This window comes from Streptomyces sp. NPDC000880, from assembly GCF_053599675.1.
In genome coordinates, this window is record NZ_JBSFMS010000051.1 from 1 (window position 1) to 47,040 (window position 47,040).

At 69.1% G+C, this 47,040-nt stretch carries 39 protein-coding genes and 4 pseudogenes; 20 read left to right on the top strand and 23 right to left on the bottom strand.

The annotated features are described in order from the left end of the window. Positions 1-129 precede the first annotated feature (129 nt). Together ACWDO5_RS18460 and ACWDO5_RS18465 are read right to left on the bottom strand one after the other, a co-directional pair. Entirely contained in the window at positions 130-1,992 is a 1,863-nt protein-coding gene (locus ACWDO5_RS18460) for a glycosyltransferase (RefSeq protein WP_450531380.1), read from the bottom strand. Beyond that, entirely contained in the window at positions 1,989-3,260 is a 1,272-nt protein-coding gene (locus ACWDO5_RS18465; RefSeq protein ID WP_450531381.1) for a nucleotide sugar dehydrogenase, read from the bottom strand. The genes ACWDO5_RS18460 and ACWDO5_RS18465 overlap by 4 nt, the downstream gene beginning before the upstream one ends. 241 nt (positions 3,261-3,501) lie before the next feature. Here ACWDO5_RS18465 and ACWDO5_RS18470 point away from each other — a divergent pair, with 241 nt between their 5' ends. Together ACWDO5_RS18470 and ACWDO5_RS18475 are read left to right on the top strand one after the other, a co-directional pair. Next, positions 3,502-4,602 (top strand): LCP family protein, encoded by a 1,101-nt coding sequence (locus tag ACWDO5_RS18470; RefSeq protein WP_450531382.1) that lies wholly within the window; start codon positions 3,502-3,504, stop codon positions 4,600-4,602. A gap of 236 nt (positions 4,603-4,838) precedes the next feature. After that, a complete protein-coding gene (locus tag ACWDO5_RS18475) occupies positions 4,839-6,260 on the top strand; it encodes a cellulose binding domain-containing protein (protein WP_450531383.1) in 1,422 nt (473 codons plus the stop codon). 148 nt (positions 6,261-6,408) lie between these two features. Here ACWDO5_RS18475 and ACWDO5_RS18480 read toward each other — a convergent pair whose 3' ends face one another. Beyond that, positions 6,409-8,031 (bottom strand): hypothetical protein, encoded by a 1,623-nt coding sequence (locus ACWDO5_RS18480; RefSeq protein ID WP_450531384.1) that lies wholly within the window; start codon positions 8,029-8,031, stop codon positions 6,409-6,411. Positions 8,032-8,667: 636 nt separating this feature from the next. On the opposite strand from ACWDO5_RS18480, the gene ACWDO5_RS18485 reads away from it, so the two are divergent. Both ACWDO5_RS18485 and ACWDO5_RS18490 read left to right on the top strand, forming a co-directional pair. After that, entirely contained in the window at positions 8,668-8,886 is a 219-nt protein-coding gene (locus tag ACWDO5_RS18485) for a hypothetical protein (RefSeq protein WP_450531385.1), read from the top strand. 349 nt (positions 8,887-9,235) lie between these two features. Next, positions 9,236-9,361, top strand: a pseudogene (locus tag ACWDO5_RS18490) (cysteine hydrolase family protein); the annotation flags it as partial. 102 nt (positions 9,362-9,463) lie between these two features. Here the strand turns inward: ACWDO5_RS18490 and ACWDO5_RS18495 are convergent. The 6 genes from ACWDO5_RS18495 to ACWDO5_RS18520 form a co-directional block, all read right to left on the bottom strand. Beyond that, positions 9,464-10,375 (bottom strand): PfkB family carbohydrate kinase, encoded by a 912-nt coding sequence (locus tag ACWDO5_RS18495; protein ID WP_450531386.1) that lies wholly within the window; start codon positions 10,373-10,375, stop codon positions 9,464-9,466. Then, the gene (locus ACWDO5_RS18500; protein ID WP_450531387.1) at positions 10,372-11,364 is read right to left on the bottom strand and encodes a zinc-dependent alcohol dehydrogenase family protein; all 993 of its coding nucleotides are present in this window, start codon (positions 11,362-11,364) and stop codon (positions 10,372-10,374) included. The genes ACWDO5_RS18495 and ACWDO5_RS18500 overlap by 4 nt, the downstream gene beginning before the upstream one ends. Next, on the bottom strand, positions 11,361-12,269 hold the full coding sequence (locus tag ACWDO5_RS18505; RefSeq protein WP_450531388.1) for a carbohydrate ABC transporter permease: 909 nt from the start codon (positions 12,267-12,269) through the stop codon (positions 11,361-11,363). The genes ACWDO5_RS18500 and ACWDO5_RS18505 overlap by 4 nt, the downstream gene beginning before the upstream one ends. Beyond that, on the bottom strand, positions 12,266-13,249 hold the full coding sequence (locus ACWDO5_RS18510) for a carbohydrate ABC transporter permease (protein ID WP_450531389.1): 984 nt from the start codon (positions 13,247-13,249) through the stop codon (positions 12,266-12,268). Before ACWDO5_RS18510 ends, ACWDO5_RS18505 begins: the two co-directional genes overlap by 4 nt. Beyond that, on the bottom strand, positions 13,246-14,604 hold the full coding sequence (locus tag ACWDO5_RS18515) for an ABC transporter substrate-binding protein (protein ID WP_450531390.1): 1,359 nt from the start codon (positions 14,602-14,604) through the stop codon (positions 13,246-13,248). The genes ACWDO5_RS18510 and ACWDO5_RS18515 overlap by 4 nt, the downstream gene beginning before the upstream one ends. Positions 14,605-14,734: 130 nt before the next feature. Continuing rightward, positions 14,735-15,496 (bottom strand): DeoR/GlpR family DNA-binding transcription regulator, encoded by a 762-nt coding sequence (locus ACWDO5_RS18520; RefSeq protein WP_450531391.1) that lies wholly within the window; start codon positions 15,494-15,496, stop codon positions 14,735-14,737. Between the two features lie 404 nt (positions 15,497-15,900). Between ACWDO5_RS18520 and gndA the strand changes: the two genes are divergently transcribed. Beyond that, complete coding sequence (gene gndA, locus ACWDO5_RS18525; protein WP_450531392.1) at positions 15,901-17,343, top strand: NADP-dependent phosphogluconate dehydrogenase; 1,443 nt, start codon at positions 15,901-15,903, stop codon at positions 17,341-17,343. Positions 17,344-17,616: 273 nt separating this feature from the next. On the opposite strand, the gene ACWDO5_RS18530 is transcribed toward gndA, so the two are convergent. From ACWDO5_RS18530 to ACWDO5_RS18540, 3 genes and pseudogenes are all read right to left on the bottom strand, one after another. After that, complete coding sequence (locus ACWDO5_RS18530) at positions 17,617-18,249, bottom strand: arylsulfatase (RefSeq protein WP_450531393.1); 633 nt, start codon at positions 18,247-18,249, stop codon at positions 17,617-17,619. 24 nt (positions 18,250-18,273) lie between these two features. Then, the gene (locus ACWDO5_RS18535) at positions 18,274-18,618 is read right to left on the bottom strand and encodes a GNAT family N-acetyltransferase (protein WP_450531394.1); all 345 of its coding nucleotides are present in this window, start codon (positions 18,616-18,618) and stop codon (positions 18,274-18,276) included. A gap of 60 nt (positions 18,619-18,678) precedes the next feature. After that, positions 18,679-19,115: pseudogene (locus ACWDO5_RS18540) on the bottom strand (DoxX family membrane protein); the annotation flags it as partial. Positions 19,116-19,341: 226 nt separating this feature from the next. Here ACWDO5_RS18540 and ACWDO5_RS18545 point away from each other — a divergent pair. Then, positions 19,342-19,484, top strand: a pseudogene (locus ACWDO5_RS18545) (DUF350 domain-containing protein); the annotation flags it as partial. Between the two features lie 69 nt (positions 19,485-19,553). Here ACWDO5_RS18545 and ACWDO5_RS18550 read toward each other — a convergent pair. From ACWDO5_RS18550 to ACWDO5_RS18565, 4 genes are all read right to left on the bottom strand, one after another. Then, positions 19,554-21,020 carry an AlkA N-terminal domain-containing protein gene (locus ACWDO5_RS18550; protein ID WP_450531395.1) on the bottom strand — a complete coding sequence of 489 codons (1,467 nt, stop codon included), beginning with the start codon at positions 21,018-21,020 and terminating at the stop codon, positions 19,554-19,556. 71 nt (positions 21,021-21,091) lie between these two features. Next, complete coding sequence (locus tag ACWDO5_RS18555; protein ID WP_450531396.1) at positions 21,092-22,309, bottom strand: NAD(P)/FAD-dependent oxidoreductase; 1,218 nt, start codon at positions 22,307-22,309, stop codon at positions 21,092-21,094. Beyond that, positions 22,306-23,703 carry an FAD-dependent oxidoreductase gene (locus ACWDO5_RS18560; protein ID WP_450531397.1) on the bottom strand — a complete coding sequence of 466 codons (1,398 nt, stop codon included), beginning with the start codon at positions 23,701-23,703 and terminating at the stop codon, positions 22,306-22,308. The genes ACWDO5_RS18555 and ACWDO5_RS18560 overlap by 4 nt, the downstream gene beginning before the upstream one ends. Positions 23,704-23,733: 30 nt before the next feature. Beyond that, entirely contained in the window at positions 23,734-25,182 is a 1,449-nt protein-coding gene (locus ACWDO5_RS18565; protein ID WP_450531398.1) for an FGGY family carbohydrate kinase, read from the bottom strand. A 234-nt stretch (positions 25,183-25,416) separates the two neighbouring features. Between ACWDO5_RS18565 and ACWDO5_RS18570 the strand changes: the two genes are divergently transcribed. The 3 genes from ACWDO5_RS18570 to ACWDO5_RS18580 all read left to right on the top strand — a co-directional run bounded on the left by ACWDO5_RS18570 (position 25,417) and on the right by ACWDO5_RS18580 (position 28,660). Further along, positions 25,417-26,412: a hypothetical protein gene (locus ACWDO5_RS18570; protein ID WP_450531399.1), complete on the top strand. Its 996-nt coding sequence runs from the start codon at positions 25,417-25,419 to the stop codon at positions 26,410-26,412. 70 nt (positions 26,413-26,482) lie between these two features. Further along, positions 26,483-28,012 (top strand): amino acid permease, encoded by a 1,530-nt coding sequence (locus tag ACWDO5_RS18575; protein ID WP_450531400.1) that lies wholly within the window; start codon positions 26,483-26,485, stop codon positions 28,010-28,012. A gap of 201 nt (positions 28,013-28,213) precedes the next feature. Continuing rightward, entirely contained in the window at positions 28,214-28,660 is a 447-nt protein-coding gene (locus ACWDO5_RS18580; protein ID WP_450531401.1) for an SRPBCC family protein, read from the top strand. A gap of 388 nt (positions 28,661-29,048) precedes the next feature. On the opposite strand, the gene ACWDO5_RS18585 is transcribed toward ACWDO5_RS18580, so the two are convergent. Further along, entirely contained in the window at positions 29,049-29,831 is a 783-nt protein-coding gene (locus tag ACWDO5_RS18585) for a VOC family protein (RefSeq protein ID WP_450531402.1), read from the bottom strand. A gap of 319 nt (positions 29,832-30,150) precedes the next feature. Between ACWDO5_RS18585 and ACWDO5_RS18590 the strand changes: the two genes are divergently transcribed. Further along, positions 30,151-31,200 carry a helix-turn-helix domain-containing protein gene (locus ACWDO5_RS18590; RefSeq protein ID WP_450531403.1) on the top strand — a complete coding sequence of 350 codons (1,050 nt, stop codon included), beginning with the start codon at positions 30,151-30,153 and terminating at the stop codon, positions 31,198-31,200. 36 nt (positions 31,201-31,236) lie between these two features. Further along, positions 31,237-32,073: a DUF427 domain-containing protein gene (locus ACWDO5_RS18595; protein WP_450531404.1), complete on the top strand. Its 837-nt coding sequence runs from the start codon at positions 31,237-31,239 to the stop codon at positions 32,071-32,073. 184 nt (positions 32,074-32,257) lie between these two features. Here ACWDO5_RS18595 and ACWDO5_RS18600 read toward each other — a convergent pair whose 3' ends face one another. Next, the gene (locus tag ACWDO5_RS18600; protein WP_450531405.1) at positions 32,258-34,717 is read right to left on the bottom strand and encodes a SpoIIE family protein phosphatase; all 2,460 of its coding nucleotides are present in this window, start codon (positions 34,715-34,717) and stop codon (positions 32,258-32,260) included. A gap of 188 nt (positions 34,718-34,905) precedes the next feature. Beyond that, a complete protein-coding gene (locus tag ACWDO5_RS18605; RefSeq protein WP_450531406.1) occupies positions 34,906-35,331 on the bottom strand; it encodes a hypothetical protein in 426 nt (141 codons plus the stop codon). A 199-nt stretch (positions 35,332-35,530) separates the two neighbouring features. Here ACWDO5_RS18605 and ACWDO5_RS18610 point away from each other — a divergent pair, with 199 nt between their 5' ends. Beyond that, on the top strand, positions 35,531-36,496 hold the full coding sequence (locus ACWDO5_RS18610) for a hypothetical protein (RefSeq protein ID WP_450531407.1): 966 nt from the start codon (positions 35,531-35,533) through the stop codon (positions 36,494-36,496). 318 nt (positions 36,497-36,814) lie between these two features. Here ACWDO5_RS18610 and ACWDO5_RS18615 read toward each other — a convergent pair whose 3' ends face one another. Further along, the gene (locus tag ACWDO5_RS18615; RefSeq protein ID WP_450531408.1) at positions 36,815-37,531 is read right to left on the bottom strand and encodes a GntR family transcriptional regulator; all 717 of its coding nucleotides are present in this window, start codon (positions 37,529-37,531) and stop codon (positions 36,815-36,817) included. 132 nt (positions 37,532-37,663) lie between these two features. Here ACWDO5_RS18615 and ACWDO5_RS18620 point away from each other — a divergent pair, with 132 nt between their 5' ends. From ACWDO5_RS18620 to ACWDO5_RS18655, 8 genes and pseudogenes are all read left to right on the top strand, one after another. After that, entirely contained in the window at positions 37,664-38,518 is an 855-nt protein-coding gene (locus ACWDO5_RS18620; protein WP_450531409.1) for a fumarylacetoacetate hydrolase family protein, read from the top strand. A gap of 10 nt (positions 38,519-38,528) precedes the next feature. Beyond that, positions 38,529-38,774, top strand: a pseudogene (locus ACWDO5_RS18625) (NADPH-dependent FMN reductase); the annotation flags it as partial. Between the two features lie 79 nt (positions 38,775-38,853). Beyond that, positions 38,854-38,991 carry a hypothetical protein gene (locus ACWDO5_RS18630; protein WP_450531418.1) on the top strand — a complete coding sequence of 46 codons (138 nt, stop codon included), beginning with the start codon at positions 38,854-38,856 and terminating at the stop codon, positions 38,989-38,991. A gap of 11 nt (positions 38,992-39,002) precedes the next feature. Continuing rightward, positions 39,003-39,395: a YciI family protein gene (locus ACWDO5_RS18635; RefSeq protein ID WP_450531417.1), complete on the top strand. Its 393-nt coding sequence runs from the start codon at positions 39,003-39,005 to the stop codon at positions 39,393-39,395. A gap of 615 nt (positions 39,396-40,010) precedes the next feature. After that, positions 40,011-40,934, top strand: a complete 924-nt coding sequence (locus ACWDO5_RS18640) for a VOC family protein (protein ID WP_450531410.1) — start codon at positions 40,011-40,013, stop codon at positions 40,932-40,934. Between the two features lie 123 nt (positions 40,935-41,057). Further along, positions 41,058-41,774 carry an SDR family NAD(P)-dependent oxidoreductase gene (locus tag ACWDO5_RS18645; protein ID WP_450531411.1) on the top strand — a complete coding sequence of 239 codons (717 nt, stop codon included), beginning with the start codon at positions 41,058-41,060 and terminating at the stop codon, positions 41,772-41,774. Between the two features lie 264 nt (positions 41,775-42,038). Further along, positions 42,039-43,388 (top strand): amidohydrolase family protein, encoded by a 1,350-nt coding sequence (locus tag ACWDO5_RS18650; protein WP_450531412.1) that lies wholly within the window; start codon positions 42,039-42,041, stop codon positions 43,386-43,388. Between the two features lie 410 nt (positions 43,389-43,798). Continuing rightward, complete coding sequence (locus tag ACWDO5_RS18655) at positions 43,799-44,197, top strand: nuclear transport factor 2 family protein (protein ID WP_450531413.1); 399 nt, start codon at positions 43,799-43,801, stop codon at positions 44,195-44,197. Between the two features lie 325 nt (positions 44,198-44,522). Here ACWDO5_RS18655 and ACWDO5_RS18660 read toward each other — a convergent pair whose 3' ends face one another. The 3 genes from ACWDO5_RS18660 to ACWDO5_RS18670 all read right to left on the bottom strand — a co-directional run bounded on the left by ACWDO5_RS18660 (position 44,523) and on the right by ACWDO5_RS18670 (position 46,385). Beyond that, positions 44,523-44,852: an ATP-binding protein gene (locus ACWDO5_RS18660; RefSeq protein WP_450531414.1), complete on the bottom strand. Its 330-nt coding sequence runs from the start codon at positions 44,850-44,852 to the stop codon at positions 44,523-44,525. A gap of 118 nt (positions 44,853-44,970) precedes the next feature. Next, on the bottom strand, positions 44,971-45,606 hold the full coding sequence (locus tag ACWDO5_RS18665; RefSeq protein ID WP_450531415.1) for a CoA transferase subunit B: 636 nt from the start codon (positions 45,604-45,606) through the stop codon (positions 44,971-44,973). Next, positions 45,606-46,385 carry a CoA transferase subunit A gene (locus tag ACWDO5_RS18670; RefSeq protein WP_450531416.1) on the bottom strand — a complete coding sequence of 260 codons (780 nt, stop codon included), beginning with the start codon at positions 46,383-46,385 and terminating at the stop codon, positions 45,606-45,608. The genes ACWDO5_RS18665 and ACWDO5_RS18670 overlap by 1 nt, the downstream gene beginning before the upstream one ends. Positions 46,386-47,040 lie beyond the last annotated feature (655 nt).

Sequence of the window (47,040 nt, forward strand, 5' to 3'; positions counted from 1 at the left end):
CCGGGGTGGTGTCCGTGGTGTGGGCTTTGCCCTAATACACTTTGGGGGGGGGGGGGGCGCACCTTACCCCCCCGGTGCCCCCCGCCCCTCGTGGTGTCGCGGTGCGGCTCGCCCCTACCAGCCCTGTTGCTACTGCCAGTTGGGGTCCACGTCCTGGCCCTGGCGGTTCTGGGCGGCCGAGTGGGACCAGCCGGGTTGCTGTCGGCCCTGCCACTGCTGCTCAACCAGCGACTGCTGCTGGGCCTGCCACTGCTGCTCGACCGGCGACTGCCGCTGGGCCTGCCACTGCTGCTGCTCGGCCCCCGGCCAGCGGGGGACCTGCTCCTGGCCATAACCGGGGTGCTGGACCTGCTGCGGATACGACTCGGCACTGTGCTGCGGGCCGGGCTGCGACGGAACCCCCCACGACACTCGCTGCTGCGGAGCACTGTCCTGATCCTGGAGCTCGCCGACGCTGTGCTGGCCGTACTGCGCGTACTGCTCGCGAACAGCGGTCGCCCGGGGAGGAGCCGTCCGCGCCAGGGCCAGGCCTTCGAGGCGCATCATCTCCAGTGTCGACGTGACCTCCAAGGAGGAGTACGGATCCTCCTCCTCCCAGACCGTCGAGACCTCTTCCTCGTCCCCCTTCGCGGAAACCTCGACGCCACCCTGCCGGGTGCCCCAACTGCCTTTGCTCAGAGTGAGCAGGGCGTAGAACCGCAGCGGTGTCAGCAGGGTCAGCTGGATCACGCCATAGAGCGGAGCAAGTGTGAACATGCCGAACCGCTTGACGAAGCCCATGCCCCGTCGGGGGAAGTCGAGGTACCGCACGTTGCGGAGGTACCCCATGAGGATCATAAAGACGATGTAGTCGCCGATGTGGTTGAGGAACTGGGTCGGGTGGAGGATGGGCATGACGACCAGCGAGTAGAACATCGCCGAGCCGAAGACCAGCCACAGCATCAGTTCCATGGTGGTCAGCCAGAAGGCCGGCCGGAACTTCTTCTGGTGTCTGAAGGCCCACAGGGACTCACGGAAGAACGACTTGTTCCAGCGGACCTGCTGGCGCAGGAAGTGCGGCAGTTTCTCCGGCACAGCCGTGTAGCCGACGGCGGTCTCCTGGAAGACCACGTGTCCTTCTATGAGGCAGTAGTTGGTCATCCGGCGGTCGTCGCCGAATACGGCCGGCTTGCCCAGGAACTGCTGGTTGAGAAAGTCCGGGAGGTACTTGCGGACCAGCGATCCCCGGTAGGCGGAGAGCGCGCCGCAGCAGCAGAGCACGGACTTCAGACGCGAGTACGCGGCCCGCTCGAAGAGGAAGGAATTGCCGTACCGCAGGTCCTGCAGGCGCGTGAAGATGTTGCTGTCGTGGTTGAGCGCCAGCACCATGCCCGTGGAGGCCATGACGCGCTCATCGGCCAGCGGAAGGAGCAGCTCACGGACCGTGTCCCGGGAGAGCACCGTGTCCGAGTCCACGCAGAGGAAGATGTCCGAGTACGGCGCCGCCTCGAACCCCAGGGCGAGCGCCTCGCGCTTCCCCTTGTTCTCGGGCTGCACGCTGACCATGTACTTCACGCCGCGGGCCTCGAACTCGCGTCGCATCTTCTTCGCCACCTTGATGCCCGCAGGGTCGGCACTGGCGTCGTCGATGATGTGGATCTCGTTGGGAAGCCGGCTCTGAGCGAGGAGACTGCGCAGTCCCTGCTCGAACGTCACCGGGTCCTCGTTGTAGATCGGGATGACCGCGGTGACCCACGACTGCCCGAGGTACTCCAGCTCCTCCCGTCCCACCTTGGCAGGACGGTAGAAGAGCGCCATGAACATCTTGGCGGCCAGGAGGCCCATGGCACCGATCGAGTACAGGTGCAGTGAGCTGGCGTCGAGCTGGGTGACGATCACCGCGGCAATGGCCGCGAAGAAGAAGTACGAGACCTTCAGGTGCCTTCGCTTCCGGTGCGTCTGGCGTCCGCCGGACTCAACGGCTCCGGCTATGTACGTACCCGGAGCGCTCACAGCTTGACCACACGGGGGTGATCGGCAGTCTTGCCCCGGGTGTCGAAGAGCACCTGGGCACGGTCGGCGAGCAGGCCCAGGTCAATCTCCCGGTGGGGCTGCAGCAGGATGGTGAGGTCCGCGGACGCGGCCGCGGCCAGGTAGTCGTCCACCCGCTCGACCGCCACTCCGCCGACCGTCCAGTCGGCGACTCGGGGATCGAAGTAGACGAGTTCGGCACCTCGGGCGAAGAGGTTCTCGGCCACCGCCAGGGCCGGGCTCTCCCGCTGATCGGAGATGTCGGGTTTGTAGGTGACCCCGAGCAGCAGGATCCGGGAGCCCCTGACCGCCTTGCCCTGGTCGTTGAGAAGGTCGGCCGCCCGGTTGACCACATGCATGGGCATGCGCTGGTTGATCTCCTGGGCCAGCTCCACGAAGCGGAACGGGATGCCGAGCGAGCGGACCTTGTACGAGAGGTAGTTGGGGTCGATGGGTATGCAGTGGCCGCCCACACCGGGGCCGGGGTAGAAGGGGGCGAACCCGAACGGCTTGGTGGAGGCGCAGCGGATCGCATCCCACAGGTCGACACCGATCTCGCGGCAGAACATCGACATCTCGTTGACGAGAGCGATGTTCACATGGCGGTAGGTGTTCTCCAGCAGCTTGGCCATCTCGGCCTCGCGCGTGCCCTTCGCCTCCACCACGTGCCCCACGAAACGCTCGTAGAGACCGCGTGCGGCCTTGGTGCAGTCCGGCGTGATTCCGCCGACCACCTTGGGCGTGTTCTCCAGGCCGAAGGTGGGATTGCCCGGGTCGATGCGCTCCGGGGAGAAGGCCAAGTGGAAGTCCTCGCCAACCCGCAGACCGCCGGCCTCGAGCCTGGGTCGCACCACTTCGTCGGTGGTGCCGGGGTACGTCGTCGACTCCAGCACGACGAGGGTGCCCGGGGCCAGGTGAGCCGCGATGTCGTCGACCGCGGCATGCACCGCGCCGAGGTCGGGGGCCCCGTGCCCGGTGAGAGGCGTCGGGACACAGATGACGACCGCGGCGGCGTCGGCGATGGCACCAGGCCGGTCGACCGCCTCGAAGCCCTGCTCGAGCATGGCGCGGACCTCGGCGTCGGTGATGTCGTCGACGTGCGAGCCGCCGGCGTTCAGACCGTCGACAACCCGTCGGCTGCGATCGAGACCGACCACTTTCAGCCCCGCCGCCGCTGCAGATCGGGCCAGGGGCAGCCCTACATAGCCGAGTCCGACAACAACAAGATCCACTGTGGCGGTTCTGCCCACCGAATCATCCCCAACCCGTTTCGCCCGCCACAGCCACGTGCAGGCGTTACATCCGTCACCAAAATCGAACAAGAGGTGAGGATGTTAACAGGATCATCCACACTTCAACTACATCTCCCTGGATGCCCCTTCTCACTAGGAGGGGCATACAACCCTTCGTCCCCCTCATGTGTCTCCGTCCCAGCCATCCCACCTCCCATCCGCCCCCGTGCGGGATACACCGATCGCGAACCGGAGCGCCATGAGCCACGCCCGCCTCCCCGCCGGCGACCATCAGCCGGGCAGTCACCAGCGCGAGCGGCCCCGGACGCGCGGCCGGAAGATACGCCGCGGCCTCCTTCTGGGGCTGCTGGTGGTGGTGCTCGTCGGCAGCGGGGCGGCCTGGTGGCTGTACGACGGGCTCGACTCCAACCTCAAGGACAGCGCGGTCGACCTGGACAAGGCACTGGGCGACAGCAAGAACCGGCCTCAGCGGAAGGCCGGGGCCGGGGACGCCATGAACCTGCTCGTGCTCGGCTCGGACTCGCGAGCCGGGGACAATGCCGCGCTCGACGGGGGCAAGGTGAGCGGGGCTCGGTCCGACACCACGCTTCTCGTGCACATAGCCAAGGGACGGGCCGAGGCGGTCGCGGTGAGCATCCCGCGCGACACACTCGTCACCCGCCCGGAGTGCACCGATTCCGACGGCACGGTGGTGCCCGCCAAGAAGCGGGTGATGTTCAACTCCGTCTATGCGCAGGCCGGTCCGGCCTGCACGGTGAAGACCGTGGAGGAGATGAGCGATGTCCGCATCGACAACCTCATCGAGCTGGACTTCGCCGGCTTCAAGGAGATCGTCGACGCGATCGGCGGCGTGACCGTCACCCTCGACAAGCCGATCACGTCCGGGCTCGAGCTCGGTGTCGGGACGCATCGCCTGAACGGCGAGGAGTCGCTGAAGTTCGTACGGACCCGGCACGGTTACGGGGACGGCAGCGACCTCGGGCGCATCGAACTCCAGCAGAGGTTTCTGACGGCCCTGGTGTCCGAGATCAGGAAGCAGGACCTGCTGGGCAGCCCGGCGAAGACGTACAAGATCGCGGATGCCGCGACCGCCGCTCTCACCACCGACTCGGAACTGGCGTCCCTGACTGCCCTCGCCGACTTCGGCCGCAGCCTGCGGGGAATCTCCCCCGAGAAGATGGAGACGATCATGCTCCCGGTGGAGTACGACACCGCCGACCCCAACCGCGTGGTCGCGGCCGAGCCGCAGGCGACGACGCTGTGGAAGTCCTTGCGCGATGACGGGGCCATCCCCGAGTCGGCGAAGAAGTCACCGGCGACCGGCGGCACGTCCTCCTGAGTCCTCCTCCGCACGGCCGGGCGGCAAGGGACACGCGTTGTTCTTCCGTCCCGCACCCGGCCCCGGCACCCGCGTTCGGAGGTTTCCCTTGTGCGATCGCCCTGTGTCCGGAGAACCACACCTTTACAGATAGGCTCACCGAAAGATCCACCCTTATGCAGTACTCATCCGAATGCAGTGCTCATTCGGTGATCTTCCCCATTAGTGCCGCCCAAGTACCCTGCGGAGGAGCTTCCGTGGCGACTGCCCGCCGTAAACCCCGTCGTCGCGTGTGGCCGGCGATCAAGCTGCTGCTCCTCGTGGGCGCGGTCGCCGTCGGCGCAACGGCGCTCTATCCCATGTGGCATGCGGCGAATCCAGAGCCCTCTGAGCTCACCGTCCGGTACAGGGCCGACACCCCGGCCACAGCCGAGTTGGCCAAGCCGTGGCTGGAAGTCTTCAACACGTCGAAGAAGACGGTGCCCCTGAGCGATGTGACTCTCCGGTACTACTTCACTGCGGACGGAACCCCCTCGTACGCCTTCAACTGCGTCCAGGCCGCTGTGGGCTGCTCGAACATCGCTGGAACCATCGCCGCGTTGGACGATCCCACCTCCACCGCCGACCACTACCTCGAGATCAGCTTCACCGCGGACGCGGGCACCCTGGCACCCGATGCGAACAGCCGGGGCATCGAGTTGCAGCTCTACCGCGTCGATCACAAGACACTGAAGCAGTCGAACGACCGCTCGTTCGATGGCGCCAAGACCAGCTACCAGCAGTCGAAACTGGTGACGGCGTACAAGCGAGGCGTGCTCGTCTGGGGGGAGGAACCGAGCGGCCGCACCACCACTACGCCGCAGGCCTCCGCCGCGCCCCGCCCGAAGCTGACCACCCCGTCCGGGGTCATCTTCGACAACTTCAACTATCGCGAGCCCAAGGACCCCGCACTCTTCAAGCACGGCTGGCTGGTCCGCACCAGCGAGGGCGGCCCGGGAATCGACGGCACTTGGTCGGCCGAGGGCATCAGCTTCCCGTCCGAGCCGGACGCTCTGGACGGCCAGGTGCTTCAGCTGCGAGCCAGCACGGACGGCACCGTGGCCGGCACGAAGCAGTCCGCCCTGGGAACCGTGAAGGCGAAGTTCCGCACGGGAACCTACGCCTCCCGGATCCACTTCAGCGACAAGCCCACGACCGGCAGCAACGGGGACCACGTCAATCAGACCTTCTTCACGATCGGTGGCCGCGGCTCGAACTACAGCGAGCTCGACAACGAGTACATGCCGAACGGAGGATGGGGCGCGCCCGGGCCCAAACTCGACACCACGAGCTGGCACGATGCCGATAAGGGAGACCGCGTCACCAGCAAGCTCGAGGAGAGCCTCCATGGATGGCACACCATGGTGATCACGGTTGAGGATGATGCGGTCACCTACCGTGTCGACGGTCGGAAGCTGTTCAGTAACGGCGAAAAGTACTCCCCGCGTGCGGACATGAGAGTGAACTTCAACACCTGGTTCGTGGACCTTCCGTTCGAGGGCCACCGCACATGGGACATGAAGGTCGACTGGCTGTACTACAACGCCAACGAGACCCTGTCCCTGGAGGATGTGCATGCGGCGGTGAAGGGCTTCAGCGACAGCGGCAGGAACTACTTCGACACTGTGCCCGCCTCCTGAACCGGGCTGCCCCAACCGACCGGGACACGAAGACCCAGGTCAGAACTGCTCTGACCTGGGTCTTGGTCGGCGCTGCCGGTAGCAAGGAGGACGCGCCCGTCGGCAAAGCGGTTCCGCCGCTACCGCGTTTTCGCCACCAGGGTCGGCGTTAGCGAAGATGGTCGGCGTTCATGACGAGCTTGCGCCGTCCAGGAACCTTGACATCATCGGTTTTTGGCAGCAGCCACAGCGGATTACCGAATCCCAGCAGGACGCCCTCGGAATCGTATGCCTCAAGGCGGAGATACCGGCCGCCGTGCTGTTCGAGACGGAACGGCAGCGGTCCCTCCGCGAAGGCTTCAGCCGGGAAGGGGTGCTTCTCGATCGAGGGGGTTGTTGCCCCCGACCGGTCGCACACGCCGAGGACGACCTGAACCGTCGCGCCGGCGGGGAGGTTCTCCGCGAAGATCTCGACGGGAATGGTCTCCGCGGTGGTCTCCATGACCCTTCCCATCGCGCGGCGGCCGCCGACGGTCAGGTCGAACTGCCCGGTGGGCCACAACCGCTGGTGGTGCCACCACGCCTGCCCAGCCCCCAGCGCCGAAATGATGTCCGGTGCTGTCTTCGACTCCGACCACACCGACGTGAGATACAGGTGGGACATGTCGGGCCAGTTCCGCCCGGCGTGATCGTCAATCTGGCTCGTCGAGGTGAGGAAGATCGCGTTGCGAGCCGCGACGTCGAACAGGTTGATCCGGTCCTTCGTCACCGTGAAGCCGCCGGTTGCGTCGGCGGTCTCCATCAGGTCGGTTCCCAGCGCCCGGCTCGCGACGAGTTCGGCGGGGTTGATGGGCGGGTGGTTGTACTGGACCAGCGCTCCACGCTCGTGGTACCAGCGCACCATCGCCTGAGCCGCTTCCACCGAGCCGATGAGGCTGGGGGCCTTGCCCCTGTCCGGGTACGGATACAGCTCGAAATTCTCCATGTAGACGTTCAGGTGCCGCACCATCGACACCTCGGCACTCAGCAGTTGCGTCACGTTCGGGTACCGCTTGGCCAGGCGTTTCATCAGCTGGCGCTGGGTCCGCACTGGCCAGTTCAGCATGTCGCGGGTACGGGTGATACGCAGGTGGTCGAACACCCCTTGCGCGGTGGCGTTGTTGCGAGCGCGCACTCCGAAGCGCAAGCGGGCGAGCCCCGAGTCCTCGGCCACGAGGTCCGGCCAGAACGCCCGGATGTCGTCGAGCGGGCGCATCTCCAACGTCTGCCAGTCTCCGGTTGCCGGAGCCGTGATGACGCCGGTCAACGGCGTCTCGAGCCGGCGGGCCGCCTCGCTGCCGACGCGGTACTCCAGGACGTAGACACCCGCTGGACGGCCGGCGGTCGCGGTCCGGTAGGACGTCTCAAGCTGTACGACGAGTTCCGCGTCCGGACCGACCCGCTCTGCCAGCACGTCGATGTGGAATGTGGTGTCCGTCAGGTTGGTCGAGTAGAAACTGTTGCCGCCGTCCGCCCACAGGAAGGAGACGCCCCACTGGGCGTCCGCTCCGGTCGCGGCGACACGCATCGCCTTGCCGGGCTCGTCCGGGCTGTGGGGTTCGTCGATGAACGCGTGCTGGGCATCCGTGACGGGGCCATTGTTCTGGACGACCCACGCCAGACCGCCGTCTTCGTCGGTGCCGTCGAACGCGATGCCGTCGTAGTAGCCGTACGCCTGCATCCGCCAGTCGTGATCGGTCCACCAGATCACGTCGGTGTTGGTCTGCATCGCCTGCTCCAGTTGGGACATCATGCTCGCCCCACCCCCGCCGGCGGCCCAGCTGCCGCCTTCGCTGAAGCACGAATGGGTGTGCATCGACATGCTCACCGGCGCGCATCCAAGGCGTCTCCGAGCGAGTTCGGTCGCGGAGGCCGTCGGTAGATTCATACCACCGACTGCCGCCGCGACGCCGATTCCAAGCCCTGCACCCAACAGCCGTCGACGCGAGACTTCCGTTGTCGCCATGAAGCATTCCTTTCCTGCTTTGACATGTACGAGCGTTGACAATATGAAGTCGTCGACGACCGTTGGAACGCTTCCGCTGATGAATTACTCGGATCGCGGCCAAACGTTCACCGGGCGAACCATCCCGTCACCTGCGGACCTCCTGATGTCTCATCACGCGAGACAGGAGCAGAGCGGCGCCAAGGTCCGTTTCGCCCAGAGGCCCCGCCAATCAACTCCTCCCCGATAACCGGCCGCCGCGAGAGATCAGCCCTGCGTTTCCGCTCAGAGGCAGAACCCTTTTTCGAGGACGAGGAGTGCCAACTCAGCGAACACAAGGTTGTTCTGCGGTTTCGTTCGGGAAGTGGCCGCCAGCCCGCACCCAGGGCTCCGAAAATACTCCGGTCCCGGTTTGGCCTGATGGCATGCGTCGATGACCCAGTGATGCATAGCGAGCACGGCACTTGGGGATCAGGGGGTTCTCTGCGCTTCAAGATCCGCAAGGTTGCCGTGCTCGTTGCTCCATCTCCCCTCGGAGCCGGCCGGGTGCCGGACTCCGGGCAATCCGCGCGCGGGGTGCGTTACCGGCTGACCACGCTGCTGGCGATCGGGGGCTGCGCGAGTACGGCGGGCCACAACTCCCTCGCGGCGGTGGCGGAGTGAGCCCGCCGGGCCGAACCGGAGGCGCTGGGCGGCTCCGATCGCCGTTTGACCCGGTCACGGGCCGTTACCCCGTTCCGGACGAACGCACGCTGCGTGACATGTACGGCCCGGGTCGATCCCGCCGGACTGGCCCGGGGCCGGATTCGCCCGCCTGTCCGTCCTGACCCGGCCGGGTCCCCGCATCCGGGCACCGGGACTGCGTGCTCGAGGGCGAACAGCGCCGTACCCACCGGGCAGTTCGGGGGACAGACGCACCCGGCTCTGCGGCGAACCGCCACTCCACTCCGCACTCGCCCAACGAGGCGTCTTACCCGAATCGCTTGCCGAATCATGCGAGGTGGACCCCATTCTCGAGGGGCCGTTCGGCTGGCGGCGGTCCGCGGACGAGCTGGCGCAGGCGTCGGCCGTGTCACTGCACGGCGGAAGCTTCGCGACGGTGGTGACGACCAAGGAGGTCGTGGCCGCAGTGGCCTGAAACGCGGCCAACCCGTACACGGGCGCATCGGCGAGAGGGACCGCGCCCGCCCCGACGGACCGGATCCGGCGGGGCGCGTGCGGACAGGCCCGGACAGCGCGGTCAGGCGTGGGCAGGCGCCGAGGGCTCCGTCCCGGCCTGCGTGACCACGGACGCGGCGACCCGCGAGGCGTACTCCAGCATGGTCCCGGCCCGCTCGGGGGACAGCGCGCACTCCCAGCCTCCCGTGGTGCCGAGCCAGGCGAGGACGCCCGCCATGAACGCGTCCCCCGCGCCGATCGTGTTGACCACCTCGACCGGTGCGGCCGGTACGGACACGGGCGGGCCGTCCGGGGTGTAGGCGGCCGCGCCCCGCGCGCCGCGCGTCAGCACCACCAGCCGTCCCCCGGCGGCCAGCCGCCGACAGCTCTCGTCCGGGTCGGCCTCCGGCCAGAGCCGTACCAGGTCCTCGTCGCTGGCCTTGACGACATGGGCCAGCGCGCACAGGTCGCGCAGCACAGCCCGGCTCCGGGCCGGGTCGAGCGTGCGGTCCTCGCGCACATTGGGGTCCACCACCAGCAGGGAGTGCCGGGCGGCCGCGTGCGCGGTCGCGGCGACGGCCGCCGCGGCCGGTTCGACGACCGCCGCCAGGCCTCCCGCGTACACCGCGCCGAAGCGGCCGACGTCGGCCGCCCGGTCCGGGAACCGGAAGGTCGCGGTGGACTGGAGGTGGAAGTGGTAGCCGGTGCCCGACTCCCCCGGATCGGCGACGGCCAGCGTCGTGGGGAGTTCGGACCGCGCACAGAGGCTGAGATCCACGCCCGCGTCCACCAGCCGCCGCTCGATGCTCCGCGCGAAGCCGTCGCCGCCGAGCGCTCCGGCGAACACGGCCGGCCTGCCGAGGCGGGCCAGGCCGACCGCGACATTGGCGGGCGCCCCGCCCGGCTGTGCGCACCGGACCTCCGGGTCGCCTGGCACGGGGACGAGATCGACGAGCGCCTCGCCCAGCACCAGTACGGCATCGGGCACGCTCACGGCTCCACCACGATCTTGCGGCCTTGGCCGGCCTTGAAGCGGTCGAGGGCCTCGGGGTACTGCTCGAGCGGCAGCCGGTCGCTGATGAAGACGGACGGATCGAGCACCCCGGTGGCGAAGAGCGCGGCGGCCCGCTCGTAGCTGTGCAGCACCGCCATGGAGCCGGTGATGGTGATCTCCTGGTTGTAGATCCGGTACGGCTCGATGACCGCGGTCGTCGCATAGTCGGCGACCCCGAACTGCAGGAAGGTGCCCCCCTTGGCGACCCGTCCGAGACCGTCCTGGATGGCACGGGCGTTGCCGGTCGCGTCGATGACGAAGTCCCAGCCGCCCGGCTGGTCCAGCTCCTCCGCGGTGGCTGCCGAGCGGGAGCAGCCGAGCAGGGAGGCTGTGGCGAGGCGGTCCGGATTGATGTCGAGTACGTCCACGCCCGCGGCACCGGTGCGCTTGGCGAGCTCCAGCATCATCAGGCCCATGGTCCCCGACCCGTAGATCAGCACGTTGGCGCCGAGGGTGCTGCTGCTGAGGACGTCGTATCCGCGGACCGCGCAAGACAGCGGCTCGATCAGCGCCGCGTCCTTGACGTCGATGTGGTCGGGCAGCCGTACGCAGTTCGCGACGGGCGCGACGGCGAACTCGGCCGCGCCGCCGGGCACGGAGACGCCTATGGCGGCCCAGCGGTCGCAGAGGTTGCCGCGTCCCGCCCGGCAGTAACGACATTCGTGGCAGTGCAGGGACGGGTCGACGGCGACACGGTCGCCGACGGCCAGTTCGGTGACGTCCCTTCCGATGCCCACGACCTCGCCGGCGAACTCATGGCCGGGCAGGATCGGCAGGGTGGGTGCGAACTCGCCCTGGAGAATGTGCAGGTCAGTGCCGCACAGGCCGCACGAGGCCACGGAGACGACAACGTCCCGCGGTCCCGGTGTGGGGTCGGGAACCGTCGTGACGGAAACCTTGCCCGGCGCTTCAACGATCGCTGCCCTCATTTAACAGCTCCAAGAGAAAGGCCCTGGACGAGCTTGTCCTGGGCGGCGTAGCCGGCGGCGAGGACCGGCAGGGAGACAACGACGGACGCGGCGCACAGCTGGGCGAGGAAGAGGCCCTGGCTGGTGACGAATCCGGTCAGATAGACGGGGGCGGTCTGGGCGACGACGCCGGTGAGCACCCGTGCGAAGAGCAGCTCGTTCCAGCTGAAGATGAAGCAGATCAGCGCGGTTGCGGCGATCCCCGGAGCGGCCACCGGCGCGACCACCCGGGCCAGGACCGTGGGCAGCCGCGCGCCGTCCACCTGAGCGGCCTCGATGATCGAGACCGGCACGTCCGCGAGGAAGGACTGCATCATCCACACCGCGATCGGGAGATTCATCGAGGTGTAGAGGAGGACGAGGAGCCAGATGTTGTCCAGCATCCCGGCGTTCTTCGCGAAGAGGTAGATGGGCAGCAGACCGGCGACCACCGGCAGCATCTTGGTGGAGAGGAAGAAGAACATCACGTCCGTCCACTTGCGTACGCGCCTGATGGAGAGCGCGTACGCCGCCGGGAGGGCGAGGACGAGTACCAGCAGCGTGGAGAACGCGGACGCGGTGAGGGAGTTGATCAGGGACGGCCAGGGGCTCGGCCCGCCGCCCGCGCCGAAGAACGCCCGATAACCGGCCAGCGTCAACGGCGCGGCGAGGGAGGGGGGATTGGTGGCCGCGTCCGCCTCCGAGTGCAGTGAGGTCAGCAGCATCCACACGGCAGGCAGACAGAACCCGATGCCTGCCACCCAGGCGAGCAGGCCCAGCGCAGTGGAACGGCGCCTGGCCCGGCGCGCGGCGGGCGGCAGTGGCTCCGGGCGGGCTGTTTTTGTCGTGGATGCGGGCACCGGAGCGGGCGCGGTGTGAGTGGTCATGCGCGGTTCGCCTCCTCACGGAAGAGGGACGAGACCACCCGGAGCGCGAACGTCGCGATGATCATCGTGCCGATCACGACGACGACTCCCGCGGCGGACGCCAGTCCGTACTCGTGGGCTTGGTAGAAGGTCTGGTAGATCGTGTAGGGGAGGTTGGCGGTGCCGAGGCCGCCGGAGGTGATCGTGAACACCGCGTCGAAGTTCTGCACGATGTACACGGATCCGAGCAGGACGCCCAGTTCGAGGTAGCGGCGCAGATGCGGCAGGGTGAGGTAGCGGAAGGACTGCCAGCCACTCGCTCCGTCGAGGCGCGCGGCCTCCATCATGTCGGCGGGCCGGCTCTGCAGCCCCGCGAGCAGGATCAGCATCATGAACGGCGTCCACTGCCACACCAGGGCGGCCTCGACCGCGATCAGCGGCATGCCGGATATCCAGTCCGGTTGCGCGGGGGTGTCGTGGCCGAAGAGCCCGGCGATCCAGGTCCAGGCGCCGTTGAGGAGCCCGTACTCCGGGTTGTAGAGAGCGTGCTTCCACAGCAGCGCGGCCGAGACCGGAACGATCAGGAAGGGCGTGATGAGCAGGGTGCGCACCAAGCCGCGCCCGAAGAAGGTGCGGTCCAGGAGCAGGGCGAGCAGCAGACCGAGCACCACGGTCGCGATGACGACACTGGCGGTGAGCAGGACGGTGGTGAAGACCGAGTCACGCAGCTCGGCGTCGGTGAACACCGAGCCGTAGTTGGACAGTCCGGCGAAGCTGCGCTGGTCGGGGCTCAGCGAGTTCCAGTCGAAGAGCGAGATCACCAGCGTGGCGACGAACGGCAGCTGGGTGACCACGATCAGGAAGACCAGGGCGGGCAGGAGCGGAGCCCGGGTGGCCCAGGCCCGCACTCCCCCCTTCCGCTGCTTTTGCTGCTTCGTGTGCCGCGTCTGCTTCGACCGGACCGTGGGGGACGGCAGCTGTGTGGTGACAGAGGTGCTCACTGGTACTCCTTGCCAACCTTCTCGGCCAGCTTCTGGGAGGCGGCCAGGGCCTCGTCGACGGACTGGCGTCCGGCGATGGCGGCACTGATCTCCTGCGAGACCTTGGTGCCCAGATCGGTGAACTCGGGGATGCCTACGAACTGGATCCCGGGTGCGGGACGGGGCTGGGTGCCGGGGTTCTGCGGGTTGGCGCTTGCGATGGCCTTCTCGGTGATGTCCGCGAAGGCGCCCGCGTCCTTGCGGTACTCCGGGTTGGCGTAGGTGGAGGCCCGCTTGCCCGCGGGCACATTGGCCCAGCCGCTCTTCTGGCCGACCAGGGCCTCGTACTCCTTGCTGGACGCCCAGGAAATGAATTTCCAGGCGCTGTCAGACTTCGTGGATGCCTTCTGCATGCCCCAGGCCCAGGTGTAGAGCCAGCCGGAGCTCTTCGTCTTCTCCACCGGCGCCGGTACGTAGCCGATCTTGCCCTTCACCGGGGACCCGGCCGCCTCCAGGGAGCCCGCACCGGCCGTGGCGTCGTACCACATCGCGGTCTTGCCCTGTGTCATGTTGTTGAGGCACTCGGCGTATCCGGACTGGGCCGCGCCCGCTTCACCGTGCTCCCGCACCAGGTCGACGTAGAACTGGGTTGCCTTCTTGAACTCGGGGGAGGTGAGCTTCGCCTGCCAGTCCGAGGTGAACCAGGTGCCGCCCATGGTGTTGACGACGGTGGTGAGCGGCGCGATGACCTCGCCCCAGCCGGGAAGCCCGCGCAGGCAGATGCCCTTCATCCCGCTCTGGGCCCCATCCGTTTTCGCCGCGAGATCGGCAACCTGCTGCCAGGTGGGCTGCGCCGGCATCTTCAGCCCCTTGGCGGCGAAGACGTCCTTGCGGTACATGAGGAAGGACGACTCGCCGTAGAAGGGCTCGGCGTAGAGCTTTCCGTCCTTCGCGGTGAGCGATTCCCGCAACGGCTGGAGGATGTCGTTCTGATCGAAGGCGGTGTCCTTCTTCGCGTACTCGTCGAGCCCGTGCAGCCAGCCGTTCTTGGCATAGAACGGCACCTCGAAGTTGCTGATGGTGGCGACGTCGTACTGACCCGCCTGGTTGGAGAAGTCCTGACTGATCTTGTTTCGGACGTCGTTCTCCGGGAGCACGGTGAAGTTGACCTTGATGCCGGTCTGCTTGGTGAAGTTGTCCGCGGTCAGCTTCTGCAGTTCGACCATCTGCGGGTTGTTCACCATGAGCACGTTCACGGCCTCGCCCCCTGCGGAGGAGGAGGCGCCTGCTCCGCTGCACCCCGCGAGGAGTGCCATGGCGGCCGTGCCGGCGCCCGCGCTCAGGCGGATTCCACGTCGTCGTCGCTGGAGGGGCATGATTTCTCCTGATCAGTCGTAGCGGCTCGGTAATCGTTGGTTCAGGACATGACGGGCCTGCCCCCGTGCTTGCGTCCGGGGATCAAGGGGCTTTATGGGGTATGGACGTTGAGCGGTGTCCCGGGCGTGTTCAGACGCGGATGACCTGCGGGCCGAGGAGGGAGTAGCGCTGCGCCTCGGCCGAGGGCAGGCCCACGTCGGTGACGATGGCCTCAAAGTCACTCACGTCGGCGAAGCGGCAAAAGCTCACAGCACCGAACTTCGAATGGGTTCCGGCGAACACGCGGCGGCGAGCGCTGCGCATGGCCTGTGCCTTGACCTCGCTCACCGCGGGGTCCGGTGTGGTCAGTCCGTACTCACGGGAGATGCCGTTCGCGCCGACGTACGCCAGATCGATGACGAAGCCGGAGAGCATCCGGGTGGCCCATTGGTCGACCGTGGCCATGGTGCCGCCGCGGACGCGCCCGCCGAGCAGCAGCACGGAGATCTTCTCGGCGTCCGCGAGGCCGGTCGCCACCACCAGGGACGCGGTGACGACGGTCAGCGGCCGGTCCCGCGGCAGCGCCTCGGCGACGAGCTGCGGGGTGAAGCCCTCATCGACGAAGACCGTCTCGGCGTCACCGAGCAGATCGGCGGCGGCAGCCGCGATCCGTGACTTCTGCGGCACATGACGGGTGGTCCGCATCGCGAGCGTCGTCTCGAAACCGGCGGACTCGACGGGGTAGGCCCCGCCGTGCGTACGCCGCACCAGACCGTGCTCCTCCAGGGCGTGCAGATCCCGCCTGATGGTCTCTTTGGCCACCTGAAACTGACCGGCCAGCCGGTTGACATCGACCGCCCCGTCCCGCCGGGCCGTCTCGAGAATTCCCCGTCGGCGTTCCTCGGTGTCCACGACACACTTCCCTGCCTCTGTGCTGCAGCGCTGTCCGTGCGCTGTCCGTGCTTCCGGGCCCGGGCTTCCGTTCGGGCTCATGCGTCGTTTGTACAAGCAAACACTCCAGTTCGACCAGGCTCTTCGCTGGATTCGCTGTGCCCGTTCATGCCCGTTTCGGCGAGGCCCTCAGCACTGGTGGTGCAGTCCGGAGCGTTCATCGCGGCGCAGCGCGCTGCCCGCTTGGCATCATGAGGGCGCCCGAATGGTGCCCGCGGGCGGACAGCGCCGCGGTGTCGCGATTCGGCCGTCGCGGAATGCGGACGTGTCCGGAGGGCTTGAGGGAAGATGAATAGCTGGCTCCGCCTGTACGTATGCGTGGGGGCGGAGCATAGATTTTTCGACGGACATCCAGGAGCACACTGATGAGTGGAACAGCCCAGATCGGCGTCACGGGGCTCGCGGTGATGGGCCGCAATCTCGCCCGTAACTTCGCCCGCAACGGGTTCACGGTGGCCGTGCACAACCGCACGGCGGCCAAGACGCGCGCGCTGGTCGAGGAGTTCGGCGCCGAGGGCACGTTCGTGGCCGCCGAGTCGGCCGAGGAGTTCGTCGCGGCCCTGGAGCGCCCGCGCCGCCTGGTGATCATGGTCAAGGCCGGCGATCCGACGGACGCCGTGATCCAGGAGTTCGCGCCGCTGCTGGAGGAGGGCGACGTCATCATCGACGGCGGCAACGCCCACTTCGCCGACACCCGGCGCCGCGAGAAGGAACTGCGGGAGCGCGGCATCCACTTCGTGGGCACGGGCATCTCGGGCGGCGAAGAGGGTGCGCTGCACGGGCCGAGCATCATGCCGGGCGGCTCGGCCGAGTCGTACGCCTCACTCGGCCCGCTGCTCGAGAAGATCGCCGCGAAGGCTCCCGACGGCACCCCGACCGTCGCGCACATCGGTCCGGACGGCGCGGGCCACTTTGTGAAGATGGTGCACAACGGCATCGAGTACGCCGATATGCAGCTGATCGCCGAGGCGTACCACCTGCTGCGCGCGGTCGCGGGCTACTCCCCCGCGCAGATCGCCGAGGTGTTCCGCACCTGGAACACCGGGCGGCTCGACTCGTATCTGATCGAGATCACGGCTGAGGTGCTGGCGCACACGGACGCGGCGACCGGCAAGCCGTTCGTCGACATCGTCGCCGACCAGGCCGAGCAGAAGGGCACGGGCCGCTGGACGGTGCAGATCGCCCTCGATCTGGGGGTGCCGGTGTCCGGCATCGCCGAGGCGGTCTTCGCCCGCTCGCTCTCCGGGCACGCGGACCTGCGGGAGGCCTCACGCTCCCTGCCCGGGCCGACGGCGCGGCCGCTGGGCGAGGCCGATGCCGCGCGCTTCGCCGACCAGGTCGAGCAGGCGCTGTACGCGTCCAAGATCGTGTCGTACACGCAGGGCTTCCACCAGATCCAGGCGGGCAGCGATGCCTACGACTGGGACATCGACCTCGGTTCGGTGGCCGCGATCTGGCGGGCCGGCTGCATCATCAGGGCGGCGTTCCTGGACCGCATCCGCGAGGCGTACGACACGCAGGCCGACCTGCCGAGTCTGCTGTCGGACAAGCAGTTCGCGGAGGAGATCGGCGCGGCGCAGGACGACTGGCGCGAGGTGGTCTCGGCGGCCGCCCGCCAAGGCGTCCCGACGCCGGGCTTCTCGGCGGCCCTCGCCTACTACGACGCCCTGCGCGCCGAGCGGCTGCCCGCGGCCCTCACCCAGGGCCAGCGTGACTTCTTCGGTGCCCACACCTACCGGCGGACCGACCGCGAGGGTTCGTTCCACACCCTGTGGGGCGGCGACCGCTCGGAGGTGCGCACCGACTGATCAGCGCTGGCGGCCCATTCCGCTCGCCGGGCCCGGCTGGGGTTCCGGCTCCGGTACGGGGTCGGGGCCCGGCGGCTTGGGAATGGGGTCGGGCGTGGGTCCCGGCGGAGGCGTCGGCACCGGCCCCGGCCCCGGCAGCGGTCCGGGCGGTCCCGGAGGCGGGACGGGGGCAGGCGGTACGGGTGGATGGGTCATGCCAGACCTCCAGCGGTTCAAAGTCGTGCGTTCCCAATGTCTCCCGGTGCGCGTGCCCACGCGCGCCGGGTCCACGCATCATGATCCGTGCGTGGTGGCCAGGGCGGCGGCCCGCAGCCCGGACCGCGGGCTGGACAGGAGGGGGACGGCGGTCGTCGTACGGTCCGCCGCGTCCGCCATCGACGCCTGGGCCAGCACGATGACATCCGCGGCGGGCACCCCGTCGACCGCGGCGGCCACGGCGTCCAGATAGCCGTCGCGGTCGCCCGCCTCGAAGCGCTCCCAGGCGCCGTCGGCGAGCAGCGTGCGCAGGTCGACCGTGCGGCCCGCGGCCTCTTCGCGGATCAGCGCGACCGTCGGCTCCAGGGTGCTGCGCAGAGCGGCGACCACCACGATCCGGTCCGTCGCGGCGGCCGCGGCGGCCATCGGGCGGTCGACCCGGAGCACCCAGGCGCCGAGGTCCGGGGCGCATGCCTCGGCGACGCCGCCGATCGTGGAGCAGGTGACGAGGACTGCGGTCGCACCCCCGGCGACGGCCCCGGCGAGCACGGCGGCGACGGCGGGCGCGACCGCCTCGGGTCCCTCCTCCCGGGCCCGGGCGAGGAGTTCCTCGTGAACGAGATGACGCAGCGTGAGATCCGGGTGGTCCTCGTCCCGCAGGGCGTCGAAGACCGGGACGTGGACCGGGGAGGTGTGCAGCAGCGCCAGCATGAGCCGGATGCTAGCGCCGCCCGGTCACCAGAGCTGCGGCTGGTCCTTCAGCTGCTCCTCCGCAGTGCGCACCAGCTCGGCCGGCGGCTTGGGTGCCTCGTCGGGGTGGCGATGGGCCCACTTGGCGGCGTACGGGCACAGCGGCACGACGGGCACTCCCTCGCGCGCGGCCATCGCGTAGAACTCGCGCACCAGCGCGCTCGCGATGCCCTTGCCCTCGTGCTCCGGTTCCACCACGGTGTGCACAGCGACCAGGGCGGCCGGCGTGGCGTCCAGGGTGAAGTAGGCGACGTGGCCGATGACTTGACCGTCCTCGTACGCCTCCAGGAGCCCCTCCTGCCGGTTGTCGCGGATGTCGGGTTCTGCCATGGCGGCTGTTCTCCTTAGGGCTGTCGGACAGGTCGGACGGCGGCACCGACAGCCTACGGGCTACTGTCCGGCGGCGTCCGTGGGCGGCTCATCGGGCTGATCCTGCGTCCTCCTGCCGACCACCACGGCAGCGGCGAGCGCACCGCCGAGGAAGGCGACGGCCACCACCCCACGGCTGGTCGAAGCGGTGCCTGGTCGCGTGATCGGGGGAGTAGCGGCCGGCTCCGGCGATGCCGATGGAGGCCGCCGTGAAGCCGAGGAAGGCCGGGGACTCGAAGCCGCCGGCCTGGTTGAAGAACCCGGCGGGCACGTGCACCGACACCGCCCCGGCCATCGCGCCCGCGGCGGCGGCACTGGCCGCGGGGGTTGCCAGACCCAGTGCAAGCAGCCCCCCGCCGCCCGCCTCGCCGAACCCTGGCGGCGACGGCGCTCGGCCGGCCCGGGCGGAATCCCATGGCCTCCATGGCCTTCGCGGTCACTTCGAGACCGCCGGCCCCGCGCGCCTTTCGGTTGAGGCAGGTCATGGGTGTCTCCCGGTGCGGGCGCGGACAGGTGGGACGTACGGCATCCACTCTCGTACGGATCCGGCCGCCGTCCGCCGCGCTGCTGCGCCATGCGGGTGACACGGCCACGTGATCCACAGGCCGGAGCCGTGCGGTAGATTTTGCGCGCCCTTGACCAGCGTGAACTCATCGACACGGAGACCGGCCCCTCAAGAGCGACATCCTCAACGGACCTGGCCGCGCGAGCGCGTACGGCGCCCTCGGTGTGGTCCTCCTGATCCTCGGCATGTCGTGGTCGACCTGCTGACACCCGGAAAGCTGGGCCATCAGATATGGGAGGACCTCAACCGCAATGCCGCGCTGGGCTGGGCTTCCCGTCGCCGCGCCGGGCGAATGGGGGCGTACGCTTACCGCCCACCAATCCCGCCCAACTCACGGCATGTTCCAGAAATGGTGCATCGCGTACGAACTCCAGGGCCGCCACCCGTGCGCATCCGCAGTCGAAGCGCCCGCCCGCCGCATTCGCGCCCGGATCGCCGCGTCCGCCGTCAGTAGCACGTCCGGGTCGCCGAGGGCGCGCATCCGGATGTAGCCCGCCGTCCAGGGGCCGATGCCGGGGAGGGCCAGCAGCTGCAGCTCGGTCTCGTCCCGGTCCGCGCCCGGGTCGAGGGTGACGGTGCACTCTGCGAGCGCGGCCGTCAGCCTACGGAGGGTGGCGCGCCGCGCGTCGGGCATGTCGAGTTCGCCCGGCGCGGCCGCCGCAAGCTCGTCCACGCGCGGGAACAGATGCGTCAGCCCGCCGCTCGGCTCGGGCAGCGGCTCCCCGTACGCCGCGACCAGCGCGTCGCCGAGCTTCCGTCCCGCCGCCACCGAGACCCCCTCACCCAGCACTGCCCGTACCGCGAGTTCGTGCGGGTCGGCCGTGCCGGGGGCGCGCAGGCCTGGGCGTGCGGAAACCAGCGGGGCCAACGCCGGGTCCGTGCCAAGGCGTTCGGCGACGGCGCACGGGTCGGCGTCCAGGTCGAACAGGCGGCGCATGCGCTGTGTGGCCGTCGTCAGGTCGCGCAGGTCCGCGAGGTGCAGCCGGCATTCCAACCAGCCTCCCGGGCCCGGCTGTTCGCCGACCGCGGCGACGCCGGGCCCGCCGGGCAGCCGCAGGGTGCGCCGGTAGACGCGGGAGCCGCGCTCGCCGAGGAGTTCCTCGATACCGGTGACGGCGCGGCCGCCCAGGTAGTCGAAGACCTCGACGGCCGCGTAGGGACCTCGGTGAGCGAGCCGCAGCGGCACTCCGGCGGCGGCACCGTTCTCGGGGGCCACCGGGCCGAAGCGTGAGCTGCGGCCGGGCCGGGCGGAGCGGAGTTCGCTGGGGGTGGCCGCGTAGATCTCCCGGATGGTGTCGTTGAACTGCCGTACGCTCGAGAACCCTGCCGCGAACGCGATCTCCGCGGCCTGCATGGTGGTCGTCTGCAGCAGCACGCGCGCGGTGTGGCCGCGCTGGGCCCGGGCCAGCGCGATGGGGCCCGCGCCGAGTTCCGCGTTCAGCTGGCGCTGCACCTGGCGGGCGCTGTAGCCCAGCCGGCCGGCGAGGCCCGCGACACCCTCGCGGTCCACGATGCCGTCGCCGATGAGACGCATGGCGCGGCCGACGACGTCGGCGCGGGCGTTCCACTCGGCGGAGCCGGGCACGGCGTCCGGGCGGCAGCGGCGGCAGGCCCGGTAGCCGGACCCCTGCGCGGCTGCGGCCGTCCGGTAGAACGTGACGTTCCGGCGCTTGGGGGTGATGGCGGGGCAACTGGGCCGGCAGTAGATCCCGGTGGTGGAGACGGCGAAGAAGAACACGCCGTCGAACCGGGCGTCCCTGCTGCTCACCGCCTCGTACCTGCTGTCCTCGGTCGTCATACCGCCAGTATGGGCACCGCGCTCAGCGCACGGCTGGCGGAAATCGGACGTGACGTTTCGGCCTGGGACGGTCAGTACGCGGTGATCACCACCGGGCCGCCGTGCGCGTCCACCCGCCCGAGCCAGTCGGCACCGATGTGCAGCGCGCGGCCGGGCACGGCGGTGCGCAGCAGGCGCTGCCGGTGCAGCACCCGGCCGTCCTGGCTGACGCCGAGGACGGGGAGGGCGAGTGCCTCGGACGTACGCAGGATGAACCGGCCGCGCATGGGCCGCGGGCCCCCCGCGGCGATGCGGTTCGGCGCCGCCCAGCACAGTGGTCCTTCGACCTGCACCGGCAGTCCGCGGCCCGGCCACGGTGCCCCGGCGAGATGGCGCAGCACTTGCTCCGCGGCGTGCCGGCCTTCCTCGGCAGCGACGGCGGCCGACTCGACGCCGTGCAGCAGATTGCCCGCGGCGAAGACCCCGGGCTCGGCCGTGCGCAACGCGGTGTCGACCGCGGGGCCGCGGGTGCCGGGGTCGAGCGGTATCGCGCCGCGGCGGGCCAGTTCGTGGTCGGGGATCCAGTCGCCGGTGAACACGATCGTGTCGCAGCCAAGGGTGGTGGTCCGGCCGTCCTGGTGCCGCAGCCGGACACCAGTCAGCCTGCCGCGGCCGATCAGCTCGGTGACGGTCGCCCTGGTGAGCACCGGCACCTGACGTCGCGGGGAAGGCAGTTGGCGGCGCGGCTGGTCGGTGACCATCGCGACGACCTCGACACCGCCCGCCCATAGGGTACGTACGGCGCTCAGGGCGGCGGGTTCTCCGCCAACGACGACGGCTCGGCTGCCGACACGCCGGCCGTGGAGATGGACGGCCTGTTGCAGTTCGCCCGTGGTGAGTACGCCGGCCGGCCGGGTGCCGGGCACCAGCCGGGCGCTGCGCGGGCGTTCGCGGGCCCCGGTGGCGAGTACGACGGCCCGCGCGGTGATCCGCTCCAGGCCTGCCGGGCTGGTCGTGTCCAGGGTGCGCGGGCCCGCCCAGCCGGTGACGGTGACGCCGGTGCGCAGTTCCGCTCCGGCGCGTACGGCGTCGTGGACGAGGTGGCGGGCGTACTGCGGACCGCCCATCACACGCCGCAGGTCACGCATCCCGAAGCCGCCGTGACAGCAGTGCCGGGGGATGCCACCCGCCTGCTGCTCCCGCTCGAGGATCTCGACCCGGCCCGCGCCCGCGGCGGCCAGCCGGGCGGCGGCGGCAAGCCCGGCCGGTCCCGCGCCGACGATCAGGACGTCGACACTGCGGGGGGTCATCGCGGCGCCTCGAAAAGCTCGCGCACCGCGGCCCCGCAGTAGAAGCCCTGGCAACGGCCGCCGCGCGCACGGGTGCGGCGCCGCAGTCCGTCTAGGGAGCCCGGCGGGACCGTACTGTCCAGCGCGTCGCGTATCTCCCCGCGCGAGACGCGTTCGCAGTGACAGACGAGCGTGCCGTACTCGGGGTCGGCGGCGATGAGGTCGGCGCGCTGGTAGGGGCGAGGGAACGCCTCGCCGATGTTCGGCATGCGCACGGGTTCCAGTTCGCGGGCGGGGCCCAGGTCGAGTCCGGCGTCGGCGAGCAGTCCTGTGACGTACGCGGCGATGGCCATCGATGCGGTCAGTCCGGTGGAGCGGATGCCGCCCACGGTGATGTGGCGCTGCCCTGCGCGGGCCAGGATGCGGTAGTCGTCGTGCTCGGTGGCGGAACGCAGACCCGCGTAGACGGCGGTGACCTCCTCCTCCACCAGCTCCGGCATGATCCGCCTGCCCTTCTGACGCAGGAGGTCGAGGCCTTCGGCGGTCGACTCGGTGGCCTGCTTGTCGTCGAGGTCCTCGGCGGTTGGGCCGAGCATCACATTGCCGTACACCGTCGGTGACACCAGCACGCCCTTCCCGAGCGCGGTCGGCACCGGCAGCAGGATGTGGTGGACCAGTTCGCGGGCGAACTTGTCGAAGACGATCAGCTGGCCGCGGCGCGGGGTGACGGTGAAGTCGCGGTGGCCGAGCTGCCGGTCGAGTTCGTCGGCGTACAGCCCTGCGGCGTTGACGAGGTAGCGGGTCCGCAACAGGCCGCGGGCGGTGGCGAGTTCGTGGTGAGTGGTGCCGCTGGTGACGCTCTCGACCCGGCAGTTCAGATGCAGGTCGACGCCGCCGCGCACGGCTTGGGTGGCGTACGCGAGTGTCGTCGTCCAGGGGCAGATGATGCTCTCGCCGGGGACGTCGAGCGCGCCGAGCGCGCCAGGGCCGAGGTGCGGCTCGCGCTCGCGCACCTCGTCGGCGCCGATCAGCCGCGCGTCGTGGTAGCCGTTGCGTTCGGCCTTGGCGGCGAGGGCGGGCAGTGCCGCGAGCTGTTCTTCGTCCCAGGCGACGAGGAGCGCGCCGAGCGGTTCGAGGGGGATGCCGCTCTTGGCCGCGTACGAGGCGAGCCGCCGCTGTCCGTCGCGTACCAGCCGGGACTCCAGGGAGCCGGGGACGGCGTCGAAGCCGGTGTGCAAGATGGCTGTGTTCGCCTTGGACGTGCCGTTGCCGACGTCGTCGGATGCGTCGACGAGTGCGGTACGCAGCCGGTGGCGGGCGAGTTCGCGGGCAATGGCCGAGCCGACGACGCCGGCGCCGACGACGATCACGTCATGCATCGTGTCCGGCAGTTGCCCGGCGGTCGTCACGGTCATGGTGCTCCTGTCCCTGTTCGCCGCGCCGGTTCAGCGGGCGGCCGGCGGCGTACGGTCCACGAGCGCGGCCACCTCGCGGCGGAAGCCCGCGAGGCGTTCGGCGGCCTGGTCCGCGCTGATCCGCGGCTCGTAGACGGCGGACGGCTGCCAGGCGGGGATCGCCTCCTCGGGCGTCAGGCCCGGGTCGATGCCGAGCCGGGCCACGACGCCGACGCCGAGAGCCGTGACATCCGGCAACGCCGATACTTCGACGGGAAGTTGGAGCAGGTCGGCCTGGGTCTGCATCAGCAGGGCGGAGCGGGTAAGGCCGCCGTCGGCCCGGAGCCCGGTCAGCGCTGCGCCGAGGTCGGCGGCGGCCGCGTCGGTGAGCCCGACGACCTGCGCGGCGATGCCTTCGCACAGCGCGCGCACCAGTTGGCCGGGGCCGGTGTCCAGGCCGAGGCCGGTCAGCGAGCCGCGCAGATCGCCGCGCCACCAAGGGGCAGCGAGTCCGGCGAGCGCCGGTACGAACGTGACGCCGCCGCTGTCCGGTACGGCGGAGCCGACCGGGTCCAGGTCGGCGGCGCCGGAGATCACGCCGAGGTCGGTGAGCCAGCGCACGGCGGACGCGGCCGTATAGACCTGTCCGTCGAGGCAGTAGCTGGTCTGACCGCCGAGCCGCCAGGCGACGCAGCTGACGAGTCCGGTGGTGGTGCGGAGCGGGCGCGGGCCGGTCTGGGCGAGCAGGAACGCCCCGGTGCCGTAGGTGCACTTGGCAGTACCCGGCTCGGTGACGCTCTGCGCGAGGAGCGCGGCCTGCTGGTCGACGAGGAGTCCGGTCAGGGGGATTGCCCCGCCGAACGCGGTGGTGATGCCGACCGGGCCGTCGGCGTCGACGACTTCCGGCATCCGCTCGTCGGCCAGGCCGTAGATGCCCAGCGCCTGAGGTGACCAGGCGACGCGGTCGAGGTCGAGGAGCTGGGTGCGCCCGGCGGTCGCCGCGTCGGTGACGAAAGCGCCGGTCAGCCGGTGGACCAGCCAGGCGTCGCTGGTGGTGACGACGCCTTCGCGGGTGAGCTCGCGGCGTATCCAGGCCATTTTGGGCGCGGCGAAGTACGGGTCGAGGGGCAGCCCGGTAAGCCGCGTCAAGTCATCTGCGTGCGGGGCCAGTTCGGCGCAGAGCGGCTCGGCCCGCCGGTCCTGCCAGACGATCGCGTCGGTCAGCGGTTCGCCAGTCGCGGGCTCCCAGGCGAGCACCGTCTCGCCCTGGTTGGCGAGGCCCACGGCGGCGACCGGTTCCCCGGCCGCCGCGAGCGCCTGGCGTCCGGCGTCGACGACCGAGGAAAAAAGGGCCGCGGGGTCGACCTCGACTCTTCCGCCGGAGCCGTAGCGGGGGCTGACCGGGGCCGAGCCGGTGCCGATCACGCCGCGCTCGGGGCAAACGACCAGCGCTTTCGTACCGGAAGTGCCCTGGTCGACGGCGAGCACAGGGCCTGTCATCGGCCACCCCGCTGTTCCATAGAAGCTTGATCGCTGACGTGGAGCAGCGTGGAGCAGGCCGCCGCCGCCGTCAAGGGTCGCCTGACGGGCCCGGGGCTCCTCCTGCCTAACTGACAGATCATCAATTTCTTGCCGCTGTACTGTCGTTGAGTAAGATCACCCGCTACGACCGCCTCACCCCCCCACTGTCCCAAGAGGCCCGATGACGAGCGCACTGCGACCGGCGGCGGACTGATGTCCCACGATCAGTTCCGCCCGGTCTATCACCCGGCAGGTCACGACAGTGAACTGCGCGCCGCTATGCAGGACTTACGCACCGGCCGGTGGATGTCGATGCGGAATCTCCTGGCCGCCACCTCCGGCTGGTCGCTGTGGACCCAGCGGACCCAGGTGCTGGCCGCGGTGGCCGCGGGGTCCGACGCCGTGCAGGCCTGGCGTACCGAGGAGCCCCGCTCGCTCGCCGCGACCGTGATGCACTGCCGCGTCGCGGTGGAGCGTGCGCTGCGTGCGCACCGCGAGGGACACCGGCGCACCGAGGAGCTGTGGCACGAGGCATGGGAGGCCTGCCGGATCGCCGCGCACCAGGCTCCCGACGATCCGGTGCCCTGGGTAGGTCTGCTGGCACTGGCCCAGCTCGACGTGAAGCAGCGGATGGACGAGCACCGGGCGGCGGCGCCGGGTCCGATGCTCTTCCCCGGCCCGTGGGGTCTGCTTGCGGAGGCCGACAGTCGCGATCCGTACAACCGCGAGGCGTACCACCGCATGCTGCAGTTCGTGTACGCGCGCAAGTCCGGCGGCCATCTCTCCGAGGCGGTCAACTTTGTGCAGTGGGCGGTCTCTTGCGCGCCGGCGGGCTCGCCGCTGCACATGCTCCCGCTGTATGTCCGGGTGGAGCGCTACCGCCGCGAGAAGGGCCAGGAGAAGGCGCTGGACATGCACTGGGTGACGGACGACGCGGCCCGGGACGCCGAGCGCGCGCTGCACGACTGGTTCGACCTCGTGACACCGGCCGAGTGCTCCCTGCTCGATCTCAATCACCTGGCCCACGCGCTGTGGGGCGCGCACCGATTCACCGACGCCGCCCGGGTGTTCGAGGCACTGGGCCCGTACTACACCTCGCCGCCGTGGGCGTACCGAACGCACAGTGCCGCCGACGCGGGCCTGGCGGAAGAGGTGTTCCTCAGCGCCCGCAGCCGCTGTCGCGCCGCCGCGCGCGAGGCGGGTCCCTGACCACGGCCGCCCCCTTCACCTCTCGCCAGTCCCTGTCCGTGCGTTCTCCCTCTCCCCCGGAGGTACTTCGATGTCCATATCCCCGCCCCAGTGGTCGAGTTCGGACCAGACACCCCCCAAGGACGAGGAGGAGAGGCTGCGGGAGCTCGGCTATCAGCCGGTGCTGGCCCGCCGTATGGGAGGCTTCGGCAACTTCGCCATCAGCTTCTCCGTCATCTCGATCCTGTCCGGATGCATGACGCTGTACGGCTTCGGCCTGAACACCGGCGGCCCCGCGGTGATGCTCTGGGGCTGGGTGGGCGTCGGTCTGTTCGTCCTCTGCGTGGGCATGGCGCTGGCGGAGGTGACCAGCGCGTACCCCACCTCGGGCGCGCTGTACTACATGGCCGACCGGCTCGGCGGCCGTAAGTGGGGCTGGTACACCGGCTGGCTCAATCTCCTGGGCCTGCTGGGCGCGATCGCCGGCATCGACTACGGCTGCGCACTGTTCACCGGCGCCTTTCTGAATCTGCAGTGGGGCTTCGACCCCACTCCCGGCTCCACCATGCTCATTTTCATCTGCATTCTGCTGCTGCACGCCACCTTGAACCTGTTCGGGGTGCGGCTGGTCAGTCTGCTCAACTCGGTCAGCGTCTGGTGGCACCTGGGCGGCGTGGCACTGATCGTCGGCGCCCTGGCCATCGTGCCGTCGAACCACCAGTCCGCGGAGTTCGTCTTCACCGAGTTCGTCAACGGAACCGGCTGGGACAACTCCATCTATGTGGCCGCGATCGGTCTGTTGCTCGCGCAGTACACCTTCTCCGGCTACGACGCGTCCGCGCATCTGTCGGAGGAGACCTCCAACGCCTCCGTCTCGGCCGCCCGCGGCATCGTACGTTCCATCTGGGTCTCCTGGATCGCCGGTTTCGCCCTGCTGGCGGGCCTGACCTTCGCCATCCAGGACTACGCGGGCACTCAGGAGAGCGCCACCGGCGTTCCGCCGGCCCAGATCCTGCTCGACGCGCTCGGCACGGGCGGCGCGACCGCCCTCCTCCTCGTGGTGATCGTGGCGCAGTTGTTCTGCGGCAACGCGGAGGTGGCGGCGGCCAGCCGGATGGTGTTCGCGTTCAGCCGCGACAACGCGCTGCCCGGCTCGGCACTGTGGCGGAAGGTCAGCAGCCGCACCCAGACCCCGGTCCCGGCGGTGTGGCTCTCGGTGGTCTTCGCCTGCCTGCTCGCGCTGCCCTCCCTGTACTCCACGACCGCCTACGGCGCGGTGACGGCGATCAACGTCCTCGGCATCACGCCCGCGTACGCGATCCCCGTCTATCTGAAGCTGCGCGCCGGTGACCGCTTCCAGCCCGGGCCGTGGACGCTGGGCCGCTGGAGCAAGCCGATCGGCTGGGTGGCCGTGGTGTGGGTGGCCTGTGTGACCGTGCTGTTCTGCCTGCCGCAGTCGAACCCGGTGACCGTCGACTCGATGAACTACGCCTCGATCGCCCTCCTCGCGGTGCTGATCCTGGCCACCGTGTGGTGGTTCGTGGCGCGCCGTTCGTACAGCACGCCGTCCGCGTACGGATCCGCCCGTGAGCAGGCGGAGATCGCGGAGAACATCGTCTGAGCAGCGTCCGCGCTGGGGTCGGGGCCCGTCCGACGACGGGCCCCGACCAGCAGGTGCGCCGCGCACAGCGGTTCGGCGGCGCGGCGCTGGGGCGCCGGGGCAGCCCCCCTGATCAGTTCGCGCGTCTGCCCGGACTGTCCTGGTATGTCTGGGATGATGCCCGCACGCCGCAGCCCGGCGCGAGCGATCACTGGAGGAGTCATGGCCGGTCAGTTCGAGGCAACGGTCGAGATCGACCGCCCCATCGAGGAGGTCTTCGCCTTCCTCGCCGACGGAAAGAACGATCCCAAGTTCAGCCCCAGGGTGCAGGAGATCGCGAAGACGCCGGAGGGTCCGACCGCGGTTGGCACCGTGTTCACGAGCACGGTCAAGGACGCCGGGATGAAGACCAAGCGGCAGTTCCGGATCACCGAGCTCGTGCCGCCCACCAAGATCCGCTGGACGGAGATCTCGAAGAACCTCGTGACGGCCGACGAGGGCGGATACGACCTGGAGTCGACCCCCGACGGCAAGACCCGTGTCCGCATCTTCAACAGGCTCGAAGGCCATGGCATCGGCAAACTGCTCCAGGGCCTCGCCCTGAGCGCGGCGCGCAAGGACGCTGACGCGTTCGGCCGGCGGATCAAGGCGGCCGTCGAGGCGTCCTGAGCGGACCCGCGGCTGCCACGAACCGTACGGTCCGTGGGGCCGAAGCATCCTCCGCACCCGCTCTGGCTCGCCGAACGCTACCCGTCGGGCAGCGCGACGCAAATCGTCCGCGTGTACGTACGGCCCGCGCACCGTCGGCCGGGCCGGCCCGCCCGCCCCCGGCTTGCCGATCGAGGTACGCCAGGTGATGTCGGCGCCTACTGAGGAGTAGCGAGCTCTGGCCGGACCCGAGGAGACCGCCGCGGTGAACTACCGTGTGGCCGCGAGCCGTACGACGAGCCTCCCCGAGCGGCACTACCTCATGCTGCGGGCCGCCCGGCTGGGCACGCCGGGCGAGTGAGCCGCGGGACGGCGGCGGCGCCGGACCGTCAGCCGACGCGCCGGCCCGTCAGCGGGCGCTGCGGACGATGGCCAGGGGCGCCCCGAGGGGATCCAGGAACATCGCAATGCGGCCGACGCCCTCCGCGTCCATCGGCGGGATGAGCGTGGTGGCACCGCGCTCGGTGGCCTTGGCGAACGTGGCGTCGGCGTCGGCCACTTCAAAGTACGGATGCCACTCCGAGCGGGAGCCCGCGTCAAGGTTCTCCTGCGGGAGCTGCATGATGCCGCCGTGCATGGCGTCCTGGCCGCCGCCCGACGGGGAGACGACGGTGTAGGTGACGCCGGCGAACGGCATGTCCCCGAAGTCCCACGAGAACACGGAGCCGTAGAAGTCCTTCGCGGCGGCCGCGTCCGTGGTGTACAGCTCGGTCCAGGACAGCGTGTTCACATCGGTGACCGCGCCCAGGCCCTTGGTGTCGCCGGGCTGCCAGACGGCGAATTCGGCGCCGGTCGGGTCGGTGTACGCCGCCATCCGGCCTTCGGTGAAGACGTCCATCGGCTGGAGGCGGACCGTGCCGCCGGCCTGCTCGACGGCCTTGGTGGTGGCGTCGGCGTCGGCGGTCAGGAAGTACGGCGTCCACGCGGAGGTCGCGCCCGCCTCAGTGAGCGGGCCGATCGCCGCGACGGTCTTCCCGTCCAGCTGGAAGAAGCCGTACCCCCCGGCCTTCGGTCCCATGGTCCGCAGCTCCCAGCCGAACAGGTCCCCGTAGAAGGCGGCGGCCGCGTCCAGGTCGGGGGTTCCCAGGTCGAGCCAGTTCGGCGCGCCCGGGACGAATGTGGTGGTCAGCATCGCAATTCTCCTCCCGCGAGTGCGCGGTGGATGACGGATGTGGTCAGTCGCCCTCAGCATGCCAGGCCCCACTGACATCCACCGTTCCGCGCGCCGCGACACCCTGCCGTACACGAGGGCGCACCAAGTGTGCCTGTTTCAATCCAATTGGCCCGACGGCCCGTCAGTTCCCCGACCCCGCACCGCCTCCCGCGGCTCGCGGCCGAGGCCAGTTCCAACACGGCCGCCGCCGGCGACGCGACGGCCAAGGGCGCAGAGACCGGCGAGAGCCTGTCGTTCGAACGCCGGCTCGCCGGTGGCGCCGCCCTGGTCGACCTGGGTGGCGACGCTGCATCTGGCCCCCTCCGCGCTGCGGGTGGTTGCCGTCGAGACCCCGGCGGCTTACGGCCCCGACGCACCCCGTACTGGCCGGCCGCAGCCGGACGCGGCCGCCCCCGAGCCGCTGTGGGTGCCGTCCGAGGCCGATGTCCTGTTCGTGCCGCCGCTGCACGCCGACGAGATCGCCGAACTCCTCATCCACCACCGGCTGCCGTCCCGGATGGCCGGCCGCATCCACAAGGCCAGCGGCGGCAATCCGCGGCTCGCGCTCGCCGTCGGCCGGTCCCTCGCCGACGCGCGGACGCCCGTGCATCATGCCGAGGCGCTGTCCCTCTCCGGGCGCGCCCGCGATCTCGCCCGCCAGTTGCTCGGCGCGGCGTCCCCCGCCGTCCGCGGCACGATCCTGCTGGCCGCGCTGGCGCTGCGCCCGACGGCGTCGCTGGTCCGCCGCGCGGGCCGCCGCACCGCCGAGGCCGACCTCGCCGCCGCCGAGCGGGCCGGTCTGATCTCCCTCAAGGAGGACGGACGGTCGCGTTCACCGCCGGTGTGCTGCCCTCCACGCTGGTGCACGACGCCTGCTGGACCGAGCGCAGCGACAGTCACGCGGCGCTCGCCCGGGTCGTGGACGATCCCGTTGAGGCCGCAGGTCACCAGGCGCCGGCCACGGAGGTCCCCGACGAGCTGCTGGCCGCGGAGGTCACGGCCGCCACGGGCGGGGGCGTCCCGGTGGCTGGCGCTGGCGACGGAGACGCCGTCCCGCACGACCGAACCCGCCCCGGCCCGCGGCGGCGCCCCGTCCTCCCTCACGGACGCGGAGCTGCGCCTCGCGCTGCTGGTCCGCCAGGGGGCCAGCAACCAGGAGGCGGCGGCGAAGCTGTATCTCAGTCTGAAGACGGTCGAGGCCCGTCTCACCCGCATCTACCAGAAGCTGGACGTCCGTTCGCGCGCGCAGCTGGCGACCGCGGTGAACGCGTGGCCCGGCCACCGGCCGACGGGGCAGACAACGACAGCCCGACGGCGGGCTGACCGCCCGGCTCCAGGGGATCATTGATCTCACACGGTCCGAAACGACCACACGGAGGCCACGATGGGTGCGCAGTCCGAGAACCGGCGCGAGAAGCAGCCCCACGACGCCGTGCGGACTTCCCGCCGCAAGGCGGCCGCGACCGAGAACGTCACCTGGGAGCCCAGCGAGCGCTGGGTGCGCGGGACGAAGGGCGATGTCACCGTCGTCGACAGCCGCCGCCCGATCCTCGTCTGGGAGCCCGGCCGCCCCGTGCCGCTCTACGCCTTCCCCGAGCAGGACGTCCGCACGGATCTTCTGCGCAGGGCCACGGAGCAGGCGACCGGGCGTCATGCGGGATCGACGGTCTTCTACGACCTGGAGATCGACGGCGAGGTGACCAGGAACGCGGCGTGGTCCTACCCCGGCGATGAGCTCGCCGGGTACCTCTCCTTCGAGTGGTTCGGGCAGGACGTCCTCGACCACTGGTACGAGGAGGAGGCGGAGATCTTCGTACACCCGCGTGACCCGCACAAGCGAGTCGACGCCATCCCCAGCAGCCGGCACGTCCAGGTCGAGATCAACGGCACGGTCGTCGCCGACACCTACGCACCGGTGCTCCTCTTCGAGACGCAGCTGCCGACCCGCTACTACGTCCCTCGCGAGGACGTCCGGTTCGGCCTGCTGACCGTCACCGGTCTGCGCACCCAGTGCCCGTACAAGGGCACGGCGACGGAGTACTGGTCCTGGGCGGGCCCCGGCGACGCCCTGGCGAACGTGGCCTGGAGCTACCCTGATCCGCTCGCCGCCGTGCGCGAGATCAAGGGCCTGATCGCCTTCTACAACGAAGCGGTCGACATCATCCTCGACGGCGAGCGGCTGGAGCGCCCGGTCTCCCCCTTCAGCGAGCTGTTCGCGTGAACGGGCGCGGCCAACTGTTCCCGGGAATCCGGCGAGACCGCACCATCGGCGACCAACTCGTCCGACAGCCTGCTGTCGATGTCGGTGTGCCCGGCGGCCGCCGGGCAGACAGGCCGGCTTCACCTTGGCGAGGGTGACCCGACGCGGCCCCCTTCGGGCACCCCATGGGACCGCAGCGGCCCGTTCAGGGCGCGGGTAGCGGCTGCTCGCACCAGATGGTCTTACCGGTGGTGGTCTGGCGGGTGCCCCAGCCCTGGGTGAGCTGGGCGACCAGCAGCAGGCCGCGGCCGCCTTCGTCGAGGGCCCGGCTCCGGCGCAGGTGGGGTGCGGTGCTGCTGGTGTCGGAGACCTCGCAGATGAGCGTGCGGTCGCGGATCAGCCGCAGCTGGATAGGGAGGGCGCCATAGCGGATGGCGTTGGTGACCAGCTCGCTGACCACCAGTTCGGTGATGAACTCCGCCTCCTCCATTCCCCATGCTTCCAGCTGGGCGGTGGCCAGTTTCCGGGCGCGCTCGACCTGGGCGGGGTCGGCGGGGACGTCCCAGGTGGCGACCTGGTCCGGTGGCAGAGCGCGGGTGCGGGCGAGCAGCAGGGCGACGTCGTCGGTGGGGCGGTCGGTCAGCAAGGCGTCGGTCACGGTGTCGCAGGCGGCTTCAAGCGATGCTGCGGGCAGTGCCAGGGCCTGGCGCAGCAGCGCCAGGCCCTGGTCGATGTCGCGGGCACGGGAGGCGATCAGGCCGTCGGTGTAGAGGGCGAGGACGCTGCCCGCGGCCAGTTCCACCTCCGTGGACTCGAACGGCAGGCCACCGATCCCGAGCGGGGGGCCTATGTGCCCGGAGACGGCTTCCACGTCGCCGCCGGGGGTGACGACGAGCGGCAGCGGGTGGCCGGCGGTCGCCAGGGTGCAGCAGCGCGAGATCGGGTCGTAGACCGCGTACAGGCAAGTGGCTCCCACGTCGCCGGACACCACCGTGTCGTATTCGGCACTGCTGGGTTGCTCGTCGCCGATGCGATGGAGGACCAGGTCGTCGAGGTGGGTGAGGAGCTCATCCGGTGGCAGGTCGACGTCGGCCAGGGTACGTACGGCACTGCGCAGCCACCCCATGGTGGCGGAGGCCTGGATGCCGTGGCCGACCACATCACCGACGACCAGCGCGACCCGGCTGCCGGACAGCGGGATCACATCGAACCAGTCGGCGCCTACTCCGGCCTGCGCGCCCGCGGGCAGATAGCGGGAGGCGACCTCCACGCCAGCCTGCTCGGGAATCCGCCGCGGCAGCAGACTGCGCTGCAGGGTCAGCGCGGTGGCGCGTTCGTGGGTGTAGCGGCGGGCGTTGTCGATTGCGACGGCAGCCTTCGCTGCCAGATCCTCGGCCAGGCGCAGCTCCTCCTCCTCGAACGGCTCAGGCTTCTGTGAACGCAAGAAGGTCACCACGCCCATCGTTACGCCCCGTGCGCGCAGGGGCGCCGTGATCAGGGAGTGGATGCCGTAGTCCAGAACCTTCCTGGCCCGCTCCGGGTCCTCGCGCTGCCAGGCGGTGGAGGCTCGCAGGTCGGGCACGAGCGCCGCACGCGCGTAGCCGAAGCTGTGTGCCGTGGCCGGGCCCATGGGGATCGGCGCGCCCGCCGGGAAGAGCGGGGAGCCCGTCCGTATGCCGCTGATGGCCACCCGGCGCAGTTTCGCGGGGTCGCCCGTTGGTGGCTCCTCGCCGCGCAGGACGGGCACTGCCAGGTCGACCGTGACGAAGTCGGCGAACCGGGGGATCGCCATCTCGGCCAGCTCGCGTGCGGTCCGCTCCACGTCGAGGGTGGTGCCAACGGCCACGCTTGCGTCGTACAGCAGCTTGAGGCGCGTGTGAGCCATCTCTATCCGCTCGCTGCTCTCCGCCAGAGACCCCCCCATGGTGTTGAACGCGATTTCGAGCTCGCCGATCTCGCCCGGACCGGTCTCGGGCATGCGCGCGGCGAGGTCGCCATCGGCGAGCCGCCCCGCCACGGCGGCTGCCCTGCGAACCGGCCGGACGATCGCCCGCGTCAGATACCAGGTGAAGACACTGATGAGGATGGCCGATGCCCCGAGTCCGACCGACGCGCCGACTACCGCCCGCTCAGCCACGTCGTCCGAGGCCTTCTGCAGGACCATGATCCTGGAGAGCTCGACCCTGTCGTAGCGGTCGAGCTGCGCCCTGAGGGCGTCGAGGCGCCGCTTTCCCTCATCCGTCGCCTGCAGGCCCAGCGCATAGGGATCACCTCGCTGTGCCGCGTCGACCAGGGGAACCGAATAATCCCGGAGGTACGACGTGCCGGCCTGGGTGATGTCAAGCGCCAGCCGCCTCTGCTCCTCGGTGTCGGCGGCGCGCACGAACCTCTGCGACTCCGCGGGGAGGGCGGTCCGGGCGGCTTCCCACGGCTCGAGGAAGCGATCCTCCTTGGTGATGACGAAGCCGCGCATGCCGGTCTCGAGGTCGATGAGGAGCTTCTCGAAGTTGCCCGCCTCGACGAGTGCTGTCCGGCTCTGCCTCCTCGCCTCCGACGCCTCGCGCATGTCGTTGATGGCGAAAAGCAGCACGGCGAAGGCGAGACCGATCAACAGCGCCAGGATGGCGCTTGCGACGACCGTAAGACGCGTCAATCCGCCTCGCATGCCGGTCACCGTTCGGGGCCTGCCCGACGCTCGCGCCTTCATGGTCTGCCCTTTCGGATAGCGACAATCGAGGCGATGATGGTATTAATCTGACAATAGACGCTGCCTTCGGAGATGGAGAGCCGCGGACAGGGTCCGCGGACGTAGCCGCGGGCGACAGGCTCACGCCTGCCTCGAAGGCACGGGCGTCACTGTCTGACAGCCTGGCGTCGGGGGGGTGGTTCGACTTTTGCCGCGTTGAGCGTCGTCATCCGGTACGTCGGCCGGATCGCCGAGTACGGCTGGTACTTGGGCCGGTCGGTGAAGGACGCGCCCATCAGCGTGGAGTAGTCGTCGAACTGCGTCAGCGGGCCGATCCCGGCGAACGGGCCGACCGTACGGACCATCGAGGCCGTCTGGGCGTTGAGCACCGGGTCCGCCGCGTTTTGCCGCAGGCGAGAAGCCTGTCGAGTCAACCGGACTGAGGTCGCGTGATGTTGCGGCCTACCCGTGGCGGCGCGGGTGCGTTGGACCGGGGCTTCGGTCCATTCGTCGTTCTGCTCGGCCAGGACCGCACCGACCGCCTCGACGCCGTCGCCCGCGCGCTGCACCTGACCAGCGACGAGCGCAGCCACCTGTTCGCCGTGGCCAAGCCCTGCGCGGCCGGTTCACCGAACCGTCGGGCGATGTTTCCAAGAACAAGCAGAAAATGACGACAAAGGTCACCAGTGTGACTGATCCAGGCGTATGACATGCGGCATCCGCGCTCAGTCCCGGAGCAGCTGCGGATTCAGTCCGACGCCCCTCGGATCCACGTCCCCCGAAGAGGAAACGATGCACGCCAGAACCAAGGTCTTCACCGGAGTGGCGGCCTCAATCGCCGCCGGAGCGCTCGCCCTGATCACGGGCCTCGGCCCCGCCCAGGCATCCGTGCAGACGCGCACCGCCGCCGTCTCCACGCAGGCCGTCGCCGCCGCCGAAGCGCCGGAGTTCACCGCCACGCCCGCCAAGTCCTTCGACACCTTCGATGCGAACCAGGGCATTGCCGTAGACAGCAAGTACTTCTACGCGGTGAACAACCGCACCATCACCAAGCACGACAAGGTGACCGGCAAGCCGCTGCTCCAGTTCGCGGGCGTCGCGGGCGGCCCGATCATCCACATGGACAGCGGCTCCGTGGTCAACGGCAAGCTGTACGTCGCAACCTCCAACTACAACCAGCGGCCGATGCAGAGTTCGATCGAGGTGTTCGACCCCCGGACGATGCGCCCCATCGCTACGCACAGCTTCGGGATCGAGCGCGGGTCGATGACCTGGCTGGACCGGCACGACGGAGCCTGGTGGGGCGGCTTCGCCAACTACGACAGGCCGCCGGCGGGCGAGACCGAGCCGTACGGCAAGACGGAGAACACCCAGGTCGTCAAGATGGACGACAACTTCAACGTCACCCAGTCCTGGACCATCCCCGCGACGATCCTCGACCGGTTCAAGCCGATGAGCAACTCCGGCGGATCCTGGGGTCCCGACGGCCGTCTCTGGCTGACCGGTCACGACCTCGACGAGGCATACGTCATGAACATCCCGAAGGCGGCTTCGGAGCTTGAGTGGGCCGCCACCGTCAAGCTCCCCGGGGTCGAGGGTCAGGCCATCGCCTGGGACCGTTCGGCCAAGAAGCCCACGCTGTGGGCGATCAAGCGCTCCACCTCGCAGGCGCTGAGCTTCGACGTGCCCGTCGCCTCCATCAGTGACCCGTCCACGGAGAACTGGCGGATCCTCGGCCCCGGCCACTTCGAGCAGTGACCGCCGGCGGGCCCCGGGCCGGCCCGGGGCCCGCCCGCATTACGCACGGCATGATCGCCTGAACCGGCCCCACCGACCGACGGGGAGCACCAGGCCGGGCTGTGGGAGCGACCGGACCTCGAGCGGGTCGAGCGACCCGCGGTCAATCAAGACGTCGCGGCATAGGTGATCAGCTGGCCGGTGTAGCCGCCGTCGGCCCACACCAGCTGCAGCCGGCAGAAACGCGAGCGCAGCCGGGGCCGCAGCAGACCAAGACAGTCCGTGACAATGTGCCGCTTGCGGCCGTTGACCCGTTGAACGACGCCTCTCGGAGGCGGGCTACCGCGAGATGGTGGGCGCTGACGGCGAGTAGTCGTGTTCCGGGCGATCCGCGGCAGACAGTAGGAGTTCGGTGGTGTGCCGGATGTGTGCGCACAGAGCCGCTGCAGCCGCGCCCGGTTCGCGGGCCAGTGCGGCTTCGAGGAGGGCTCGGTGTTCTCCCGCCAGGTCTCGGCTTGGTTCATCGCCCAGCGGCTGTGACCACCGGCGGTAAAGTTCGGCCTCGTCCCGCAGTCCGAGAGCCATCTGCAACAGCCGCCGATTGGCGCACCCTGCCAGCAGCGCCTCATGGAAGGCAGCGTGGGCGGCGGCCCAGTCGTCGTCGACCCGGTTGTCGTCGCCTTCGGCGGTGTAGGGGGTACGTTCCAGTGTGTGGTGGGCTGCCACGAGCCGGGACTCCCAAGCCAGGTCTCCCTCGACCACCGAGCGACGCAGGACCAGGCACTCGAGTTCGACGCGTGCATCGGTGAGCTCGCCGAGGGTCCCACGCGACAGCGGGGTCACCACGAATCCCTGGTGCGGTTCGGAGCGTACGAGGCCTTGCTCGGCCAGCCGTACCAGCGCCTCCCGCAGTACGGTCACACTCGCGTCGTACTGCGCACTCAGTGTGGGGAACTTCAGCCGGGAGCCGGGAAGCAGCCGCCCGCTGAGAATGTCAGCGCGCAGACGTGCCCGTACCTCGTCGCTCAGCGTTTGATTCCCACCCTTGGACACCATACCTACAGTTTAGCGCAGATCGAATCAGTCGCAAACTTTCGAAACTCACTTGACTAGTCGAGTCTCCTCGTCTACAACGAAGATGTGCCTTTCAGGGACGGCACCGACGACGACACTGTCAGGGAGCGTGGAATGCGTATTGCGAATGTCTCCGGTCGGCTGGCGCTGCTGACGGCTGAGGGCTGGACGGATGTGGCACGGGCCAGCAGGGGGCTGTTCTCGTCAGATCCGCAGGAGATCTACGAGCGGTGGGAGGAGTTCCGGCACTGGGCTGCCGAGGCGCCGCCCGCTGGCGATGTGGCGCTGGAGGAGGCCGACCTGCAGTCCCCGGTCCCGCGACCCCGCCAGGTTCTGGCGATCGGGCTGAACTACAGGTCCCACGCGGAAGAGTCCGGCTTCGGGGTGCCGGAGCAACCTCCGGTGTTCACGAAGTTCCTCACATCGGTCGCGGGCCCGTACGGGGAGGTCAACCTGCCTGACGGCAAAGTGGACTGGGAGGTGGAACTGGTCGCGGTCATCGGTCGCCGGGCGTGGCAGGTGAGCGAAGAGCGGGCCTGGGGCCACGTCGCCGGTCTGACCGTTGGCCAAGACATCTCTGAGCGGGAATTGCAGCTCTCCGGTCCTGTGCCGCAGTTCAGCCTTGGCAAGTCGTATCCGGGCTTCACTCCCATGGGGCCGTACCTGGTTACCCCGGACGAGTTCGACAACCCCGATGATCTCGAACTTGGCTGTGCCATCAATGGCGAGGACGTGCAGAAGGGCCGCACGTCGGACTTGATCTTCTCCGTTCCGCAGCTGATCGCCCGGCTGTCCGCGGTGCTGCCGCTGCTACCCGGAGACGTCATCTTCACCGGCACGCCGGCCGGGGTGGGACTGGGCCTCAGCCCCCAGCGCTTCCTGCACCCGGGTGACGTACTGCGCTCCTACGTCACCGGTATCGGGGAAATAGAGCAGCGATTCATCGGCCCGGCCGAGAAGGACCGGTGACGACGCGGGGTTGCACGGTCACCATGGGCGTGCCGCTGTACCAGGACCACGACGAGTCCGCCGGAGGCACGGGACGCCGGACTCCGTCCGTTCGCTTCGGGAGAGCGTCGCACGCGCCGACGCCTTGGTCGTAGCCTCACCCGAGTACGACTGGTCATATTCCCCGGTGATCAAGAACGCCCTCGACTGGTGTTCGCGTCCGGCGCTCACCTCCGTACCGGCCGGGCGCCCGGCACTGCTCATCGACGCCTCGGGGGCCCGGCGCGCACGGGGCGGGCGCAGTTGCACCTGCGCCCGGTCCTGCTGTCCACCCGCACCCCCGTCTGCTGGACGCCTTGCAGATCGGGAACGCCGCGGCCTTCATCGACGCCGACGGCCGCCTGACCCACAACCCCACCCGCGACCAGTTGGCCGTGCTGTTCGCCGAACAGACCCGAGCCGTGCTCTCGGTTCGCGACACCGCGGTCGCTTGAGAGGAAACACGATGAGCAACGACACCGATCAGAACGTCCTCACCGGCCTGGAACTGAGGCTCTTCCAGCTCTACGCGCTGTTCGGCTCCCCCTCCGACAACTGGGACATCGAGTCGGACCAGACCCAGCGGGCGCTCGCCAACCACGTCGTCTACCTGCGCGAACTCGAAAGTGGCGGCGTGATGTTCATGGACGGGCCGTTCAGGGCGCCGGACTACGACTGGGACGGTTCCGGGATGATCATCGTCCGCGCGGAGTCGCTGGCTCACGCGCGGGCCGTGGCGGAACGCGATCCGCTGTTCACCGAGGGGCTGCGCACCTATGAGGTGTGCGGGTGGCAGTTGAACGAGGGACGGCTCGTCCTGACCGTCGACCTCGACTCCAACCTGGTCGGCATCGCCTGACCCATCGATCATCCGAGGGACTCCGGCCGGGCCTGGGACGGCTGGTCGGCGAACCTCCTCCCCACCACCTCGGCGTTGGTACGGGCGGGCTGCGGATCTGCTTCCGCCCGGCGTCGGTTAACTAGATCATCGCACCGCGCGCGTCCTCTTCCAGCGGTGAGCGTCTGAAATAGCCCGCGGTCGTCCGGCCTGTCGCACAAGCAACTGACCGCGCTCTGCGTCAGGACCACCCGGCCTTCAGATCACGCGGGCGCGGGCCCTTGAGCAGGACGTTCACCAGCGCGTCGAACTCGCTGACCGACAGGCGATGATTCCGGCTTGAACTGCCGTCCTCGCGGCTTCTGACTGCGGGGGGGCCATGCCGCGTGTGGAGCAGTCTGCGTGTCAGGCCTGGTGTGCCCGGGTCCTGGCGGTCTGACTGCTTACCGCGGGGTCGCCCCCGGTTCGATCAGAAGAATGCGAACCAGAGGCAACTTTCGAATATCCATTGACTCACCGAATGCGAGACCGTATATGTGTTTCATCGAGATGAACGCATGTGATGCGGTCGCATGACCACCGGATGGTTGCTGCCCGCGAAGGGCAGGGCCGTCCCAGTACTCAGGAGCGTTGACAATGCCGCTGCACCGGCTCAACTCCCTTGTCATCGGAGTTCCCAACGTCGAGGAGACAGCCGCCTACTACACGGAATTCGGCCTGACGCTGGACGACGAGGGCTGGTTCACCACGCGTGACGGTGGACAGCAAATGAAGATCGTGCATGCCCCGACGCGGCGTCTGGTCGAGGTGAATATCGGAGCCGACGACTCCGATGACCTGGAACGGATCGCCCGCCAACTGGGTCGGCTGGACCTGAAGGTCCAGCATCAGGACGGCGCTGTGGTCACGGAGGAGCCCGTAGCGGGGTTCCGTGCCGTGGTGCGGATCGCCGAACGCCTCCAGCAGGCCGAGGAACCGCCGACCCCCTACAACGGGCCTGGCCGCGTGGAGCGCACAGGGGGTCGTGCGCCCGGCCTGCTGCGGGAGCAGCCCGTCCGGCCCCGCAAGCTCGGCCATGTCGTCGTCGGGTCGACCGATCACGAGGCCACGATGCGGTTCTTCACCGAAGGGCTCGGGTTCAAGACCAGCGACTACATCAAGGGCCAGGGCGCCTTCATGCGCTGCTCCACCGACCACCACAACGTCCTGGTCGTCGGGGCTCCGGTGAACTTCCTGCACCACACGTCGTGGCAGGTTGAGGACATCGACGAGGTCGGACGAGGCGCATTTGCCATGCTTGAGGACCATCCGGAGCGTCATGTGTGGGGGCTGGGCCGCCATCACGCGGGGTCGAACTTCTTCTGGTACCTGAAGGACCCCGCGGGCAGTTTCTCCGAGTACTACTCAGACCTGGACGTCATCCCCGAGGACGAGATATGGAAGCCCGAGGTGCTCGAGGGTGCACTGGGCCTGTTCAACTGGGGGCCGCCGGTGCCCCCGTCCTTCGTCCACCCCGAGGACCTCGCCGCCCTCATGACCGGGGCGCACAGCATCCGCTAGCCGAGATGCGGCCGCACACAAGCACCAGTGAGCTCGGCCGAGCCATGGCACCGCACTGAACAGCACCGACGTCCAGAACCGACGTCCAGAACCGACGCCGAACAATAATCAAGGAGTGATCCCATGCCAAAGCCAGGCGACCACATCGTGGTCATCGGCGGCACCAAAGGGCTAGGGCTCGACATCGCCGAAGCGTGCTGCGCGCTGGGGGCGACCGTCACCGTGGCCGGCCGGGATCTTGAGCGCGCCAAGACTGCGGCGGCCTCGATCGGCGACTCCGCGCAGGGACGGTGTTGTGACCTCACCGACTGGGACTCGCTGGCAAGTCTCTTCCAGGAGATCGACCGCGTCGACCACTTGATCCTCACAGCGCTCGACCGCGACAACAACACCATCGAGGATTTCCGACCCGACGACAGCGCCCGAACCTTGGTGATGAAGAACGTCGGTTACGCGGTCGCGGTGCAGCAGGCGTTGCCGAAGTTCTCTTCGCAGGCCTCGGTCGTGATGTTCAGTGGACTGTCGATGTGGGTCCCGATGCCGGGATCGACGACGATCTCCATGGCCAACGGTGGGGTCATCGGACTGATGAACTCCCTCGCGCTGCAGATCGCGCCGGTCCGCGTCAACGCGGTCACTCCCGGGGTCATCGTCGGCACAGACGCGGTCGAGCACGCCTCGCAGGAGCAAGAGGACCGGTACGAGCAACTGCGGCAACAGACTCCTGGTAAGCGACTGCCCACTTCCCAGGACATCATCGCCGCAACATTCGCCCTCACCGACAACCCGGGCATCAATGCTGCCAACCTCGTCGTGGACGCCGGTATGCGTCTCGCGTAACTCCCTCGGCGAGTTCTGACCACGAAAGAAATCCGACCAGCGCCGGTGCGTGGTCCTTGGACCACCAACTGACCATCGGCTACACCCAGCCCGTGGCATGGGGTACGGCAGCCGTGGTCATCGGGCTCATCCCCCTCCCTGTCAGTCTTTGGTGAGACGCCCGGCACATCGGGGAGCGGTGCCCTACGCGACCCGGACATCACATCAGCCCGCACCAAACGGGCCGGCACGACCTCGATCTGCAAGGAAGCAGGAGGAACCCCGGTGACCGAACGTACCCTGATCCGCAATGGTCATGTCCTCAGCCAGGACGACGCCATCGGCGAGATCGCGAACTGCGACATCCTCATCACGAACGGCGTGATCACCGCCATCGGTCCCGATCTCGCCGGAGACGGCTCGATCGATGCCCAGGTCGTCGACGCGACCGCGATGATCGTTATCCCCGGCTTCGTCGACACCCACCGCCATACTTGGCAGACCCTCATCCGTGGCAGCCTGCCGTGCTGCACCCTCGACGGCTACCTCGGCGAGATCATGGGCCGCTTCGGCCCGGTGTACCAGCCGGAAGACATACGCGCCGGCAACCTGCTGGGCGCCCTGGAAGCGCTCAACGCCGGGATCACCACCCTGGTCGACTGGTCCCACGCGAACAACACGCCCCAGCATGCCGACGCCGCGATCGACGGCCTACGGGAGAGCGGCATCCGTGCCATGTACGCCTACGGCACACCTGCGGCCGGCGACTACTGGGGCTTCAGTCCCCTCCCCCACCCAATGGACGCACGCCGGGTGCGCGAACAGTACTTCGCGACCGACGACCAGTTGCTCACCTTCGCGCTGGCCTTGCGCGGGCCGGGAATGTGCACCCCCGACGTCGTCGACCACGACTGGGCGCTCGCCCGCGAACTCGACGCCCGTATCACCGTCCACGTGGGTCAACGCGTCACGGGGTTCAAGACCGACATGGTCGCCGAGCTGCACAAGGCCGGGCTGCTGAACGCCAGCACAACCTACGTGCATTGCAACGACACCACCGAGGAAGAGTGGAAGTTGATCGCCGACTCCGGCAGCACGGTCTCCCTCTCCCCCTACGTCGAGCTGCTGATGGGGCACGGATACCCGGTACACGGCAAGGCCCTCGCCCATGGACTGCGGCCCAGCCTCAGCGTCGATGTCGTCACCAGCGTGCCCGGAGACATGTTCACGCAGATGCGCACCGCGCTTGCCGCGGAACGCATTCTCTCCGCCAACGACGATCACGACGTCGCCTTCGCCCCGAGCCTGACCCACCGCGACGTACTGCGCGCCGCCACCATCGACGGTGCCGCAGCGTGCGGGCTCGACCACCGCACGGGCAGCCTGACTCCCGGCAAGGACGCCGACATCGTGCTGCTCCGGACCGACCGGATCAACACATTCCCGGTCATCGACCCGGCGTCCACCGTGGTGGTGTCCGCCGACACCTCCAACATCGACACCGTTCTCGTACGCGGTACCGTCCACAAGCGCAATGGCGCCTTGACGGCCAACGTGCACGACGCCATGGCACAAGGCGTACAGGCTCGTGACCGCGTCCAGAGCGCCATCTCCCCACTCCAACCGGCGTTCTGACCGCACTTCCCCCCCAGACCGCATCCAGCCCCTGCCCACGACTGCGAGCAGAGCACAGTACGCCAGGGACCCGGACCCGCCGTCCTCCTCGGCGCCAAAATCGGGACATCCGCCCTCGGGGTCCCGGTTGGCCAGTTCGGCTGCCTGGGTGGCGCCCGCACCGCGAGTGCATCCGCGGCAATGCGTGGCAATGCCGCTCACCCGCACGAAGCAGCCCGTGCACGCCTCCCCCGACAACAGGAGCCGTTCGTGAGCAGTGCCACCACTTCTTCCGCCGATGTGCCCGTTTCCGGTCGTCCAGTCGCACCCGCCCCGGTACCGACGGCATGGGCTCGTCGGATATCGGGGCGCGTACCGGAAGTCCCCTGCCCCGTCATGCATCCGCCCCCAGCCCCGATCCGGAGCCTCACATGAACAGAACAGCCGACGCATTCCACGCCGAACGTGAATCCATTCGCCTTCTGGAAAGTCGGCGCTACCGGGCTATGCTCGCAGGCGACGTCACGACACTGGCTCGCTTGCTGTCCGATCAGCTGTGTTATTCCCACTCAGATTCCAGCAGGGACACCAAGGAGTCTCTGCTGGGCAAGATGGCAGACTCCGTTCTGAAATACATCGAAATCGAACACGACGACGACGGCATCCTCTTCGCGGGCGATGCGGCTGTCGTGGTGGGCAGGATGATCGCCACGGTGGAACTCGGCGGTTCCGTCAAGCAACTTGACAACAGGTGCCTCGCCGTCTGGTCGAAAGCCGGCGGCAGCTGGCAACTGCTTGCCTACCAGCCGACTCCCGCTACCGCCCACTGAGCCCGGATCGACCGGTGATGTCTGTGGAGTGTGGGGTCGGCGATGTTGAGATGCCTTGTCGCGGACCCAGTAGCAGCGGTCCGCAGTATCACGCGAAGCCTGCGGCGTCGTTAGAGGCCCACGGCCATGAGCCCCGGCGCAGACCAGCCCAGGACAGGCGGGCGAAGGGACATACACGGCGAAGACCTCACCGTGTTCCACGGCCGACCGGGCCTCTTCCGTGTCCGGCAGCGGCCGGACACGGAAGGCGTCCGGTGCCGGCTCGGACAGCCGTCCCTCCACCGATTCCGCCTCCGCCGCCGCACCCACCACCGCGACCAGCAACTCACGGTCCGTGCTCGTCGGGGTCGACATCAGAGTCCGCATGCGCCACCTGAGCCCCGGTGTCGGCGACGGCAATGCGGAGCATCCCGTCATCGAGGGCCAGGAATAGCGTCATGTCCGAGCGGCCGTGCTGAACTGCGTTGACGGCCAGCTCGTCGACGATGAGCACGGCGGAATCCCAGTACTCTTCGTCAATCTGCCAACGGCTGAGCAAGTCCCCAGTGAAACGGCGAAGCATACGCACGAATGCGGCCTGTGAGGGCACCGCCGCCACGGCCTGACGCGGCGCACCGCCGCCAGTCAACGTATGGGGATTTTCGGATACCGACATCACTGCCGCCCTCCGCGACATGTCCTACGAACCCTTCACCCGCCCCGTCCACCTGCCCGGGATCACCCCCTGACCGGCAACAACCCCGAGAGCGGAGGACTTTGAAATCGCCCTGGGCTCATGCGGCGGTGCTAACCGGTGCGGCCGTCGCTCGCCGCAGCGCTGCCTCGTCGACGCCGGGCGCCAGTTCCCGCAGGACCAGTCCCCTGCTGGTCACATCGAGGACCGCGAGGTCGGTGATGATCTGGTGCACGACCGCTCGCCCAGTGAGCGGGAGGCTGCAACGTTCGACGATCTTGGGTGTGCCGTCCTTCGCGGTGTGCTCCATCAGCACGATGACGCGTCGCGCGCCGTGCACAAGGTCCATGGCCCCGCCCATGCCTTTGATCATCTTGCCTGGGACAGACCAGTTGGCGAGGTCGCCGGTTGCCGACACCTGCATCCCGCCGAGGATGGCGACATCGAGGTGACCGCCACGGATCATGCCGAACGACAACGCGGAGTCAAAGAACGCAGCGCCAGGCAGGGTGGTGATGGTCTCCTTGCCGGCGTTGATCAGGTCGGGACTCTCATCACCCGGGGCTGGGTAGGGGCCGACACCGAGGATGCCGTTCTCGCTGTGCAGGACCACGCCGACGCCCTGGGGAAGGTGATTCGGGACAAGGGTCGGCAAGCCGATGCCCAGGTTGACGTACTGGCCGTCGGTGAGTTCGGCCGCGGCCCGGCGGGCCATCTGCTCCCGGGTCAGAGCCATCAGCGGATCTCCTTTGCCGATGCACCGGTCCCGGCTGTCAGGACGGTGCGCTTCTCAATGCGCTTCTCTATCCGTGCGACCGGAACGACACGCTGGACGAAGACACCTGGGACGTGGACCTGCGCGGGGTCGAGTGAGCCCGGCTCAACCAGCCGTTCGACCTGGGCAATCGTGATGCGGCCCGCCATGGCACACAGGGCGTTGAAGTTACCCGCGGCCGCGGAGAACACCAGATTGCCGTGCCGGTCGCCGACAGCGGCGTGCACAAGCGCGAAATCGGCGGCGATGGCCTCTTCCAGTACGTAGTCCTGGGTGCCGAAGCGGCGCGTCTCCTTGGCCGGCGAGGCGACCATGATGCTGCCGTCCGGGGCGTAGCGCCAGGGAAGTCCGCCTTCGGCCACCTGGGTGCCGATACCGGCCGGGGTATAGAAGGCGGGAATGCCGCACCCGCCTGCCCGCAGCCGTTCGGCGAGCGTGCCCTGTGGGATGAGTTCGACTTCCAGCTCGCCGGCGAGGTACTGCCGGGCGAACTCTTTGTTCTCGCCTACATAGGAGGCAGTCACCCTGGCGACCTGATGGGCCGCCAGAAGACGGCCGAGACCCCAGTCGTCGACTCCGCAGTTGTTGGAGACCACCCGCAGACCATGGACCCCGGACTGGTGCAAGGCGTCGATCAGTTCGTTCGGAATACCGGAGAGACCGAAGCCACCAACAGCCAGGGACGCACCGTTCAGCACGTCCCCGACAGCAGCTGCGGGGCTGGAGATGACCTTATCCATCGGCGGATGCCTACTTTCGCTGGTGTACGCCGGACGCCGTTTGGTTCGTCCGTGGCACAGGTGATCAGCAGTTGTGCGGTGTGCACGGTGCGCTCCGGCAGCCGCTCGGCGGCGGGATCGGCGTCGTATGCGATGACCGCCTGGAGCCGCCCCCCCCCGCTCACCTCGATGTCACGGTCCGGCTCCTGCCGAACGACACCGACTGCCAGAACAGTTCGGCCTCCTCACACAAAGCGCGGGCGGCGCAGCCGCCACACACGTCGGGCACTTCAGCCGCCGACCTGAGAGATCACTCGCCCACCCAAGATGTCGCCGCGTAGCAGCTGGCACACACCGTCCGCGCGAGCCCTTTCAGTTCCCTGCCTTGGCATGCGAATACTCTAGCATGAAAAGAATCTGATCGATATTTTCGAATTGTCATTGACCCTTCAAGTAGAAGCCCATATAAAGGCACATGGCCCCGTCGGCGAGAGAGCAGCGCCGCGCCACAACCACCGGCCGCAGACCCCGTTCACTTCTCCGGCCGCACCGCACAACCGGCCGCACCGCAAAGGGGACGTCTCATGTCTGGAACGACCGGTACCACCTCAGTGATCGTCGCGGGCGCCCGTACGCCCATGGGACGCCTGCTCGGCTCGCTCAAATCCTTCTCCGG

Coding starts and splice junctions, on each gene's coding strand:
- ACWDO5_RS18470 (WP_450531382.1), top strand. CDS start 3,502: ATGAGCCACGCCCGCCTCCCCGCCGGCGACCATCAGCCGGGCAGTCAC.
- ACWDO5_RS18480 (WP_450531384.1), bottom strand. CDS start 8,031: ATGATGTCCCAACTGGAGCAGGCGATGCAGACCAACACCGACGTGATC.
- ACWDO5_RS18485 (WP_450531385.1), top strand. CDS start 8,668: ATGCATAGCGAGCACGGCACTTGGGGATCAGGGGGTTCTCTGCGCTTC.
- ACWDO5_RS18500 (WP_450531387.1), bottom strand. CDS start 11,364: ATGAGGGCAGCGATCGTTGAAGCGCCGGGCAAGGTTTCCGTCACGACG.
- ACWDO5_RS18505 (WP_450531388.1), bottom strand. CDS start 12,269: ATGACCACTCACACCGCGCCCGCTCCGGTGCCCGCATCCACGACAAAA.
- ACWDO5_RS18515 (WP_450531390.1), bottom strand. CDS start 14,604: ATGCCCCTCCAGCGACGACGACGTGGAATCCGCCTGAGCGCGGGCGCC.
- gndA (WP_450531392.1), top strand. CDS start 15,901: ATGAGTGGAACAGCCCAGATCGGCGTCACGGGGCTCGCGGTGATGGGC.
- ACWDO5_RS18530 (WP_450531393.1), bottom strand. CDS start 18,249: ATGCTGGCGCTGCTGCACACCTCCCCGGTCCACGTCCCGGTCTTCGAC.
- ACWDO5_RS18535 (WP_450531394.1), bottom strand. CDS start 18,618: ATGGCAGAACCCGACATCCGCGACAACCGGCAGGAGGGGCTCCTGGAG.
- ACWDO5_RS18550 (WP_450531395.1), bottom strand. CDS start 21,020: ATGACGACCGAGGACAGCAGGTACGAGGCGGTGAGCAGCAGGGACGCC.
- ACWDO5_RS18555 (WP_450531396.1), bottom strand. CDS start 22,309: ATGACCCCCCGCAGTGTCGACGTCCTGATCGTCGGCGCGGGACCGGCC.
- ACWDO5_RS18560 (WP_450531397.1), bottom strand. CDS start 23,703: ATGACCGTGACGACCGCCGGGCAACTGCCGGACACGATGCATGACGTG.
- ACWDO5_RS18565 (WP_450531398.1), bottom strand. CDS start 25,182: ATGACAGGCCCTGTGCTCGCCGTCGACCAGGGCACTTCCGGTACGAAA.
- ACWDO5_RS18570 (WP_450531399.1), top strand. CDS start 25,417: ATGTCCCACGATCAGTTCCGCCCGGTCTATCACCCGGCAGGTCACGAC.
- ACWDO5_RS18575 (WP_450531400.1), top strand. CDS start 26,483: ATGTCCATATCCCCGCCCCAGTGGTCGAGTTCGGACCAGACACCCCCC.
- ACWDO5_RS18580 (WP_450531401.1), top strand. CDS start 28,214: ATGGCCGGTCAGTTCGAGGCAACGGTCGAGATCGACCGCCCCATCGAG.
- ACWDO5_RS18585 (WP_450531402.1), bottom strand. CDS start 29,831: ATGCTGACCACCACATTCGTCCCGGGCGCGCCGAACTGGCTCGACCTG.
- ACWDO5_RS18595 (WP_450531404.1), top strand. CDS start 31,237: ATGGGTGCGCAGTCCGAGAACCGGCGCGAGAAGCAGCCCCACGACGCC.
- ACWDO5_RS18600 (WP_450531405.1), bottom strand. CDS start 34,717: ATGCGAGGCGGATTGACGCGTCTTACGGTCGTCGCAAGCGCCATCCTG.
- ACWDO5_RS18610 (WP_450531407.1), top strand. CDS start 35,531: ATGCACGCCAGAACCAAGGTCTTCACCGGAGTGGCGGCCTCAATCGCC.
- ACWDO5_RS18615 (WP_450531408.1), bottom strand. CDS start 37,531: ATGGTGTCCAAGGGTGGGAATCAAACGCTGAGCGACGAGGTACGGGCA.
- ACWDO5_RS18620 (WP_450531409.1), top strand. CDS start 37,664: ATGCGTATTGCGAATGTCTCCGGTCGGCTGGCGCTGCTGACGGCTGAG.
- ACWDO5_RS18635 (WP_450531417.1), top strand. CDS start 39,003: ATGAGCAACGACACCGATCAGAACGTCCTCACCGGCCTGGAACTGAGG.
- ACWDO5_RS18640 (WP_450531410.1), top strand. CDS start 40,011: ATGCCGCTGCACCGGCTCAACTCCCTTGTCATCGGAGTTCCCAACGTC.
- ACWDO5_RS18645 (WP_450531411.1), top strand. CDS start 41,058: ATGCCAAAGCCAGGCGACCACATCGTGGTCATCGGCGGCACCAAAGGG.
- ACWDO5_RS18655 (WP_450531413.1), top strand. CDS start 43,799: ATGAACAGAACAGCCGACGCATTCCACGCCGAACGTGAATCCATTCGC.
- ACWDO5_RS18660 (WP_450531414.1), bottom strand. CDS start 44,852: ATGTCGGTATCCGAAAATCCCCATACGTTGACTGGCGGCGGTGCGCCG.
- ACWDO5_RS18665 (WP_450531415.1), bottom strand. CDS start 45,606: ATGGCTCTGACCCGGGAGCAGATGGCCCGCCGGGCCGCGGCCGAACTC.
- ACWDO5_RS18670 (WP_450531416.1), bottom strand. CDS start 46,385: ATGGATAAGGTCATCTCCAGCCCCGCAGCTGCTGTCGGGGACGTGCTG.